General features: G+C 38.1%; 48 protein-coding genes and 5 tRNA genes. 27 read left to right on the plus strand and 26 right to left on the minus strand.

Annotated elements, in window-relative coordinates:
- The 4 genes from H592_RS21345 to H592_RS0102160 all read right to left on the minus strand — a co-directional run.
- Positions 1-152: DUF4277 domain-containing protein (locus H592_RS21345; RefSeq protein WP_211235612.1), on the minus strand; the 152-nt coding region annotated here is incomplete at its 3' end.
- Positions 153-438: 286 nt separating this feature from the next.
- A complete protein-coding gene (locus H592_RS0102150; protein ID WP_028867295.1) occupies positions 439-2,517 on the minus strand; it encodes a DUF4962 domain-containing protein in 2,079 nt (692 codons plus the stop codon).
- A 469-nt stretch (positions 2,518-2,986) separates the two neighbouring features.
- On the minus strand, positions 2,987-3,364 hold the full coding sequence (locus tag H592_RS0102155; RefSeq protein ID WP_028867296.1) for a DUF3461 family protein: 378 nt from the start codon (positions 3,362-3,364) through the stop codon (positions 2,987-2,989).
- Positions 3,365-3,829: 465 nt separating this feature from the next.
- On the minus strand, positions 3,830-5,242 hold the full coding sequence (locus H592_RS0102160; RefSeq protein ID WP_028867297.1) for an alanine/glycine:cation symporter family protein: 1,413 nt from the start codon (positions 5,240-5,242) through the stop codon (positions 3,830-3,832).
- A gap of 213 nt (positions 5,243-5,455) precedes the next feature.
- Between H592_RS0102160 and H592_RS21350 the strand changes: the two genes are divergently transcribed.
- The 3 genes from H592_RS21350 to H592_RS23135 all read left to right on the plus strand — a co-directional run bounded on the left by H592_RS21350 (position 5,456) and on the right by H592_RS23135 (position 9,688).
- Positions 5,456-6,064 (plus strand): DUF5610 domain-containing protein, encoded by a 609-nt coding sequence (locus H592_RS21350; RefSeq protein WP_051368901.1) that lies wholly within the window; start codon positions 5,456-5,458, stop codon positions 6,062-6,064.
- Positions 6,065-6,594: 530 nt separating this feature from the next.
- The gene (locus tag H592_RS0102170) at positions 6,595-8,073 is read left to right on the plus strand and encodes an ABC transporter substrate-binding protein (RefSeq protein WP_169727632.1); all 1,479 of its coding nucleotides are present in this window, start codon (positions 6,595-6,597) and stop codon (positions 8,071-8,073) included.
- 4 nt (positions 8,074-8,077) lie between these two features.
- Positions 8,078-9,688 carry a GGDEF domain-containing protein gene (locus tag H592_RS23135; protein ID WP_169727633.1) on the plus strand — a complete coding sequence of 537 codons (1,611 nt, stop codon included), beginning with the start codon at positions 8,078-8,080 and terminating at the stop codon, positions 9,686-9,688.
- Positions 9,689-9,810: 122 nt separating this feature from the next.
- Here the strand turns inward: H592_RS23135 and H592_RS0102180 are convergent, their stop codons facing one another.
- The gene (locus H592_RS0102180) at positions 9,811-10,131 is read right to left on the minus strand and encodes a hypothetical protein (RefSeq protein WP_028867299.1); all 321 of its coding nucleotides are present in this window, start codon (positions 10,129-10,131) and stop codon (positions 9,811-9,813) included.
- A gap of 92 nt (positions 10,132-10,223) precedes the next feature.
- Complete coding sequence (epmB, locus tag H592_RS0102185; RefSeq protein WP_051368905.1) at positions 10,224-11,240, minus strand: EF-P beta-lysylation protein EpmB; 1,017 nt, start codon at positions 11,238-11,240, stop codon at positions 10,224-10,226.
- Positions 11,241-11,269: 29 nt separating this feature from the next.
- Between epmB and efp the strand changes: the two genes are divergently transcribed.
- A complete protein-coding gene (efp, locus tag H592_RS0102190; RefSeq protein WP_028867301.1) occupies positions 11,270-11,839 on the plus strand; it encodes an elongation factor P in 570 nt (189 codons plus the stop codon).
- A gap of 102 nt (positions 11,840-11,941) precedes the next feature.
- Here the strand turns inward: efp and frdD are convergent, their stop codons facing one another.
- From frdD to frdA, 4 genes are all read right to left on the minus strand, one after another.
- Positions 11,942-12,346 (minus strand): fumarate reductase subunit FrdD, encoded by a 405-nt coding sequence (frdD, locus tag H592_RS0102195; RefSeq protein ID WP_051368907.1) that lies wholly within the window; start codon positions 12,344-12,346, stop codon positions 11,942-11,944.
- A gap of 10 nt (positions 12,347-12,356) precedes the next feature.
- Entirely contained in the window at positions 12,357-12,746 is a 390-nt protein-coding gene (locus H592_RS0102200; protein ID WP_028867303.1) for a fumarate reductase subunit C, read from the minus strand.
- Positions 12,747-12,857: 111 nt separating this feature from the next.
- The gene (locus H592_RS0102205; protein WP_425414379.1) at positions 12,858-13,631 is read right to left on the minus strand and encodes a succinate dehydrogenase/fumarate reductase iron-sulfur subunit; all 774 of its coding nucleotides are present in this window, start codon (positions 13,629-13,631) and stop codon (positions 12,858-12,860) included.
- A 2-nt stretch (positions 13,632-13,633) separates the two neighbouring features.
- A complete protein-coding gene (frdA, locus tag H592_RS0102210; protein ID WP_028867305.1) occupies positions 13,634-15,403 on the minus strand; it encodes a fumarate reductase (quinol) flavoprotein subunit in 1,770 nt (589 codons plus the stop codon).
- 357 nt (positions 15,404-15,760) lie between these two features.
- Between frdA and epmA the strand changes: the two genes are divergently transcribed.
- Genes epmA through H592_RS0102225 form a run of 3 tightly spaced genes read left to right on the plus strand, consistent with a single transcriptional unit; the run spans position 15,761 to position 17,327 of the window.
- A complete protein-coding gene (gene epmA / locus H592_RS0102215) occupies positions 15,761-16,741 on the plus strand; it encodes an elongation factor P--(R)-beta-lysine ligase (protein ID WP_028867306.1) in 981 nt (326 codons plus the stop codon).
- 44 nt (positions 16,742-16,785) lie between these two features.
- The gene (locus H592_RS0102220) at positions 16,786-17,013 is read left to right on the plus strand and encodes a hypothetical protein (RefSeq protein ID WP_028867307.1); all 228 of its coding nucleotides are present in this window, start codon (positions 16,786-16,788) and stop codon (positions 17,011-17,013) included.
- 53 nt (positions 17,014-17,066) lie between these two features.
- Positions 17,067-17,327 carry a DUF4404 family protein gene (locus H592_RS0102225; protein WP_028867308.1) on the plus strand — a complete coding sequence of 87 codons (261 nt, stop codon included), beginning with the start codon at positions 17,067-17,069 and terminating at the stop codon, positions 17,325-17,327.
- Between the two features lie 248 nt (positions 17,328-17,575).
- Here the strand turns inward: H592_RS0102225 and rpsT are convergent, their stop codons facing one another.
- Positions 17,576-17,836: a 30S ribosomal protein S20 gene (rpsT, locus tag H592_RS0102230; RefSeq protein WP_028867309.1), complete on the minus strand. Its 261-nt coding sequence runs from the start codon at positions 17,834-17,836 to the stop codon at positions 17,576-17,578.
- 306 nt (positions 17,837-18,142) lie between these two features.
- Between rpsT and murJ the strand changes: the two genes are divergently transcribed.
- From murJ to H592_RS0102295, 13 genes are all read left to right on the plus strand, one after another.
- Positions 18,143-19,702 carry a murein biosynthesis integral membrane protein MurJ gene (gene murJ / locus H592_RS0102235; protein WP_028867310.1) on the plus strand — a complete coding sequence of 520 codons (1,560 nt, stop codon included), beginning with the start codon at positions 18,143-18,145 and terminating at the stop codon, positions 19,700-19,702.
- 109 nt (positions 19,703-19,811) lie between these two features.
- On the plus strand, positions 19,812-20,741 hold the full coding sequence (gene ribF / locus H592_RS0102240; protein ID WP_028867311.1) for a bifunctional riboflavin kinase/FAD synthetase: 930 nt from the start codon (positions 19,812-19,814) through the stop codon (positions 20,739-20,741).
- 26 nt (positions 20,742-20,767) lie between these two features.
- Positions 20,768-23,602, plus strand: a complete 2,835-nt coding sequence (ileS, locus tag H592_RS0102245) for an isoleucine--tRNA ligase (protein WP_028867312.1) — start codon at positions 20,768-20,770, stop codon at positions 23,600-23,602.
- A gap of 120 nt (positions 23,603-23,722) precedes the next feature.
- The gene (gene lspA, locus H592_RS0102250) at positions 23,723-24,262 is read left to right on the plus strand and encodes a signal peptidase II (protein ID WP_028867313.1); all 540 of its coding nucleotides are present in this window, start codon (positions 23,723-23,725) and stop codon (positions 24,260-24,262) included.
- Positions 24,263-24,274: 12 nt separating this feature from the next.
- Positions 24,275-24,742 carry an FKBP-type peptidyl-prolyl cis-trans isomerase gene (fkpB, locus tag H592_RS0102255; RefSeq protein ID WP_245600351.1) on the plus strand — a complete coding sequence of 156 codons (468 nt, stop codon included), beginning with the start codon at positions 24,275-24,277 and terminating at the stop codon, positions 24,740-24,742.
- 24 nt (positions 24,743-24,766) lie between these two features.
- A complete protein-coding gene (gene ispH, locus H592_RS0102260) occupies positions 24,767-25,711 on the plus strand; it encodes a 4-hydroxy-3-methylbut-2-enyl diphosphate reductase (protein WP_028867315.1) in 945 nt (314 codons plus the stop codon).
- Between the two features lie 146 nt (positions 25,712-25,857).
- A complete protein-coding gene (locus H592_RS0102265; RefSeq protein WP_028867316.1) occupies positions 25,858-26,382 on the plus strand; it encodes a GspH/FimT family pseudopilin in 525 nt (174 codons plus the stop codon).
- The gene (gene pilV / locus H592_RS0102270; RefSeq protein WP_028867317.1) at positions 26,379-26,858 is read left to right on the plus strand and encodes a type IV pilus modification protein PilV; all 480 of its coding nucleotides are present in this window, start codon (positions 26,379-26,381) and stop codon (positions 26,856-26,858) included. The genes H592_RS0102265 and pilV overlap by 4 nt, the downstream gene beginning before the upstream one ends.
- Positions 26,846-27,610: a PilW family protein gene (locus H592_RS0102275; RefSeq protein ID WP_028867318.1), complete on the plus strand. Its 765-nt coding sequence runs from the start codon at positions 26,846-26,848 to the stop codon at positions 27,608-27,610. The genes pilV and H592_RS0102275 overlap by 13 nt, the downstream gene beginning before the upstream one ends.
- A gap of 1 nt (position 27,611) precedes the next feature.
- Positions 27,612-28,094, plus strand: a complete 483-nt coding sequence (locus H592_RS0102280) for a pilus assembly PilX family protein (protein WP_028867319.1) — start codon at positions 27,612-27,614, stop codon at positions 28,092-28,094.
- Between the two features lie 6 nt (positions 28,095-28,100).
- Positions 28,101-28,520 (plus strand): type IV pilin protein, encoded by a 420-nt coding sequence (locus H592_RS0102285; protein WP_037070776.1) that lies wholly within the window; start codon positions 28,101-28,103, stop codon positions 28,518-28,520.
- Between the two features lie 17 nt (positions 28,521-28,537).
- On the plus strand, positions 28,538-33,034 hold the full coding sequence (locus tag H592_RS21360) for a pilus assembly protein (RefSeq protein WP_169727634.1): 4,497 nt from the start codon (positions 28,538-28,540) through the stop codon (positions 33,032-33,034).
- 366 nt (positions 33,035-33,400) lie between these two features.
- Positions 33,401-33,739, plus strand: coding sequence for a P-II family nitrogen regulator (locus H592_RS0102295; protein WP_028867321.1), 339 nt, complete (start codon positions 33,401-33,403; stop codon positions 33,737-33,739).
- Positions 33,740-33,892: 153 nt separating this feature from the next.
- On the opposite strand, the gene H592_RS0102300 is transcribed toward H592_RS0102295, so the two are convergent.
- Complete coding sequence (locus H592_RS0102300) at positions 33,893-34,684, minus strand: outer membrane protein assembly factor BamD (RefSeq protein WP_028867322.1); 792 nt, start codon at positions 34,682-34,684, stop codon at positions 33,893-33,895.
- Positions 34,685-34,842: 158 nt separating this feature from the next.
- Between H592_RS0102300 and rluD the strand changes: the two genes are divergently transcribed.
- The 3 genes from rluD to clpB all read left to right on the plus strand — a co-directional run bounded on the left by rluD (position 34,843) and on the right by clpB (position 39,463).
- Complete coding sequence (gene rluD / locus H592_RS0102305; protein WP_028867323.1) at positions 34,843-35,823, plus strand: 23S rRNA pseudouridine(1911/1915/1917) synthase RluD; 981 nt, start codon at positions 34,843-34,845, stop codon at positions 35,821-35,823.
- 19 nt (positions 35,824-35,842) lie between these two features.
- Positions 35,843-36,598, plus strand: coding sequence for a peptidoglycan editing factor PgeF (gene pgeF, locus H592_RS0102310; protein WP_028867324.1), 756 nt, complete (start codon positions 35,843-35,845; stop codon positions 36,596-36,598).
- Positions 36,599-36,886: 288 nt separating this feature from the next.
- The gene (clpB, locus tag H592_RS0102315; RefSeq protein ID WP_028867325.1) at positions 36,887-39,463 is read left to right on the plus strand and encodes an ATP-dependent chaperone ClpB; all 2,577 of its coding nucleotides are present in this window, start codon (positions 36,887-36,889) and stop codon (positions 39,461-39,463) included.
- Positions 39,464-39,679: 216 nt separating this feature from the next.
- On the opposite strand, the gene H592_RS0102320 is transcribed toward clpB, so the two are convergent.
- The 3 genes from H592_RS0102320 to nagB all read right to left on the minus strand — a co-directional run bounded on the left by H592_RS0102320 (position 39,680) and on the right by nagB (position 43,151).
- Complete coding sequence (locus H592_RS0102320) at positions 39,680-40,912, minus strand: ROK family protein (protein WP_245600352.1); 1,233 nt, start codon at positions 40,910-40,912, stop codon at positions 39,680-39,682.
- Between the two features lie 194 nt (positions 40,913-41,106).
- Positions 41,107-42,243 (minus strand): N-acetylglucosamine-6-phosphate deacetylase, encoded by a 1,137-nt coding sequence (nagA, locus tag H592_RS0102325; protein ID WP_028867327.1) that lies wholly within the window; start codon positions 42,241-42,243, stop codon positions 41,107-41,109.
- Between the two features lie 107 nt (positions 42,244-42,350).
- A complete protein-coding gene (gene nagB / locus H592_RS0102330) occupies positions 42,351-43,151 on the minus strand; it encodes a glucosamine-6-phosphate deaminase (protein WP_028867328.1) in 801 nt (266 codons plus the stop codon).
- 268 nt (positions 43,152-43,419) lie between these two features.
- Between nagB and nagE the strand changes: the two genes are divergently transcribed.
- Positions 43,420-44,886 carry an N-acetylglucosamine-specific PTS transporter subunit IIBC gene (nagE, locus tag H592_RS0102335; protein ID WP_028867329.1) on the plus strand — a complete coding sequence of 489 codons (1,467 nt, stop codon included), beginning with the start codon at positions 43,420-43,422 and terminating at the stop codon, positions 44,884-44,886.
- A gap of 303 nt (positions 44,887-45,189) precedes the next feature.
- Positions 45,190-46,851, plus strand: a complete 1,662-nt coding sequence (gene glnS, locus H592_RS0102340; RefSeq protein WP_028867330.1) for a glutamine--tRNA ligase — start codon at positions 45,190-45,192, stop codon at positions 46,849-46,851.
- Between the two features lie 219 nt (positions 46,852-47,070).
- On the opposite strand, the gene H592_RS0102345 is transcribed toward glnS, so the two are convergent.
- The 4 genes from H592_RS0102345 to H592_RS0102360 form a co-directional block, all read right to left on the minus strand.
- The gene (locus H592_RS0102345; RefSeq protein WP_028867331.1) at positions 47,071-47,757 is read right to left on the minus strand and encodes an exonuclease domain-containing protein; all 687 of its coding nucleotides are present in this window, start codon (positions 47,755-47,757) and stop codon (positions 47,071-47,073) included.
- Complete coding sequence (locus H592_RS0102350; RefSeq protein ID WP_028867332.1) at positions 47,757-49,601, minus strand: DUF294 nucleotidyltransferase-like domain-containing protein; 1,845 nt, start codon at positions 49,599-49,601, stop codon at positions 47,757-47,759. Before H592_RS0102350 ends, H592_RS0102345 begins: the two co-directional genes overlap by 1 nt.
- Before the next feature lie 84 nt (positions 49,602-49,685).
- Positions 49,686-51,404 (minus strand): sodium:solute symporter family protein, encoded by a 1,719-nt coding sequence (locus tag H592_RS0102355; protein ID WP_028867333.1) that lies wholly within the window; start codon positions 51,402-51,404, stop codon positions 49,686-49,688.
- 15 nt (positions 51,405-51,419) lie between these two features.
- Positions 51,420-51,683 (minus strand): DUF4212 domain-containing protein, encoded by a 264-nt coding sequence (locus tag H592_RS0102360; protein ID WP_028867334.1) that lies wholly within the window; start codon positions 51,681-51,683, stop codon positions 51,420-51,422.
- 572 nt (positions 51,684-52,255) lie between these two features.
- Between H592_RS0102360 and H592_RS0102365 the strand changes: the two genes are divergently transcribed.
- On the plus strand, positions 52,256-53,404 hold the full coding sequence (locus H592_RS0102365) for a PilT/PilU family type 4a pilus ATPase (protein ID WP_028867335.1): 1,149 nt from the start codon (positions 52,256-52,258) through the stop codon (positions 53,402-53,404).
- A gap of 813 nt (positions 53,405-54,217) precedes the next feature.
- On the opposite strand, the gene H592_RS0102370 is transcribed toward H592_RS0102365, so the two are convergent.
- The 7 genes from H592_RS0102370 to dnaQ all read right to left on the minus strand — a co-directional run bounded on the left by H592_RS0102370 (position 54,218) and on the right by dnaQ (position 57,123).
- Positions 54,218-54,294: transfer RNA gene (locus H592_RS0102370), tRNA-Asp, on the minus strand.
- 162 nt (positions 54,295-54,456) lie between these two features.
- A tRNA-Asp gene (locus tag H592_RS0102375) sits at positions 54,457-54,533 on the minus strand.
- 74 nt (positions 54,534-54,607) lie between these two features.
- A tRNA-Asp gene (locus H592_RS0102380) sits at positions 54,608-54,684 on the minus strand.
- Positions 54,685-54,744: 60 nt separating this feature from the next.
- Positions 54,745-54,821 (minus strand) — tRNA-Asp (locus H592_RS0102385).
- Between the two features lie 87 nt (positions 54,822-54,908).
- A tRNA-Asp gene (locus H592_RS0102390) sits at positions 54,909-54,985 on the minus strand.
- 165 nt (positions 54,986-55,150) lie between these two features.
- The gene (locus H592_RS0102395) at positions 55,151-56,416 is read right to left on the minus strand and encodes a hypothetical protein (RefSeq protein WP_028867336.1); all 1,266 of its coding nucleotides are present in this window, start codon (positions 56,414-56,416) and stop codon (positions 55,151-55,153) included.
- On the minus strand, positions 56,407-57,123 hold the full coding sequence (dnaQ, locus tag H592_RS0102400; protein WP_028867337.1) for a DNA polymerase III subunit epsilon: 717 nt from the start codon (positions 57,121-57,123) through the stop codon (positions 56,407-56,409). The genes H592_RS0102395 and dnaQ overlap by 10 nt, the downstream gene beginning before the upstream one ends.
- A 79-nt stretch (positions 57,124-57,202) precedes the next feature.
- Here dnaQ and rnhA point away from each other — a divergent pair, with 79 nt between their 5' ends.
- The gene (rnhA, locus tag H592_RS0102405; RefSeq protein ID WP_028867338.1) at positions 57,203-57,664 is read left to right on the plus strand and encodes a ribonuclease HI; all 462 of its coding nucleotides are present in this window, start codon (positions 57,203-57,205) and stop codon (positions 57,662-57,664) included.
- Positions 57,665-57,671 lie beyond the last annotated feature (7 nt).

The raw sequence follows: 57,671 nt of genomic DNA on the forward strand, positions 1-57,671 counted from the left end.
AAAATCATCGCTTCGACAAGTTGACCATACGTTACCTTTTTATCTTTACTTTGTTTGGGATGTGCTTGATCGATGATTTTTGCAATACCAATTTCTTTACACATGCCTGAGACTAAACCCAAATGGTCGATATTTTTAATAGAATATGTCATTGCTTATCCATCACCCAAAGATAAGTAATAGATCAAATATGACGATCCACGTCAACTTTTTTATTCTAAATTATGGGACGCGACACAAATTAGTCGTTTTTATTAATTAAGCGATTATTTTCTGTCTAAAATTTAATCGCTTAAAACAGGTGCGGAAAGACAGTTACTTTATTCAAATACAAACTAAATCCAAAAACACCTGTTGTTGCGACGACAAAAAAAGGCCACCTATATCGCTATAGGCGGCCTTTTATTAAGCTTAAACAGTTAACTTATAAAGTTAAACTTAAAGCTCGATAGTCACTACTTCACCATCAATCGTCAACTCTAACGAATTACCCGCTAATTTATAGCTAACATCGGTTTTAGGACCATTGATTTTGCTTGGTACTAATAGCGTTAAAATATTATGCTCTTTCTTTGCTTTAAACTTAGCTTCAACATGACGGTGTACTTCAAGGTCAGCGTATTCAGCTGGGTCAACTTCACCAAAACCTTCTACATTCTCAATCGAAAGTAAGTCGTTTTTGCTATCGTTAATGAATGACACATCTAATAACGCGTTATCACCAATGATTTTGAATGAATCTTTCGCTGTTTCTGTTTTGAATGTGGTGTGTAATAACCAAGTCAGATCTTGCTCTGTTTTTAACGTCGCAGTATCACGCATTACGAATACTTTACCTTTAGCAAACCAGATTTTACGCTTGTAAGATTCTAATTCTGGGTTATGGAATTGGTATGAAGTTGATGCATCACCTTCCACAAATAACAGGTCAGATTCAGTATCGTAATCGCTGATTTTACCGCCTGCTTCAATGCAGTATCGATCTTGATGCTCGCCTTCAAACTTAGTGGTTGTGTTCTCTGCGTACTGACCTTTGCCATCAAATAATGGTAGGTTTTTAGAGAACGTACGACGACGCCATTTGATGTGCATATCTACACCGAAACCACCGTAGTAACCTGTGATAGCGGCTAATGTATCGCCAAAGGCATGTAATGTGTACGCATTTTGGTCGCCGTGTGAATGGCTGATTGAACCAAACGGGCTACATTTGTAAACCATGTGAATATGCTCTTCACGGTTGGTCATATTACTGTGGAATGCTGCCCAGCCTGTGGTTGGGAATACTTTAAGTAGTGGTTTATCTGAAGGTTTAACTTCAGGCATGTCATTCCATAGGTAATCAAAACGTAGGTCATCGTAACCAAAGTCCCACCAACCAAAATTGTAGAATTTAGTATGCGCTTCGGTATCACGCGCTTTTAATTGGTTGTAGTACCAGATGTATTCCGGTTTGTTATTAACTCCGGCAAAATGTTTGATGTTGTAAGCGAGTTTAAGGCCTGGGAAATCGCCAATACTTGATTGGTCACAAAAGCTTGCTCGTTTTGAGTGAACAGGCATGCAGTACAGTGGGAAATCACCGGTATTTTTATAGAATTCTTTGTTGAACATGTTGATAGAGGTGTAGCTTTTTAATAGATCAAAAGATTCCCCTAAGAAGGCCATTTGTGTGTTCCAGTAATCTGGACCTTCAGCCCAAGCTCCATCTTTACCGCCCCATGGTGGGTAATGCACTGCGTAATATTCAATACCGTATTCAATATACTCGCGCGCTTTAGGGTATTCATTGTACAGTGCAATACAAGTAGGAATAACTGCTGAACTGATACTACGCACACCGTGACTGTTTAGGGGGTTAGCTAATAGGTCAACAGTTACTTGAAGGTGATGCATGATCTCTTCTAAACGCACAATTAATGCTGCTTTTACAACTTCACGCTCTTCTTCTGAGAAGTAAGCGTGTAGCCAGTCATAACCCCAAGCCATTGCTGCGATAACACGGAATGCCGCTTCATCGTTATAACCACGAGATGTTACACCTTCAGGGTCGTAAGACGCTAGTTGTAATGTCCATGCTTTTGCTTTTGCAATCATCGCTTCGTCTTCTAACACAATACCTGCAATTGAAAGATTACGGGTTGCATTAAATGCTTCTTGACAACTAACGTACATTTGACGCCAGTAAGGACGCCATAAAGAAGCTTTGCCTACAGTTTCTTCCGGATAAGCTTTTGGCTCTGAATAGGGAGTTGTTTCAAGAAACTTGTTAGTTGAGTTATTCAGGAATGCATCAAATTTACAGTAACCGGCGTCATTTTTGAGTTTAGTTCTGAATGCTGGAAGGTCTTTGCTTTGAACTAATAGACGAGGGTGCTCAACACTTAAATTATCTAGGAAAGACAGGTCAATATCTGCTTTTTGAACTTGAACTGGCATTACATCAAGTAGATTGCCAGCAGACTTGTCATTTTCTAGTTTGATCGCTTTTATAGCGTCAAAAGACTTGTTAGACATTTAATACCTCTAATTTATGAAATTAATAAATCTATGTAATAGCCTCATTCAATGTCACTTATTTACTGTGTTGAGCAAGGTATGTTAAATAATGCCAATACTTTTAAGTCGCTTCATTATCTCGCTGGTTAATAGCGTTGCGAAAAATATTGAGCTTAAATAAGATAAACCATTTATTTTCAATGATTTCACAGTTTTATCACTTATCAGTATTGGTTGTGTTGCCAGTGAGAGAGTTACTCAACACTTTATAGTCTGTATTTTATATCATTTGTATTACTTAATTACAATAAGGCTAAGGGGGGAGGTGTTAATTTTAGGGCTAGCTCACAAGCTATAAAAGTCATTTAATAAGTTGAGTGTTAGTAAAAGGGGGAGTAGGCAATAAAAAAGCGACGGTATAAGCATCGCTTGTGGTTTTTAGCGTTAAGACTGTGCTGCAATAAGTTGTTACTTTGTTGCGTAAGGTTTATAGCTTTTCTATCTTTTTCTCAATCTCTAATATTTTGCTATCCACTACTAATTGTAAATGTTTTAGATCCGACAAAATTTGTTGTTTAAGCTCTTTTTCTGAACTCTCTTGAAGGCTAAGGCTATCTAGCTCTTTAATTATTTTATGTAGTGTTGGGTTGATTTCAGATAGGTCTGTAAATTGTTCTGTATTTTGACCGCCACTGACTCGTTTGATTTGGCGTTGGAATTTAAATTTACTGCTTCGACCAATTAACATGCCACTATGTTTGCGGAAATATACTTTTAAAATATCTTTATCGCCTTCCTGACGTAATGAGTAGCGTTTGATATTTTCTGGGTTACGGATGCCGACATCTCTAAGATTTGGGTACATTTTTTCTCCTTTCAATCTAATGCTAATGTGATTTAAAATAGTATGACTTTCAGTGTGGACTATCAAAAAAAAATATCAATTCTTATTATCTCTAATTGTTTAGTTATGCCGTTCCAAGTCAATTTATGTCTGGTTATCCGCCTTCATTTGTATCTGTAGTCATTTGAAATTTATCAGTGTTAACCATCATTACTGTCAATTATGGATTTATGGTGATGACTAAAACAATTAACTTACTGGCGCTTAATTTTCTAATACTGCTCTGTATTGATTTGTATTTACGTATTAAATGAAATGGTTATTTGAGTCGCAATTGACGGTTCAGAGGTAATGTCATGGGGAATACTTTAGCGGGCATAAATATGTAAGGGGCGCTGATATTTTGATGTGATAGAAGTAAAAAAGGCCCAAAATAGCAAATGATTTTGAGCCTGTTGTTGGTATTATTTTAACTAATTAGTTAACTTATTTTTTAACTTCCCAGATACCAGGTTCTATTTTTTTATCTAGCTCTGGTAGCTTAGTACGATCAAAAGTAGGTATTTTTCCGGCATCAAGTTGTTGGTTGTAATCTTTTGCTAATTTAATCACTTCATTTGAGAGTAATAAAATGGCAATTAGGTTGACGATAGCCATTAATCCCATTGATACATCAGCTAAAGACCAAATAACACTATTACTTTGCGTTGCACCAAACAGGATCATTGCTAGAACGGTAATACGCAAAACAATCAAACCACGTGTATTTTTATGTTGTAAAAATACTAAGTTAGTTTCAGCGTAAGAATAGTTAGCAATAATAGAAGTAAAAGCAAAAAACAATAAAGCAATCGCCACAAATGAACCACCCCAATCACCGACTTGTATATCAAGTGCACGTTGTGTGATTTCCACACCACCCATACCAGTGAATGACTCTAAGCCACCTGATAATAAGATGATTGATGCCGTTGCTGTACAGATAACAATAGTGTCGATAAATACACCTAGCATTTGCACATAACCTTGTGATGCAGGATGTGGAGGGTAAGGTGACGCGGTTGCTGCGGCATTTGCAGCACTACCCATACCGGCTTCATTTGAGAATAAACCGCGTTGTACACCGGTCATGATCATTGCGCCAAAGGCACCGCCAGCCGCTTCTTGCCATCCAAAAGCAGAGTCGACTATCATACCAATAATGGCAGGTAATTCGGTGATGTTAATAATCACAACAAATAGTGCAATCAATAGGTAGACTAAGGCCATTGCAGGAACAATTCTTTCTGCTACTTTTGCAATACCACGAATACCAGTGAAAATGACGGCACCAGAGACAATCGCTAATATGATACCGACGGTTAATTTATCAAAATCGAATGACTCATGTAATGCTGCAGTAATTGAGTTGGCTTGTACGGCATTAAACACTAAACCAAATGCAATGATGAGGAAAATGGCAAATAAACTACCCATCCAGCGTGCATTTAACCCACGTTCCATATAATAAGCGGGACCACCTCGAAAGTTACCATCTTCATCATGTACTTTATAAGCTTGAGCTAGCGTACTTTCAGCGAAGCTGGTTGCCATACCTAATAAAGCAATTACCCACATCCAAAAAATAGCACCCGGGCCACCCACAGTGATTGCGATTGCAACACCTGCTAAGTTACCTGTTCCAACACGTGCGGCTAAACTGGTCGATAGAGCTTGAAAAGAAGAGATACCTTCTTTGTCTGATTTGCGACTGCCTTTCATCACTGTAAAAGTGTGAAAGAAATGGCGAAATTGGATGAAACCTAATCGTATAGTGAAGTAAACCCCTGTACCGATCAGTAAATAAACGAGGATTTGTCCCCATAATAATCCATTGATGGCGTTAAGTAGCGTTAACATAAAGATACCTTTTTAATAGATTGCGCCGATCCCTTTAAAATAATTAAAACGCAATAGGGTGATGAATAATCGCAGGATATTATCAAATATTAGTTTTTTTTTCTTATTTTTATGTGGCAAGCTTAATTTTACAAAAAAAGGCTGATTATTTCTTCAGTTTTAGGCGGTTCAGCCGATAAGGCGTTACATTATTTAGCTCTATGGAAGGTGTTTATGCAAATTAATTCGCGTCAAACTTATGTTGAAGTTGAGCAGGGTGGTAAAACCCTTAAAAATGAAGCAGCAGCGACTAAAAACGAACCTGCTACTACTGAAAGCTTGCAACAAATTAATAAAAAACAGTTAAACGCTGCGATATTGCAAGGTGCGGTAGATCAGTCTAATAAATCCAGTAGTAGTATTAAAGATCAACCCCTAGCCTTGGTATTAAAAACCGCACTACAAGGTATTAATGATGCGTTAAAAGAGATTGAACCGACTCAATCGTTGCAACAAAGTTATGAGTCTGAAATTGATTTTAGCCCAGAAGCAACGGCTGAACGTATTGTGACATTTAGTACTAATTTTTTCAGTGCCTACCAAGATCAGCATCCAGAGTTAGACCCACAACAAGCCCGTGATACTTTTGCTGATTTGATGTTAGAAGGTGTTAAGCAAGGTGTTGGTGAAGCAAAAGATATATTAAAAGCTTTATCGGTACTAGAAGGGGATGTTGAACAGGATATCGATAAGACAATGTCATTTATTTTGGAAGGGTTTGAAAAATTTAGAAACCCTGAGCCTACTGTCGAAAGCGAAGTTACCGAAGGCAACGCTGTTTAAGTGGCATTGTAATCACTAATCACACCACAATTCAAAATAATGCATTGTAGAAAGTACAATTATAAAAAAGCCTAATGGTCGCTGGTGCAATCGACTGTCATTGTAAGTGATGTTGGCAATACTCTAGACCTGTTAATACGACCCTGTAAATAATTCTGGCGGTGTGCCTTCAACTCATTTATTTTGAATAGCTTCTTTACTTACCTCACTTAAAATTCAGTTGCCCTGAAAGGGGTGTTTTCTCGTCGTTTTTTAAAGAAATAATTTACAATACTTTTATCAATTAAATCAACGCTGTCATAAAACTGTAACGTAACACGAATTTTAACTACCCACTTTCCCCTATTGCATCGAATCTATTTATATTTATTGCATAATATGAGTTAATATAGGGCTGTTTTTATTTATTGTTGATGTAGTCAATTACGTTAACCTTTTTCAGATTGAGCGTATATATGGCCCGGCATGATTTTTTTTGTAAATTAACCTTTTTTCATCTGTTTTCTTCAGTACTTTGTTTTTATTTATTAATGACTAGTTTTGTTTTTGCAATTGATAATGAACAGTCGATTATTGATCCTGAAAAATTGCATATAGGCCTGACTTTAGAGCCTACCTCATTAGATCCAACCACAGATGCTTCCGCTGTAATTCAGCGTATTACCTATCAAAATATTTTCGAAGGCTTAACTCAAATTAATCAGAAGGGACAAGTTTTACCTAGTTTGGCAAAAAGTTGGATAGTCAGTGATGATGGTTTAACTTATACCTTCCTACTGCATGAGAATATTTATTTTCATAATGGTGTTTTGCTTACCGCTGATATTGTTCGATCTTCTTTATTACGTCTAATGGATAAGGGTAGTAAAAACCCTATTAAGCATAAATTTGCACATATCAATACTATTACCGTAAATAGTGACAATGAAGTAGAAGTTCAGTTGCAATGGCCTGACATCTATTTTTTGTTTAACTTAGGTTTGGGTTGTGCGGTGATTCAAGAGCCAAAAAGTTATTCTACTAATGGTCAAAAACCAATGGGGACTGGACCTTATATTTTTCAGGAATGGGAAAAAGGAAATTTTTTAAAGCTTAGGGTTAACCCTAATTACTGGCAAACCTTACCCTCTATCAAACAAGTGTTGATTACTTTTGTGCCCACCCGCTCAGAAGTTGTTGAGTTATTAACGCAGAGTACAATTGATGGTTATGACAATATGTCGGAAATTGATTTTTTACAGACCTTGAGTACACAATCTCGTTATAAGCAAGTGTTTGGACAGACGCAAGGTGAAATTATTATCGCCTTTAATCATGCTAATAAAATGTTAGCTTCTTTGCCGATCCGTAAAGCCATTAGTTATGCGATAGATAAAAATAAAATAAAATCTAATTTGTATTTTGGTGAAAGTGAATTGATTAGTAGCTTTTTTCCTGCTGATCACGAAGCTAGTTTACATTTGTCTGAAGGGTATTCATTCAATTTAGATAAAGCAAAATCGTTAATGGAAGGCAATACAGTAGCGATAAAACCATTACGTTTAATTATTCCACCAACCACCTACGCACGTTATATAGGGGTATACATTCCACAAATGTTAGAACAGATTAATATTCCAGTGAGTGTAGAGTCGGTGACCTGGGAGGAATGGACAAAAAGAGTGTATATTGATAAAGACTATGATTTGTCAGTCGTTGCACACACGGAAGCTAATGACTTAGAAATTTATGCTAAAGATAACTATTATTTTAATTACAGTAATGTTGAATATAAACAACTTATGAAAAAGTTAATGAAAACAACACCGCAACGACAGCGCATACCGCTGTTGAAAAAGGCGCAAAGGTTATTAATTGAAGATGCAGCCAGTGTCTTTTTAATGATGTTACCGAAAACAGGTATTTGGGATAGTCGTCTGCAGGGATATTGGGTGGACGAGCCATTACCCGCTCTCATTTTTTCACAAATTTCTTGGAGAAATAATACCATGAATGTATTGGTACAATAATAATATGGTACGTATACGAGATAGACTAAGTTTACGCGTTATTACTTTGACCATTGTCTTAGCAGCAATGAGTGGCATTGTTGGGGTTTCTGGCATTCTCTCACTGCAAGAGTTCAAAGAGGATTACCAAAAAGTAAAAGATGATCACTTTGAAACTTTACTCGATATAACAGAGTTGAAAGGCCAAGCTAATGAAATGTTAAGAACCACCAGTGGTATGTTTTTGGCTGAGAATAAAAATGATCTGCAGTGGGATGTTTTACATGTCACGGATAAAAAACAATGGACTGAAAAATTATTTAAAAACATTGCTGACGCGACTGATAATTACCAAGACTTAGATGAATTGAAACGTCGCTTGTATGAACAAACTGATCAGACCTTAGCTGCTATGTTGATTAAGTATGATATCTCCGATGATTTTTATATCCAATATACAAAAGCAGAAGCCTACAAGCATCAAAAAATGCAGCAAGGTGATCATACATTAGTGATCGCGACTGAAAATATCCTGTCTCTTTTTAGTCCAATGAACAATAAAAATTTAGCCATAGACCAAACAGTGAAGTTGGAAGATGTCAGCGCACTAATTAATCAAATTAAAGATAAAATACCAGAACAAGAATATACCCAGTTGATCGCTTTGTTTATTGCGGATGATTCGCTTTTTTCTATTTATTCAAGCTATGTTACGCAACTCGAACGTATCAAAGTACTACGCTTGGATAATAGACAGTTGAGTTATTTAATTGCCGCTGTCACTGGTAAGAGCATTTTATCAATACAGAAAAAATTCCTGATTAATCTCCATAAAATAGAAGAAGAAATAGCGGTGCGTAAAACGCGTTTGTATATTCTATTATTTATTTGCTTTTCAACGGCATTGGTTTTAGCTTTATTACAAATTGGGTTTTTAAAACGTGTTGAGTTGATCCGTAAAGTGATTAATGCGGGATATAATAATACTCAGCACGAGATTCCAATTAAAGGTAAAGATGAGTTTAGTAAAATGGCGATTGCCGTTAAAAGCTATATCGATGAGCTGTTAAAAAAAGAACATGAAATATCTGAGAATAATAAAAAATTAAAACATTTAGCGACCCATGATGGCTTAACTAATATCTATAATCGCCGTTATTTTGATGCAAATTTTTTAAAGGAGCATGTGCGCTATTTACGCTACAAAGAAGCTTATTGTCTAGCAATGTTCGACTTAGACCATTTTAAGCATATTAATGATGCCCATGGTCATGATATTGGAGATAGGGTGTTAATTGAATTTACTAAGCGGGTGTCTGAAAAAATGCGTAAAACAGATATATTTGCGCGTTTTGGCGGCGAGGAGTTTGCATTATTAATGCCGCGTACTAATGAACATAATGCGACGAGATTAATGCAACGTATCATTGAAGAGACTAATTCTACACCTTGTATTATTGGTAAATTAAAAATTGATTTTACGACCAGTATCGGGTTAGTAGAAGTACAAAAAATAGAAGATATTCAAGATGCATCAAAGCAATTGATATTTGCCGATAAAGCGCTATATCAAGCTAAGCAGACAGGGCGTAATAAACTTTGTGTGTATAGTGCTGACATTGAGGATAAAGAGTAGCAGTTGTTGATGGTATTGTTTTGTAACATAACTTTGCAGCATACTTTATAACTTACTTTATAACGTACTTTATGACATGCGAGCGTTCAGCACGCATGTCATTGCTTGCATTTTCTGCTCTATTATTTAGGTTTTAAATTTTCTTTAAAAGCATTTAATGTTTTAAATAATAATTCAATCTTAACCACAATCGCTGGCAGCTGCATTTTGTAGTGATCTTCGTTATCCGTTTGAATCGCTTGTAAGTCTGCCGCTAACTCTTCTACGTAGGGTAAAAAAGTATCTGAGTGGTTAGTAAACGGCGTATCATTAGTAAAAATATGAGCAAAACCCGCTGTTTTTTGTTTACGTAATTCAGCTAGTGCTTTATCTGCATCTACTGCGCGGTGATAAATTATTTTAATGTTTTCTTGAAGCTGTGCTTGTACGTTTTCTTTGCTCATCAGATTCTCCTGTGTGAACGTGTCGATATCAATAACCAACAGATTTTACTGTGTGTTATTAATTCGTTGCGATTAATCGTTAGTCCGCTTTATTATAACGAATGTATTAAGGTTTTACTTTGTTGTCCTGCAATTTCTCTACTTAAGCGGGGTACTAAATAACCCGGTAACTCACTTTGCATCGCTTTATGTAGTTTTTGGGCCACTGTTTCATCAATATCAAAGTGCGCAGCCCCTTGTACTTTATCTAACAAGAATAAATAATACGGCAAAATGTTGGCTGAAAACAATGCTTCACTCAATGCGACGAGTGCTTCTGTATTATCATTAATATCTTTTAATAACACACTTTGATTCAATAATTGTATGCCTGCTTGGTGACAACGTTGCATAGCTTGAATAAAGTCCTCATCAACCTCTTGTTGATGGTTAATATGCAGTACTAATACAACCTTAAATCGACTTCTTTGTAAACGATCCGCTAACGCTTGTGTAATACGTGACGGGATCACCACGGGTAAACGGGTATGTATGCGTAAACGTGTTAACTGTGGCAAGGCTTCAAGCTGATCAAATAACTCAAATAGCTGCTTATCCTTAGTCATTAATGGATCACCCCCACTGAGAATAACTTCATTCACTTCAGGATTATTTTGGATATAAGCAATAATATCAGCCAGTTCTGATTTGTTAATACTATTTTCAGCATAAGGGAAATGTCGTCTAAAGCAATATCGACAATTTACTGCACAACCTGTTTTTAAAATGAGTAAAACCCGGCTTTTATATTTATGTAATAACCCTTGCTGTTGATTATTTTGTTCCACCAATGGGTCGGTAGTAAAACCCTTCACCGTTAATTCTTCATCGTTAATTGGCAATACTTGTTTTAATAAAGGATCATTAATATTGCCTTTTTGCATCTTCTTTACAAAGGGCATGGGAACCAGCATCGGGAATTGTTTTCTCGCAAGTTGACTGATTAGGTCATTTTCCTGCTCAATCTCCAATATTTCTAACAGTTGTTGCGGATTTTTCACTGCTTCTGCTAGTTCCTTTTGCCATGTTGGCAAGTCAGCGGTATTATTCACGTTAATAATTTTGGGCATTTTTTATCAGTTTAGTAATAGAGGTTATAATGGCAACATATAGTACCAGTGATTTTAAAGGCGGGCTAAAATTCATGCTCGATAATGAACCATGTGTGATCATGGAAAATGAATATGTTAAACCTGGTAAAGGCCAAGCATTCAGTCGAGTTAAATACCGCAAACTTATTTCAGGTAAGGTAGTGGATAAAACATTTAAGTCAAATGAAACAGTAGAATCTGCTGATGTAATGGACTTTGATCTTGCTTACTTATACAACGACGGTGAGTTTTTCCACTTTATGGACAACAATACATTTGAACAGATCGCTGCGGATGTTAATGCAGTAGGTGATATGGACAAGTGGTTGGTAGAACAAAACATTTGTACTATTACGACGTGGAATGATGCACCGATTGCAGTTATGCCACCAAACTTTGTTGAATTAGAAGTCACTGAAACAGATCCTGGCTTAAAGGGTGATACGGCTGGAACAGGCGGTAAACCTGCAACATTATCAACCGGTGCCGTTGTACGTGTTCCTTTATTCATTCAAATTGGTGAAGTGATTAAAGTAGATACACGCAGTGGTGAATACGTTGGTCGTGTTAAGAAATAAGCGATTAAATGTGTTGAACATTTAGTATTATTTATACTACGTTTAAACAAAAACCAGCATCAGCTGGTTTTTTTATAGCAATAATAGGTTCATATTCAACACTTACAGACTGAGCATTTGTAATAATAAAGTAAAAACAAATACACTGACTGCAAAAGCAAATCCATAGCAAATCACCTGTTGCCAATCTCGACCACGTTTAATACCTAGGTCATGTAATGAATGGAAGATGCGGTGTAGGGTATGCCATAAAGGTAATGCCACTAATACCAATACGATTGGTGCGCCATACCAACTGCTTACAAACTGATGAAGTTTTTCATAGCTTAGATGTTCGGCATCAATCAGCCCTAGTGGTATTAATAGCCCTGTGACTAATACCATTACTGGTGTTAGGAAGGCCGTTAGCATGCCTCCTGCGCCAAATAATCCCCAAAATATCGGTTCATGGGAGCGAATATATTTTTTTTCTGGTAATTGATTCGTTGTTGTTTGTTGAGCGTTCATGAAACCTCCTCTAGAGCATGATGACCACTAGGCAAAAAATAGTGACAATAATGAATGAAATGTAATGGCCCGCAACAATGAATTTTGCATCGAGTGGTTTACCTTTGATGTAGAGATCCACGGCTTTAGGCGCTAATGAAAACCAAGTAATGGTATGGTACAAAGCAATCAATAAAACCAATAAATGGAAGATGATTGAAATAGGATGTTGTAAGGCACTTAACCATGCGTTGAATGCCTCTTCTCCTTGGCTTAAACGGAACACTCCCCATGCCAAAATAAGGCTATATAGCGTGATTAAAATACTGCTGCCTTCTCTAATCATATATTTGCTATAGAAAGCATTCTTTAACCACCAGTCATTGTTCATTTCTCGTTGATACGGTTTACGTTTACTCATTTTATTCACTCCAAAATAACTGATAGCAAACTTACTGTGATCGGCATGGATATTAATACGAGTCGATATAAATAGTTTGCTATGACCTGATCAATGTTTTGTATCGTGTCTCTAGTCCGGTTTAAACATACCAATTAAATAATCTTTACTGCTTTCCACTTTTAATAACTGGATAGCGGCTGCGGGATCAACTCCTTTTGGACAAACCACTGAGCAATAACCGACAAAGGTACAAGACCAAACTCCTTCTTCTTGATTGACTATTTTCATCCGCTCAGCACTGCCTGCATCTCGACTATCTCGGTTATAGCGAGCTAATAATGCAAGTGCTGCTGGGCCTGTGAATTTTTTATCGAGGCCATATTGTGGACAAGCTGAATAGCACAAACCACAATTGATACACATTGAAAATTGTTTGTATTTTTCCATTTGTTCGGGAGTTTGTTTGTAAGTACCTTCCGAGAGACATTTATCATCAGTTGCAGGAATAATATAAGGTTTGATCTCTTCTAACTTTTTAATGAAATCACCCATATCGACTACTAAATCACGTTCAATAGGGAAGTTAGCTAATGCTTCAAGTTTAACTTTCTGCGGGTAGTAGTCTCGTAGAAAAGCTTTACAGCCTAACTTAGGGATATTATTCACCATTAAACCACAGCTGCCACATATCGCCATTCTGCATGACCATCTAAAGCTGACGGTGCTATCAAGGTGATCTTTAATATATTGCAGCGCTTCTAAGATAGACATATCTGGGTTATATGGCACTTCAAACAGTTGTGGAAAGGGGTTGTCATCTTGCTCTGGTCGATAACGAAGGATCTCGACTTCGATGACTTTATTGGCCATTGTTGAATGAGCTGGCATTGTTTGAGCTGACATAATCATTTCTCCTTCGTTTCAGAGGCAGCGCCATACACTCGCTCTGCTGGCTGGCTCTTGGTGATGGTGACATCGGCATATTTAATTACGGGCGCATTGTCAGCTTGGAAATAAGCTAATGAATGTTTTAAATAGTTGATATCATCACGGGTTTGGTAATCATCAATTCGCTGATGTGAACCACGTGACTCTTTTCGTAAAATGGCGCTATGTGCCATCGCTTCAGCAGTATCTAATAAATAACCTAGCTCAATGGCATATAAAAATTCGGTGTTGAATACGCTCGATTTATCATTAATTTGAATCGATTTGTAACGTTGTTTTAGCTCTGCCAGGGTATCAATGGTTTGTTGCATTGATGCTTGGGTTCTATAGATCCCGACACCTTGCTCCATACAGTCCCCCATTGCTTGGCGAATATCTGCCATTTTTTCTGTACCATTACTGTTTAATAATGCTTCGGTACGGGCAATCACTTGCTCTGCTTGTTGGCGTAGTGGAGTGATATCTTGGTGTGTGGCTTGTTGTGCATATTCGGCAGCTTGTTGTCCTGCCAACTGGCCAAAAACAGCTAATTCAGTTAACGAATTTGAACCTAGGCGATTTGCTCCATGCAAGCCAACGGATGCACATTCACCAATAGCATATAAACCCGCTAAGCTGGTGGCTGTTTTGGCATCGGTAGCAATACCTCCCATGGTATAATGTACGGTTGGTCGTACCGGAATCGGTTCGTACACTGGGTCAACACCGACATAAGCTTTGGCTAGTTCTCGAATAAAAGGTAAGCGTTCGTTGATTTTCGCTTCTCCTAAATGGCGTAGATCTAAATGCACCACATCACCTCGATCACCGCTGATCACATTGCCTTTTTGTTGTTCTTGCCAGAAACATTGGCTAATTTTATCGCGCGGGCCTAACTCCATATGTTTATTTTTAGGCTGACCAATCGGTGTTTCAGGTCCAAGCCCATAATCTTGAAGATAACGGTAACCATCTTTATTGATTAATACCCCTCCTTCACCACGGCAACCTTCGGTCATTAAGATGCCTGAACCAGGTAAGCCCGTTGGATGGTATTGTATAAACTCCATATCACGTAATGCCACGCCATGGCGGTAGGCTAATGACATGCCGTCACCCGTTACGATGCCACCGTTGGTATTATAAGTATAAACACGTGCTGCACCGCCGGTTGCCATGATCACTGATTTAGCTTGAATAAGTTTTGCTTCACCTTCTGCAATATCTAAAATCACAACACCTTGTATCTTGTTATCTTCAACAATCAAATCTAGACAAAAGTGTTCATCGAAGCGCGTGATCTTAGGATGTTTAATGGAAGTTTGAAAAAGCGTATGAAGAATATGAAAGCCACTTTTATCGGCAGCGAACCAAGTGCGTTCTTTTTTCATGCCACCGAAGGCGCGCACGTTAATACTACCGTCTTCTTTGCGGCTCCAAGGGCAACCCCAATGCTCTAATTGTGTTAATTGTTTGGCTGCATTTTCAACAAAGTATTGCACCACATCTTGCTCGCATAACCAGTCACCGCCAGAGACAGTGTCATGGAAATGTTGATCTAATGAATCACTATCTTGAACGACACCGGCAGCACCACCTTCCGCGGCAACAGTGTGACTACGCATGGGATAAACTTTTGAGATCAGGGCTATCTCAAGTTGGGGGTGATTTTCTGCAATTTCGATAGCCGCTCTTAAACCTGAACCGCCCGCACCAATAATTGCAACGTCTGTTTTGATTATCTGCATAAAACTCTCCAACAAAATGAAATATTTGTTCGAAAATCAGTCTATCAGTTTGATCCTTAAAAACATTGATCAAAACATGGTTAATTAACGTGAAATTAATATAAAAACAATGTATTAAAAACACGCCTTAAAAAAAATAATAAATGAGTTTAAATTGTTTATAAAAGTGTGTTCTTGGTAATATCTTTTTCGTAAAATTTATGAGCTTGTTTTTATCAATAGCACGATCAAAATCAAGCCATGTTGATAAATGCTAATCGCTTTAATTTTTCTTATAATTGTTTCATTTTTAATATTTTTAAAGCACTATTTATGAGTCACGTAACTATCAAGCTTGCGCTCAAAAAAGGAAATAAAATGAACTGGTTACCAAGTGCCTCATTAGCACAATTACAGGCACGTGCCGAGATGTTAGAAAAAATCAGAGGTTTTTTTAGTGAACGGCAAGTATTGGAAGTTGAAACACCTTCTTTAAGCCAAGCTGGTGTTACGGATGTGCATTTACAGTGTTTTAAAACAAAATTTGTTGGTCGCAATATTAGTGATAAACCTCTCGTTGATGGTGGTGTAGCTTTGTATTTACAAACATCGCCTGAATTTCATATGAAACGCCTACTTGCTGCTGGTAGTGGTTGTATTTATCAGATATCAAAAGTGTATCGAAATGAAGAATCGGGGCGTTTTCATAACCCTGAGTTCTCTTTATTAGAATGGTATCGAGTTGGTTTTGATCACCATCAGTTGATGGATGAAATGTCTCTGTTACTCAGAGATATTTTACGTTGTGACACACCGCTACGTTGTACTTATCAACAAGTTTTTTTAACGCATTTAAATGTTGATCCTTTAGCTGCAACAATTACCGAACTTAAATTAGCAGGGGCACACCTGCAACTAGGTGAGGTATTAGATAATGAAACTGATAAAGACACCATTTTGCAATTGTTATTTTGTATTGCCATCGAATGTAAAATAGGCCAAGACGTGCCATGTTTTGTTTATGACTTTCCAGCTTCACAGGCTGCATTAGCAAGAATTAATAAAAAAGATCCACGTGTTGCTGACCGTTTTGAGGTGTACTATAAAAGTGTTGAGCTCGCGAATGGATTTTACGAGTTAAATAGCAGCCAAGAGCAGTTACATCGTTTTCAATCAGATAATCAACTACGACAAAAAATGGGATTAGCTGAAATGCCTATTGATCATAAGTTTGTTGCTTGTTTAGATCATTTGCCTGATTGTGCAGGAGTGGCGTTAGGGTTAGATAGATTGTTAATGTTATCTAGCAAACAATCTCATATTAATGATGTATTGAGTTTTAGTGTTGATAATGCCTGAGCTTAAACTGCCGCATAGCTTGATCAAAATACAGGGAATAAAAGATGGCAAAGTTATGGTTAACCGATAAGAGCTACCCTATTTGGTCTTATCTGTTACGTATTATTTATTGGTTGCTTGCTATTTATCTATCGAGCTTGTTTTTACAGGCTTATGGTCAGGAAAGTTGGTCTAAAGTAGGGCTTATTGTGTTAAGTATTCTGTTTGTGATCATCTTTTTAGTGTTTGCTCGTTTGATTGACCGTTTTTTAAAGGTGACGGTAAAGGACTGATGCTACACTGAAAATAAGTTCTGTATTTATCTATTATTGAAAAAGAGGTGTTTATGCCAATTAAGAAAGTGCAATCCGAATTTGATAAGTTGTCAGAAGTATTAGCTGATGGTGTGGTGGCTGATGAATGTACCGCTGGAGAATTACAAAAAGTACATGATCAATTACAATTAGCTATCCGCTCTCGTGATCCAGCACAATTAATCAGAGATAAAAAAATAACCGAACAATTACTCATGTTTGAAGAAACCAATCCAGTGGTAGGTAAAGTGGTTAAAGATTTAATTAACGCTTTATCAGGAATGGGTATTTAATAAAATTTTGTAGTTACTCGGTCACACCAATACAAGCGAGTGCAATTTACTAAAATAAAGAGTTAATGCTCAGGGCTAATTTATTTATATAAGTTACTTATGTAAATTATTTAGATAGGTTATTTATGTTTAGCTCAAGGCTAAAAACCGCTATTTAAGTGAGCACGACACAAATTTTAGTTATAAAAAAACCGACACTAGGTCGGTTTTTTAATAAGCTTCATAAAGAGCAAATTCTTAAATAAGAATTAAAGCGCTTTAATTTTAGCAGAAAGACGACTTTTCTTACGAGCAGCCATGTTTTTGCTGATCAGACCTTTAGTTGCGTAAGCATCTAAAACTGATTGTAATTTAACGAACTCAGCCGTAGCTAGTTCTTTGTTTGCAGCTTCGATTGCAACAACAACTTTCTTGATGAAAGTACGCATCATTGTACGACGACTTGCATTATGTTTACGGCTTTTTTCAGATAATAAAGCACGTTTTTTAGCAGACTTGATATTAGCCAAGACCTTAACTCCTAAATTCTGTATAACAAGGGATAATCAAAGGTCGTGGAATATGCCCTGTAACACGTATATTGTCAAATGGTTTTTTATTAACCAATAAAAGAACTGGCAACAAACCAGGTGGATGGTTAAACTGCGCGCATTTTATACTCAACCCATTACAGATGCAAATTTAGAGTCGCATGATTGCTTGATATATCGGCAGTTAACGCTATTAAATTTAATTAAAAGGTGTATTTTAGCACCCTCATTAACATCTCTTAATTAATTGAGTTATATCTCATCCAAGCGCGTAGGAATTAAAGTGTGAGTAAAAAGCTAATAAAATCAGGTATGATCGTCAGTTCAATGACATTAATTTCGCGAGTTTTAGGGTTAGTCCGAGACATAGTAATCGCTAATTTAATGGGCGCGGGTGCCGCCGCTGATTTATTTTTCTTCGCGAATAAAATTCCAAATTTTTTACGTCGTTTATTTGCAGAGGGCGCATTTGCACAAGCTTTTGTTCCGGTATTAACTGAATATGAAAAAACACAATCACGTGATCAAGTAAAAGATCTGATTTCAGCGGTTTCAGGTACTTTAGGCACAATTGTGACTATTATTACTATTTTAGGTGTTTTAGGCTCCTCTGTTATCACTGCGTTGTTTGGTTTTGGTTGGTTTCTAGAGTGGTGGAACGGTGGCGCTGATGCGTTTAAGTTTGAACTTGCTTCGGATATGCTAAAAATTACTTTTCCTTATTTATGGTTTATTACTTTTACTGCACTTTCTGGTGCAATTCTTAATACGCTTGGTAAATTTGCAGTGGCCGCTTTTACACCGGTATTTTTAAATATCGCTATTATTGGCTGTGCTATTTTCCTTTCTCCACAACTTCAACAACCTGAAATCGGTTTAGCGGTTGGTGTGTTGTTAGGCGGTGCGATTCAGTTTTTCTTCCAAATTCCATTCTTGAAAAAAGAAAAATTATTAGTGAAACCTAGTTGGCAATGGCACCATCCTGGCGTGGTTAAAATAAGAACTTTGATGATACCTGCTTTGTTCGGGGTGTCTGTTAGCCAAATTAACTTATTATTAGATACTTTTATCGCTAGTTTTTTACAAACAGGCTCTATTAGTTGGTTATATTATTCAGACCGTTTATTAGAGTTCCCATTGGGTTTATTTGGCATCGCCATTGCTACGGTAATATTACCGAGTTTATCTTCCTCGCATGTTAATCAATCACCACAAGCTTTTGCTAAAACCATCGATTGGGGGATCCGCAGTGTATGTTTCTTAGGTTTTCCTGCCATGTTGGGCTTAATGGTGCTCGCTGAGCCTATGTTGCGTGTTTTATTTATGCGTGGTGAATTTGATATACAAGATGTCAGTATGTCAGCGATGAGTCTATGGGCTTACGCCAGTGGTTTATTAAGCTTTATGTTAGTGAAGGTACTCGCGCCAGGTTATTACTCTCGCCAGGATACAAAAACGCCGGTTAAATTCGGTATTATTGCGATGGTTAGTAATATGGTGTTGAATGTCATTTTTGCGATCCCATTTGGCTATGTAGGTTTAGCCATTGCGACATCATTATCTGCGACCTTAAATGCTGGATTATTATGGTTTGGTTTATATAAGGCCGGCGTTTATCAATTTCAGAAACAAAGTGTTGCGGTATTAGTACGTATCGTTTGTTCTGGTTTGGTGATGGCGGGAACCTTATTGCTATTCAGTCCTAACCTGACGACTTGGACAGAATTTAGCTTAATTGAAGCGTCGATACAGCTATTTGCTTTGATCATTGGCAGTGTGTTTGTTTATTTTGCGACTAATTTACTTTTGGGTTTACGACTGCACCATTTTAAAGTTAGTAAATAGAATTAATGTGAATTCTCTAAAATGAAAGCTGATTACTTTGCAACCTTAATATATAATCGCCTCTTTTGTATTTTCAATGTTCGCATTAACAGTTAATTAAGACATTATCATGGAATTAATACGCGGAATTCACAATCTACAACAGAACCAACAAGGTTGTGTGCTAAGCATCGGTAACTTTGATGGAATTCACCTTGGGCATAATGCGGTTTTATCGCGTTTGCTTGAAGAAGCCAAACGTTTGCAAGTGCCCGCGACGGTGATGACCTTTGAACCACAGCCTGCTGAGCTTTTTTCAGGTAAAAATGCCCCTGCACGCTTAAGTCGCTTACGTGATAAATTTGTACAACTTGATAAATTACACTTAGATCGCTTGTTATGTATTTCTTTTACGCATGAATTTGCTAACCTCAGTGCCGATGACTTCATTGAACAGTTATTAATTAAAAAGCTAAACGTAAAATTTTTAGTGATCGGTGATGATTTTCATTTTGGCTATCAACGTCTTGGTGATTTTTCACTATTACAGGAAGCCGGTAAGAAATACGGTTTTGAAGTTGTTGATACTAAAAGTTTGTCACAAGATGTTGGCCGAGTAAGCAGCACACGTATTCGAAGTGCATTGGCGAAAGGCAACCTGCAACAAGCCGAGCAAATGCTAGGTCGAAAATACAGTATTACAGGCCGTGTTGGACATGGCCGTAAGTTAGGTCGTACGATAGGCGTACCAACTGCCAATTTGTTTTTGAAACGTCGTGTTTCACCTGTATCAGGTGTTTTTGTCGTATCTGTACTGGGTATTGATGATACAGTTTATCGCGGTGTTGCTAACATTGGGCGTCGTCCTACTGTGCAGGGTGAAAGGCAACAATTAGAAGTACATATATTTGATTTCCAAGGCGACCTGTATGGCTGTCAGCTTGAAGTTTTACTTGAACATAAATTGCGTGATGAAGTGCGCTTTGATTCATTCGCAGAATTAAAAATACAAATAGATAAAGATATTCAGCAAGCTAGAGAATGGCATCTGCTTAATTAATAAATCGTTAGATGGAATAAAAACCGATGAGTGATTACAAAAGTACATTAAATTTACCAAAAACTGGTTTCCCGATGCGAGCAAACTTGGCGAATCGTGAGCCAAATATGCTTAAAAATTGGTACAAACAAGATCTTTACGGCAAGATCCGTGCGGCCAAAAAAGGTAAAAAAACATTCATTCTGCATGATGGACCTCCTTATGCAAATGGCGATATTCATATCGGTCACTCGGTTAATAAAATCCTGAAAGATATTATTGTTAAATCTAAAACGTTATCTGATTTTGATGCGCCTTACATTCCTGGTTGGGATTGTCATGGTTTACCTATTGAGCTCAAAGTAGAACAAAAACACGGTAAGCCAGGTAAAAAGCTAACTGCTGCAGAATTTCGTGTTAAGTGTCGTGAATATGCTGCTCGTCAGGTTGACGGCCAACGTAAGGACTTTAAACGTTTAGGTGTATTAGGTGAGTGGGATAACCCATACCTAACCATGAACTTTAAAACAGAAGCAAATATTGTTCGTGCGTTAGCTAGTATCATTAAAAATGATCATTTACACAAAGGCTCAAAACCCGTTCATTGGTGTACCGATTGTGGCTCTGCGCTAGCAGAAGCGGAAGTTGAGTACGAAGATAAATTATCACCAGCAATCGACGTTGCCTTTAATGCCGTTGATGTTGATGCAGTTTTAGCGTGTTTTGAAAAACAAGCTGATGATTTTGGTAATGGCGATATTTCTGCTGTTATTTGGACAACAACTCCTTGGACACTGCCTGCTAACCGTGCCATTGCACTTGCTGCAAAAGTTGAATACTCATTAGTACAAGCCGGTGAACGTCGTTTAATCTTAGCGACTGATTTAGTGGCTGACTGCATGACTCGTTACGGTATCGAAAACTTTACTACGTTAGCTATCACTAAAGGTGCGGAGCTAGAGAAACAGTTATTCCAACACCCATTCTTAGCGTTACAAGTGCCAGCGATTGTTGCTGACCATGTCACTATCGATGCGGGTACAGGTTGTGTTCATACTGCACCGGGTCATGGTCAAGACGATTACTCTGCGGGTTTAAAATACGAACTAGAAGTGGCTAATCCTGTTGGTGACAATGGTGTTTTCCGTGAAGACACTGAGTTCTTTGCAGGTTTGCATGTATTTAAAGCAAATGACAAAGTATTAGAAGTATTAAATGAGCGTAATGCTTTATTATATCACGTGAATATTAAACACAGCTACCCACATTGCTGGAGACACAAAACGCCTATTATCTTCCGAGCGACGCCACAATGGTTTATCTCTATGGATCAAAAAGGCTTACGTGATAGTGCATTATCAGAAATTAAAGACGTTAAATGGATCCCAAGCTGGGGCCAAAACCGTATTGAAAAAATGATTGAAGGTCGTCCAGACTGGTGTGTATCACGCCAACGTACTTGGGGTGTACCGATCACTTTATTTGTGAATAAAGAGACCGATGAATTGCATGAGAACTCTATTGAAATGATGGAGTTGATTGCACAAAAAATCGAAAAAGAAGGTATTCAAGCTTGGTTCGATTTAGAGCCTGAATCTATTTTAGGTTTTGAAGCTGAGCAGTTCCGCAAAGTGACCGATACACTAGATGTTTGGTTTGACTCTGGTACTACGCATGCTTCAGTAGTCGGTGTTCGCGAAGAATATAAGCAAGCAGATGGTTCTCAAGCGACGGCTGATTTGTATTTAGAAGGTTCTGATCAACATCGTGGTTGGTTCCAGTCTTCATTGTTAACTAGCACGGCAATCAACGGCGTAGCGCCATATAAAGAAGTATTAACACATGGTTTTGTGGTTGATGGCGATGGTAAAAAAATGTCTAAATCATTAGGCAACGTTATGTCTCCACAAACCGTGATGAATGATCTAGGCGCTGATATTTTGCGTTTATGGGTTGCTTCTACGGATTACACTGGCGAAATTACCGTTTCTGATGAAATCTTAAACCGTAGTGCCGATAGCTATCGTCGTATTCGTAATACTTCACGTTTCTTATTATCGAATTTAAATGGTTTCGATCCACAAACTGATTTAGTTGCGCCAGAAGAGATGGTGGCATTGGACCGCTGGATTGTTGCTAAAGCTCTAACGTTACAAAATGAAGTGATTGAAGCTTACGATAACTACAACTTACATGTTGTTTATCAGAAGCTAATGCACTTCTGTTCAATTGATTTAGGTAGTTTCTACTTAGATATTATTAAAGATCGTCAGTACACTGCTAAAACGGGCAGTAATGCTCATTTAAGCTGTCAAACTGCGCTGTATCATATTGTTGAATCTCTAGTACGTTTGATTGCGCCAATTCTAAGTTTCACTGCAGATGAAATCTGGGGCCGTTTACCGGGCGAGCGTAATGAATTTGTATTTACTGAAACTTGGTATGAAGGTTTGTTTGGTTTATCTGATAGCGAAGTGATCAGTAATGATAAATGGACTCAGCTGATTGCGATTCGTGCTGAAGCGAATAAAGCCTTAGAGCTGGCTCGTAAAGAAGCGGTGATTGGCGGTGGATTAGAAGCTGAAGTAACTTTGTATGCTTCCGATGAAATCAGTGCATTACTGAATACCCTAGAAGACGAATTACGTTTTGTACTAATTACTTCACAAGCTAGCGTTAAACCTTTTGCGGATGCGCCTGCTGATGCCGTTGCAACCGAATTAAAAGGCTTATCGGTACAAGTACAAAAAAGTGCTGCGGCTAAGTGTGATCGTTGTTGGCATCACCGTGAAGAAGTTGGCCAAAATGAGCTACATCCAGAATTATGTGGACGTTGTATTACTAACGTTGACGGTGAAGGTGAAACTCGCCAATTTGCTTAATAGGCAATAACATAAATTAATGCTTTTATATTAAATGCATTTTTACTAAACGCCTTAGTTATGAAAATGATTTAAGGCGTTTTTTTTAATCTTTGTCTTCACCATTATTTGGGAATATCAATGACACAGAAATCAACACCCTCTAACGTTAGTGTTCGTTCTGGTTTATCTTGTTTATGGTTAACTGTTGTGGTTTTAATTATTGATCAAGTAACTAAATATTTGACGATACAGATGTTAGATTTGTATGAATCCTATGAGGTTTTATCCTTCTTTAATTTTACCTATGCACGTAACTATGGCGCGGCTTTTAGCTTTTTAGGTGATGCGGGAGGGTGGCAGAAGTACTTATTCACGGCGATTGCTTTTGTAGTTTCTGCTTATCTTTTGTATTCAATGAAAACCACCAGTGCAACTCACCGCTGGATTAATAGTGCATATGCGCTTATTTTATCAGGTGCGATAGGCAATGTAATGGACCGTTTAATGTTTGGTTATGTGGTCGACTTTTTAGATTTTGACTTAGGTTTTTATCGTTGGCCAACGTTTAATGTGGCGGATATTGCTATTTTTATCGGTGCAGCCATGATTATTATTGATGCGCTATTGTGGGCTGAAAAACGCGAAGAAAGTGAAAAACAAGCAAATGAGAACAAATAAGGAATAACAACAATGACAGTAAAAATGGCCAACGAAACCGTCAATAATGGCAAAGTGATCACTGCAGATAGCGAAGTTTTAATGCATTTTTCAATTAAGCTTACAGATGGTTCTGCCGTTGATAGTACTAAGGTCGATAATAAGCCGGCTAAATTTGTAATGGGTGACGGTAGCTTAACACCGGGCTTTGAAGAATGTCTGTTAGGTTTGAGCGAAGGGGATTCTCAGAGTTTTACGCTTGCGCCTGAGTCTGCTTTTGGATTACCTAATCCAGATAACTTTCATTATATTGAACTTAGTAAATTCTCTGCCGATGTACCTGCAGAAATAGGGACTATTATTAGTTTCACGCAGCCAGACGGCAATGAAATTCCGGGGATTATTCGTGAAATAGTGGCGGATAGTGTGACCGTTGATTTTAACCACCCGTTAGCAGGACAAACAGTGACGTTTGAAGTTGACGTCTTAGAAGTTTTATAAATAATCTGAAATATTGAGAGCCTTATGAAAATTATTTTAGCTAACCCTCGTGGTTTTTGTGCTGGTGTACACCGTGCGATCAATATTGTTGAACGTGCATTAGAGCTTTTCCCTGCCCCTATTTATGTGCGCCATGAAGTGGTGCATAACCAATATGTGGTTGATGACTTAAAAGTGCGTGGTGCGGTATTTGTTGAAGAACTTGATGAAGTGCCGGACGATAATATCGTTATTTTTAGTGCGCACGGTGTTGCACAGAGTGTACGCGAAGAAGCAAAACGACGTGAATTGAAAGTATTTGATGCCACTTGTCCGTTAGTGACCAAAGTTCATATGGAAGTCACCCGTGCCAGTCGCCGTAATCAAGAATGCATTTTGATTGGACATCAAGGGCACCCAGAAGTGATCGGTACGATGGGGCAGTACGATAGTGAGGAAGGTGGTATTTATCTTGTCGAGTCACCTGAAGATGTGGCTTTACTGGAGGTAAAAAATCCAGCTAGCTTGTGTTATAGCTCTCAAACAACCTTGTCAGTTGATGATACCGCGCATGTTATTGATGCATTGCGGGTTAAATTCCCAAGTATCGAAGGGCCACGAAAAAATGATATTTGTTATGCCACTCAAAACCGACAGGATGCAGTTAAAGATCTCGCGGATAAAACAGATTTAGTGCTAGTTGTTGGCTCGACTAATTCATCTAATTCCAACCGCTTACGTGAAAAAGCAGCCAGTGTTGGTATCACATCATACTTAATTGATAATGAATTCGACATCAAAGATGAATGGTTTGAGAATGTACAAACAGTAGGCGTGACGGCGGGCGCATCAGCTCCTGATGTACTAGTACAAGCAGTTATTCGAAAGTTACAAAAAATAGGTGGAAATGTGGTTATTGAGAATCCAGGTGTAGAAGAAAACACGGTATTTGAAGTACCTGCAGAGTTACGTATTAAACAAATAGATTAATATTTTTTACTTGTTTGCATTTATTTAAAAAAACATCACATTTCATATAACACTTTTTAGGTATTTTAAGGTATTTAGACTAGTATAAATAATGACCTTGGTTGAGGTCATTATGTTCATCTATTTATTTTTATACTAAGGGTGTTATGACGCGTTTTACTACCCACAAAAAAGACCAAGGTTTTACCTTAGTTGAGCTCATTATAACCATTGCAATCGCAGCGATTCTGTTAAGTATTGTTGTGCCTTCGTTTGCTAACCTTATTGAATCAAGTAAAACACGTGCCACACGTGATGCATTAGTGAGTTCGATTTATAGCGGCAAAGAAAAAGCACAAAGCGAAGGTTTTTTTGTCTATCTATGTCCAACATCCGACGGCAGTACTTGTACTAGTGTTACCGATTGGGGAAGTGACTGGCTAGTTTATGAAGATAAAGATGCAAGTGCGACTTTAGATCTAAGCAATGGCGACATCATTGTTACCCATCTCACTTCTAAGACCAACTCAATAAAAAGTAATGTTGCTCAAATTAGGTTTGCTCCAACGGGGCATGCAACAGCAAACACATTTCAAATCTGTAGTAATCTCGATAATTCAGTTGTGTATCAAATTCAACTCAGTGTAATGGGCCGTGTTAGCTTTGCTAATGCTACGGGAAATTGCTCATGAGTGGTTATAAAGGTTTCACACTGATTGAGGTTTTGATTGCACTCATTATTGTTGCCGTCGGTGTACTTGGTCACGCTAAAATGCAGGCAAAATCAATGGACATGGCACAACGAGCTAGTTTTACACAAACGGCTAATATCGCGTTGACAGATTTAGCGCAAAGGCTTCGAGCAAACGCTGACCTTGCTCCTAGTTTCATTACAGATAACCTTTCTGGTAATGCCATTGTTGCCGCTAAAAATTGTTCTTTAGTGACCTGCTCCGACAGCGAGTTTGCAACGGCCGAATTAGCAGAATGGTTTAACCATCTACGAGGTAGCTTACCTTCTCCCAGTTTTTCTGTTGTTAATAACGGTAATGTTTACACCTTAACTTTAATTTGGGATGCGGCTAAAACAGGTGCAAGTAGCGCTGTGTGCGACGCTGGAAATCCTAATTCATACCAATGTGGGAGCCTAAGTATATGGATCCCTTAAGAAAATATAATCAAGGTTTTAGCTTAATTGAGCTGATGATTGCTATGGTCATTTCATTACTGATTGTTGCTGGGCTTTTTTATTCGGTGATGGGCGATATGCGTGCTTATGAATCTGTGCGTAGCACCCAAGCGTTAACGGCAAAAAGTAGAATGGCAGTGCAAACCATGCGCCTTTATATCCAACAAGCTGGGTTTAGAGATATCGCGACACTACGAAATAGCTCACCGTTTGGCGTCGGACTTTCTTCTGCTGGTGTGAATTGGATTTCAGGGCAAACGATACAAGGAATGACCGCTTCAACTGTGCTTACCGATGAAAAGGCAGGGTCTGATATTTTAGTGTTACGTTTTTTAGGATCTGCACAAAGTGGCGTTATTTCCTGTAATGGCAATGATGTTGGTAACAGTACTCTTCACGAGATCACCCTCTATGTAAATGCTAGTAATCAATTAGTCTGTCAGGATAAAGCTAATGCAGCGCTTATATTAGATGAAAATGTAGAGTTCTTAGAGTTGTTGTATGGCACAACAGATAACAGCACTCGTTATTTTACGGCTGCAACAATGACCGACTGGAATGCCATTAATCGTATTAAAATTGGCTTACTTTTATCACAAAATGTGTCTGCTCATGGCTTAATTAATAGCAACTCTTATAAACTTTTTAATCAAACGATCAGTTCCGCCAATGATACCAATTACCGATCTGTGGTGATGGAAACTGTGCTTATTAGAAATAAAGGTAATTAATATGAATAGTATATCGAAAAGAGGCCAGTATGGCGCCGCGTTAATTACGTCGTTATTGATGGTATTAGTGATCTCTATATTGGGAGTGGCTGTTAGCCAGCAAGTGATTGCTCTAAGAAGAGTAAGCTCTGTTAACTACGATCATGTATCCAGTGTTAATAATGCGGAGTCTGCACTATCGGAAGCGCATAAATTTATTCTATTTAACTATCTAGAACCTGAGAATCTCAAAGGGAACCTTGTTACTGATACCACGAGATCTGATAATTGGTGGCATCTAGAGAGTAATTGGCAAAATAAAAAAACAGTCAATAATGGTCTAGAAGGTTCCCCTGTTTATCTTCTGCAGGACGACGGTCTCGATGAAAGTTTAATGTTAGGTACAAATGCAATTCAGCGCCGCTTTTACCGTGTGACTGCAAAAGCACAGGGTAAAGGGCAAGCAGTAGCTTATTTACAAAGCTATTACGCAATACTGGAGTAATCAATAATGATAAAAGACAATACAAAGCGTAATACAAAATCAAGTGCCGGCTTTACTTTACTTGAGTTGATGGTGGTAATGGCGATTGTGGGGATTCTGGTGTCCATTGCTTACCCTAGTTATACAAGTGTTATGCAGAAAACTCGGCGCCAAGAGGCGGTACGTACATTACTAGAAGCTTCACAAATGATGGAAAGCGCTTACGCAATGAATTTTAATTACACTAGTGTCGTGTCAGGTGCTGCTATCACTTCATTTACCACCTCCGATGATTTTAGCCAATATTATAATTTAAGCGCATCATCGAGTAGCACTACGTTTACATTATCTGCGATACCTAAAAGCACACAGGCTAATGATGTCTGTGGCACATTAAAAATCACACAAACGGGCAGTACAACGGCAAGTACAAGCGAGTGTTGGTAATGAATGAGGACATTATGATGAAAAAATTATTAAACCGAAATATACCACCGGTAATGCAGTTATTATCATCAGCCCAGTTACTATCATCAACATTGCTAGTGTCATCAACACTGCTGCTGAGTGCAACGTCAGTCAATGCAGCTGATTTAGATTTAGCGACTAAGCCTCTTTATACGGGCACTACAGAATCACCAATGATGATGCTCGTGATGGGACGAGACCATACACTTTATTATGAAGCCTATAATGATGCATCCGACTTAAATGGTGATGGTATTCTCGATATTAAGTTTATGCCTGATTATGCCTATGAAGGGTATTTTGATTCTAGGTATTGTTATAAACCCGAGTCTAATATCTTTGTCCCGCAAAGGATTGCTGCTACCTGCACAGCATCTGAAGAATGGAGTGGCAACTTTCTTAACTATTTAACCATGACACGCATGGATGTACTGCGAAAAGTACTTTATGGTGGAACGCGTAGCACTGATGACGTAGATAAAACCATACTAGAACGTGTATTTATTCCACAAGACGCCCACAGTTGGGGTAAAGCCTATACCTCAATAGCTGTCGATGGTTATGATATTGCTGATTACGCGCCTTTGTCAGTGCCGGATTCAGGTAAGCAGCACTTTTTTGGCTCTGTGACTTATGGTGACTCCACCAAAAATCCAATTTTGCGAATACGCAAAAATGTAAATGACGACGTTTGGAACTGGGCTTCTTCGGGCCGGCCTGTTTTAAAAAAATCTGGAACAGATTATGTGGTAAGAGTTGAGATTTGTAAGGAGGGGTTTAGAGATAATTCTAATTGTAAGTTGTATCCCAATGGCAATTATAAACCAACTGGTCTATTGCATAATTACGGCGAACAAAACCAAATGCTGTTCGGCTTATTGACGGGAAGTTATAATAAAAATTTATCGGGTGGAGTACTCAGAAAAGCAATTGGCCAATTTTCTGCAGAAGTTAATGAACAAAATGGACAATATATAGAAGATTATAATGGCATCGTTGCAACGATTAATAAACTAAGGATTCATGGCTTTAATTCTGGCAATCAATCTTATAACAAAAATTGTGGTTGGATAACTGATGGCCCAATTTCCGATGGAAAATGTGCTTCTTGGGGTAATCCTACAGGCGAAATGCTCTATGAAGCAATGCGTTATTTTTCTGGTGTTGGAATTGCCAGTCCAAGTTATGAGACCTCTGGAAGTTACGATGAGGATATCGGTTTAACCGCACCTGCTTGGGATGACCCGTTTGCTAGTCGTGGTACGTGTGCCGATCCTAATGTACTTTTAATCAGTGATATAAATCCTTCCTATGATTCAGACCAATTACCCGGTGTTTATAGCGAATTTATAAAAAGTGCTAATAAAGATGAAGTTTATGAAGGAACAACCTTACCCAGCTTTAGTGTCACCGATTTACTTTCAATAATCTCTACTAATGAAAATAAAACATCTGGTCAGTTTTTTATTGGTCAATCACGGGTTGATAGCAATGGAGCTCCGACGGCTAAAGAAATAACAGGTCTTGGCCATGTGAGAGGACTTGCGCCAGCGGAACCAACTAAAAAGGGCAGTTATAGTTCATCTGCTGTGGCTTATTATGGGTATAATAATGATATTCATCTGACTAAAGATGGCACACAAAATGTGACTACTATGGTGGTTGCATTAGCGTCTACCTTACCGGAAATTAATGTTGAGGTAGGTGGTGAAATTATTAAAATAGTGCCTTTTGCTAAGTCAGTATTAGGGCCTAGTAGTTACCCTATTAAGTCTGATGAAGGTGAATATCAACCTACTAATACGATTGTTGATTGGTATGTTGAATCGATTAGTTCTACTAAAGGCATATTTCGTATCAACTTTGAAGATGTTGAGCAAGGTGCCGATCATGATATGGATATGATCGTTAAATATACCTATGAAGTGAAGGATACCCTTTGTAAAACATATGAAAATACTAATTGTATAGAAACAGCTAAAGGGGTTGAGATTACAATCGACTCGGTTTCTGCTTCCGGCAGTATTGACCAGCATGCAGGGTATGTTATTTCAGGTACAACTCAGGATAATACTTATTTAGAAGTTAAAGATAGAAATGGTAATGATGTTAAATATTATTTAGATACACCTACCTCAACTGATTTTAGAAATAGAAAAGAAAGTGGTAGCAATGAGAAATTAGGCTATTTGGCAACGAGGGTGTTTTTTCCAAGTGAAGCAAAAGCTGCTGATTTTTTACCTTCCCCCCTTTGGTATGCGGCTAAGTGGGGAGGGTTTTCAGATATTAATCATAACCAAAAACCAGACCTTATTAATGAATGGGATACGGATCAAAATGGCGACCCTGATAACTATTTTCCTGTTACCAATGCTGGCCAACTACAATATCAATTAGCTGCTGCCTTTGATTTAGCCTATGACGGCAATGTGGCCAGTACCTCTCCTGTTTTTTCGTCTAACTTTTTAAGGGTAGGCAGTTTGGTCTATCAAACTTCCTTTGAAGAAGCTGCTTGGAGCGGTGATGTTAAAGCTTATATTGCAAACACCAGTGGAGAGTACCCGTCAACGGCTTCATGGAGTGCTGCTGAACAGTTAGATGCAATGGATATTAGCACCCGTAAGATATTCTCTCGCCGTGACGACGCTACTGCTGGATCGCAAGGAACGGTATTTGAATTTATAGCCCCGAATAATAAAAATGAACTTGATAGTATTTTTACTACTGAACAATCGGATTTATTACTAGGTGACTTTACTAGTCCCGGTAATGCAGGAAATGGTCAAGGTCAGGGGCAAGGTTATATCGCTAACCAAGAGTTCGCTTATATTGAAGCTGCTATTAATTATATTCGTGGTGATCGAAGTCATGAGGCAGAAAATACTGATTATGAGTTTAGAGAACGTAATAGCAGACTAGGAGATATTATCTACTCCACTCCTTATAATGTTTCTATCGGTAAAGGGCATCAGGTTGAAGATGAAGTCTTAGTTTTTGGTGCTAATGATGGCATGGTGCATGTCGTTGATGCTAATAATGGTAAAGAGCTTGTCGCCTACATACCAAGCGGGATTTATAGCGCTTTAGGACAGCTTGTTGAACCGACTTATATTCATGAATATTCTACAGATGGCGGTATCACTGCTTATTCAGATGATGCCGACAAGATTGAGCTTACGATTGATGACGAAACAAAAGAAGTGGGCCGTACGACAGTCGTAGGTAGACTAGGTCTTGGTGCTAAAGGCCTTTATGCAATGGATGTATCTAAAGTTAAGTCCTCTAATGGCAACATGATGAAGTGGGAAATCACTACAGCTTCCACTGGGTTTGCAGGGATTGGTCATAGCATTGCTTCTCCCACTATCGTTAAATTACATAATGGAGAAACAGGCGTTATTTTTGAGAATGGCTTCAACTCAACGGATCCAAATGGGGCTATCTATATTGCTAATTTGACTACGGGTGCTTTAATCAAGAAACTTAGTGTGGGAAGTCAAACTGATCTAACTGGGGCTGGTAGACCTAATGCATTAGCACAACCCGCTATCATTGATAATAATGGAGATAGTATCGCTGATTATATCTATGCGGGGGATCTATTTGGCAATATGTGGGTGTTTGATATTAGTAATGAAAGCGTTACCGAGTGGGGCAATAAAAAAGATAGTGAGGATCCACTCTTTACGGCGCTTAGTCCAACTATGGATGGTATTAAATACCAGCCTCAATCTATTACAACACGTCCGTCTGTTGCTAGGCATCCAAGTGGTAGCGGTGTGATAGTTGCATTTGGTACGGGTAAGTATATTGAAAAAGGTGATACGGATATTGAAAACCAAGCAACACAAAGTTTTTATGCGATTGCCGATCATTTAGATACCGCAGTTGTTGGTGCAACAAGAACGTTAGGTGTATTTAGCACATTACAAAATCAAACAATTATAAAAGAAACGAGTACTAATCGAATATTATCAAGTAATCCAGTCGATTGGACTACTGTGAATGGATTTTATTTAGACCTGATTAATACCGAAGATGATGAATCAGGTGTTGCTAATACTAATAACTATGGTGAAAGGTTGATTGGGAATAGCTTAGTGTTTGCTAACAAAGTCAGTTTCACTACCTTAATGCCCAATCCTGATGTGTGTTCAGCTGGAGGAACAGGTTGGTACATGGAGTTAAACTTATATACAGGGCAAACTTGGAACTTAGGCACGACCAAGGTCGATGACCCTTTAACTGCAGAAGATGAATCGATTCCCGATGATAGCTCTAATCAGTTTTTAGATGGAGTAAGTAATGGTATGACGTCCGTAGTGTCTCCTAATATAGTCATTATTGAAAATGAAGATGGCACAACTACTGAAGTGCTGGGTTCTGATGAGGTTGCTTTGAAAACCTGTATTACATTAAGTACAGGCAAAGTTATTTGTTTTGACGATACAGCAATTGCAACAGGTCGCTTAAGTTGGAGACATTTATACTAACTTTAATGGTTATGCTTTAGCTGGGGAAAGCCGAGCTAAAGTAGGATTTAGGTTAAAAGTACTTTGATGGCATGTTTAATTTTGGGAGAGGCTTATCATAGAAGATAAGCTTTACCATTAGGTGGCTAATTTTAAATACAGTGAGGCAAGTTATATTCACGGTAAAAGTTTGTTTTTTATTGATTTATAATTAGTGTAATATCAATAGTGATATTAGCCTGTAGATTATTGGTGGAAATGAAAGTAAGTCAGCCATAAAATGATGACTGTTGCTTTAGCGATTGGCTTGATTATTAACGTGAATTTTAATAATCAAATACACTACTTTCATCCATTGTACTTTGAAATCAACCTTAAGAGTTTATTATGAAAAAAATAGAAGCAATTATTAAACCATTCAAAATGGACGATGTACGTGAAGCACTTGCAGAGATTGATGTGACAGGTATGACAGTATCAGAAGTAAAAGGTTTTGGCCGCCAAAAAGGGCATACTGAATTATACCGTGGTGCTGAGTACATGGTGGACTTTTTACCAAAAGTTAAAATTGAATTAGTAGTTAGAAAAGAAGATGTTGAGCGTTGTATTGAAGCGATCATGAGCACGGCTCAAACGGGTAAAATTGGTGACGGTAAGATTTTTGTTACTCCTGTAGAGCGAGTTATTCGTATCCGTACCGGTGAAGAAGACGGCGAAGCAGTTTAAACGATTTTTAAGTAATCGTTGATATAGCCGTTATGACAGTATTAAACTGATTTCTGTTAAATAACAAACAATAAAAAGGAGAACTAAGTTCTCCTTTTTATTGTTTGGACCCTATAAATAATCCTATATTACGCTGATTATTTACAAAGATTATTACCAGTCAAATACGCTCCAGCTTTCTGTGCGTTTTACCACTCGGCTATTTGGGTAATTAAGCTTTAATACCGCTAATGCATTCTTTTCTGGTTCTACTAACCCTAACTCCCTATAGGCAATGATCATGATCTCTAGGGCATCTTTTACAGATTCTGTATCAGGGTAGTTATTGAGAACAGTTTTACCACGGTTGATCGCTGCTATATAAGCTTCACGTTTGATATACCATTCAGCAATTGATATTTCATAACGTGCGACTCTATCTTTGATAAACACCATACGTTGGCGAGCATCTTTTGCATATTGGCTATTAGGGTAATACTTTAGAATGTGATTAAAGTCTTTAAAAGCACGTTGTGCATAACTTTGGTCACGATTAAAACGGTCCACACCAAATAGATTTTGGAAAAAGTGATCGTCAGAAGATAAGTTAGTTAGTCCACGCATATAATAAAGATAATCTAAATCTTTATGGGTTGGATTTAAACGAATAAACTTATCAATATTAGCTAATGCAAGCGCCATTTCATTACGTTTGTAATAAGCGTAAATAAGGTCTAATTGCACCTGTTCTGAGTGAGGTCCAAAAGGGTAGCGGCTATCTAGCGCTTCTAAAATGTCAGTGGCTTTTTCAAAGTTCGCTGTTTCTAGCGCTACAGAAGCCTCTTGATATAAAATGACAGGAGGTTTGTCAGCAATCTTTGGTTTATTGCTTTTTTTCGATGAACAGCCAGTAATAAAAATGGCAATGAAAAAACTGGTCGTTATTAGTCTAAGGATCTTATTCATAAGTGTTATAATGTCGGCCAATATTAAAAAGTACAGTATCGGCTATCGCCGAAAGAAATAAAAGTAAAAAAAGATAAAATGTGACAAGATAAGTCTGTCTGACAAAATACTTTTTAAAAATCAATTACAACAGCACAAAATTACAAGAAGAGAGCATTATGAGCCAAGCATTAAACCTATCTGCAGAAGTAACAGATGAACAGTTAGGATTTCGATTAGACCAAGCGGTTGCCGCATTGTTCCCAGATTATTCGCGTTCTCGTATAAAAGAATGGATATTAGCGGGCCTGGTACAAATTGATGGCACTGTCTCTTCTACTCCTCGTGAAAAAGTATTTACGGGTCAGATGCTAGAAGTTAACGCAGTATTGAAAGATGAAGTCACCTTTGTTGCACAAAAAATTGAAATTGATATCGTTTATGAAGACGAAGATATTTTAGTGATCAATAAACCTGCTGGGTTAGTTGTTCACCCGGGTGCAGGTAATGCAAGTGGCACATTATTAAATGCATTGTTATACCATTACCCAAGTATTGCTGAAGTACCACGTGCTGGTATCGTACATCGATTAGATAAAGAAACATCAGGATTGATGGTAGTAGCAAAAAATGTTCCTGCACAAACTCATTTAGTGATGAACTTGCAAGCACGCCAGATGACACGTGAATATGATGCGATTGCCTCGGGATGTTTTACCGCTGGTGGTAAAGTAGATGCGCCTATTGGTCGTGATAAAGTACACCGCACTAAAATGGCCGTTAACCATACGGGAGGCAAAGATGCGATCACGCATTATCGTATTGCTGAAAAGTATCGTGCACATACACGTTTACGTTTGCGTTTAGAAACTGGACGTACTCACCAAATTCGTGTGCATATGATGTCTATCGGCCATGTATTGGCGGGTGACCCTGTCTATGGTGGTCGTCCTCGTCCACCTAAAGGCGCTTCTGAAAAATTAAGTGAAGCATTACGTGGATTTAGACGCCAAGCACTACATGCGACTATGTTACGTCTTGAGCATCCAATTACCGGTGAAGAGATGGAATGGCACGCTGAACCACCTGAAGATTTTAAAGTGTTAGCGGCTGCGTTACGTGCGGATACTATTTCGCATGAAAACGAATTAGATTTATAGTTTATTATAGTTTACTTAGATGCAATTAATTAAACCTAATTGGGCAGCCCCTGCCCATATTCACGCTTACTCAACTACTCGCTTAGGTGGGAGTAGTGAAGGTGAATTTTTAGGTTTGAATCTGGCTACGCACGTTGCGGATCTTGAGCTGCATGTATTAAAAAATCGTGCATTACTCACAGAATATTTACTCGTTAATGAACAACTACACGCTCCTGATTTTTGTTGGTTAAATCAGACTCATAGTCATGATTTAATAAAATTATCAGCCACAACAGCGCAAGCAATTAATGCCGATGCAAGTTGGACTAATAATAACGAAAGAACTTGTGTGGTGATGACTGCGGATTGTTTACCTGTGCTAGTGACAGATAAGCAGGGCAGTTTTGTTGCGGCTATCCATGCCGGATGGCGTGGATTATGTGATGGTATTATTGAAAACAGTATTGAACATATTTGCAATACGTTATCAGTCAAACCCGATCAACTATTAGTATGGTTAGGTCCCTGTATTGGGCCTACTGCCTTTGAAGTTGGTGATGAAGTTCGAGCGCAGTTTGTTCAACAAAATGCACAAGCAAGTGAAGCTTTTGTCGCGTCTAACGATAAATGGTTAGCTAATTTGCATCTCCTAGCCAAGTTACGTTTAACAAAATTTACAGGTATTACTATTACAGAAAGTGATTTGTGTACCTTTAACGATGCAGAGTTATTTTACTCATATCGTCGAGATGGCAGAACAGGTCGTCTTGCTTCTTTTATCTGGATTGATTAAAACTAAAAATAGTTGCGATGCTTTTATCGAGCTGTAGTTATTGAAGCTTCATTTATTAGAACTTCAATTATTGCAATTTTACATGTTGAAATGGCAGTTATCCTCCCTCAGTTTTATATCTAATCTTAAATTCCCTAATCTACTCTTAGAAACAACCCTCTTATAATTAATTCTCTAACATTTAATTTATAAATATATTCTTTTTTATTCATTATTTTATCTTTCCTACCTTGAAATAATTCTCTTTACCCCCATCTTTTATAGGGTAAACATTTCAGGAGAATCATCATGCGTTTAGATAAATTAACTAGCAAATTTCAATTGGCATTATCCGATGCTCAATCTATTGCTTTAGGCCGTGATCACCAATATATCGAAGCGACACATGTCTTGTTAGCAATGCTTAATCAAGACGGTGGCGCAATCCGCGGTATTTTGTCTGATCTTGAAATTAACATTAACCTAATGCGTTCACAGCTATCTGCAATGTTAGATAGAATGCCCAAAGTATCTGGTATTGGAGGCGAAATACAGCTCTCTAATCAGTTGGGTATTACCTTTAATTTATGTGATAAGTATGCGCAAAAAGCAAAAGATAAATTTATTTCATCGGAAATTTTCTTAGTCGCCGTTTGTGAAGATAAAGGTGAACTAGGAAAAGTGTTAAATAAACTTGGCTTAACAAAAAGCAAAGTTGAAAGTTCTTTAAAGAAAATCCGTCAAGGTCAAACTGTTACTGACGTTAATGGAGACGGCCCTGAACAAGCCCTAGAAAAATATACCATCGATTTAACCGAGCGTGCTGCGGCAGGTAAACTAGACCCAGTAATTGGACGTGACGATGAAGTACGTCGCATGGTACAAGTGCTACAGCGTAGAACTAAAAATAACCCCGTGATCATCGGTGAACCAGGTGTCGGTAAAACGGCTATTGTTGAAGGTTTAGCGCAACGTATTGTGAACGGTGAAGTACCGGAAGGTTTGAAAAATAAACGCGTTTTATCATTGGATATGGGCTCGCTTATTGCGGGTGCCAAATATCGAGGTGAGTTTGAAGAGCGTTTAAAAGCAGTGTTAGCGGAGCTAAACAAAGAAGAAGGGCAAATCATCTTATTTATCGATGAATTGCATACTATGGTAGGTGCTGGTAAAGGCGATGGCGCTATGGATGCGAGTAATATGCTTAAGCCTGCGTTAGCGCGAGGAGAGCTTCATTGTGTTGGCGCGACTACGTTAAATGAGTATCGTCAGTATATTGAAAAAGATGCGGCACTAGAGCGTCGTTTCCAAAAAGTACAAGTTGATGAACCAACGGTTGAAGATACGATCGCGATATTACGTGGTTTAAAAGAGCGTTACGAATTACATCATCAAGTTGAAATAACGGATCCTGCGATTGTGGCTGCGGCGACGTTATCACATCGTTATATCTCTGACCGCCAATTACCCGACAAAGCCATTGATTTAATTGATGAAGCTGCGTCTAGCATTCGCTTACAAATGGACTCTAAACCTGAAAGTTTAGATAAATTAGGGCGTAAAATTATTCAGCTAACCGTAGAGCAAAAGTCACTGCAGAATGCTACCGATGAAGCCAGTGTGAAACGGTTAAATGATATAGACCAGACCTTAAGAATTAAAGGCAAAGAATATAAGTCTTTAGATGAAGTGTGGAAAACAGAAAAAGCAGCGCTATCTGGTACGCAAAATATCAAGCAAGCTTTAGAGCAAGCGCGCATGGATTTAGAAGTCGCTAGCCGCGCGGCTGATTTAACACGTATGTCTGAACTTCAATATGGACGTATTCCTGATTTAGAAAAACAATTAGATTTAGCATCTCAAGCTGAAATGCAAGAGATGACATTGTTAAAACACTCTGTCACAGAGAATGAAATTGCGGATATTCTATCGCACTGGACCGGCATTCCTGTGTCTAAAATGCTTGAAGGCGAGCGTGATAAATTATTGAAAATGGAAAAACATCTTCATTCTCAAGTAGTTGGGCAAAATGAGGCGATTGACGCTATTGCAAATGCAATCAGACGTAGCCGTGCTGGGTTAAGTGATCCTGACCGTCCTATTGGGTCTTTCTTGTTCTTAGGTCCTACTGGGGTCGGTAAAACCGAATCTTGTAAGGCGCTTGCTAACTTCTTATTTGATAGCGTCGATAATATGGTGCGTATTGATATGTCCGAGTTTATGGAGAAACACTCTGTATCTCGTTTAGTCGGTGCTCCTCCAGGTTACGTGGGGTATGAAGAGGGCGGTTACTTAACGGAAGCGGTACGCCGTAAACCTTACTCTGTTATTTTATTGGATGAAATAGAGAAAGCACATCCTGATGTCTTTAATATTTTATTACAGGTGTTGGATGATGGGCGTTTAACCGATGGGCAAGGACGAACCGTTGATTTCCGTAATACGGTGATCATCATGACCTCCAACATAGGTTCTGAGATCATTCAAGAAGCGTTCCCTCGTGCTTCCTATGACGAAGTTAAAAATACTTTGCTAGGTGTGTTAGCGAAACAATTTAAACCAGAATTTTTGAATCGTATTGATGAAACGGTCGTGTTCCACCCATTAAGTGAAAAACACATTAAATCAATCGCAACGATTCAATTACACGCATTACAGACGCGTCTTAAAGCAAGGGATTACCACCTAACGTTTAATGATGCATCGATTGAATTTTTGGTTAGCGCTGGATATGACCCTGCATATGGTGCTCGTCCATTAAAAAGAGCGGTGCAACAGTTACTAGAGAATGCATTGGCACAGAAAATATTATCGGGAGAGTTAACCACGGGTAGTAACATATTGGCAGACGTTGAAGAGGGGAAAATAGTGTTTGTGCAACAATAATGTACAGTCATTTTTTTACTGAACTAACTCATATTGAATGCATTGCACAGTGAAAGCTCTGTGAATGTACAATGACTGAAAGCAAAATAGTAAAAGGCCAATGATTAACGTCGTTGGCCTTTTTATTTGCAGAAAGTGATTAACTATTTTAAGTGGAGAAAGCTGTTAAGCTTTTTATGTAAAGAAAGCAGCTAAGCTTTTTATATGAAAAAAAAGTTAGACCTTGATCCTTTGTAATAAATCACCTTCATAAATCGCCTGCTTAATTAAAGCAAAAGCAGCGATAGTTAAATCGGGTTTTAATTCAGTTGAAGTGACGATCAGTTGATCATGAAAATTTGGCAGGGTTTGTTGTTTAATGCAATCTGCAATGGTAGAAAATAAAACTTCACCAGCTTGTAGTATTTTACCTGTGATCACTATTTTTTCGGGGCTTAATAGATTCACTAATATGGCAATATTTTTCCCCAAGTAGTGGGCTGCTTGTTGAGTGATTGTATAACATAATTTATCACCACTTGCCGCGGCTAGATAAATATCATCAATGTTCATGGTATTCACATTCAAGACGCAATCGCTACCAGCATTAATCGCTTCTTTAACTTTGTCGTAAATCACCAGATCGCTGACCTCTGTTTCTAAACAACCAATATTGCCACAATGACAGCGCTTACCTGCAGGGTTTGTTTGGATATGACCTATTTCCCCTATATTACAGCTTTTACCTAGTAGCTCTTTATTTTCGATAATAACACCTGAACCAACGCCGTGATGAACACTGATAAGCACTGAATCTTGTGTGTTCTTGGTGGCACCAAAGTAATTTTCAGCCAATGCAAGGCAGCGTGTATGATTGCCGATAAAGGTAGGAATATTAAATGTATTTTCAATTTTATTAACTAAAGAGTAATCATCTAAAGGATAAGTTGGCGTATAAACCACGATGCCTTTTTTAGGATCAACCAAACCAGAAAGGGTAATTGAAATAGCAGATATTTTTTCATTAATTAACGGTGGTTGAGTCATAAATTTTGCAATTTCAGCAATCAAAAAGTCAATTAAAAAAGCACTGGTCTCAATCTTAGGAATAGTTATTTGTTTGCTCATTAACTTAATGCCAGATAAATTATAATGCGCGATCGATAATAATTTTTGGCCTAATTTAATGGCAATTACATTTACCGCATCAGAATTTGGCGCTAAAGAGATGGCTCTGCGGCCACCCGTAGATGCTTGTAATTCAACTTCTGCAATCAATCCATTTTCGATTAGTTGACGTGTTATTTTGGTCACACTTGCTGGGGCTAATCTACTTATCTTTGCTGTTTTAACGCGAGAAATAGGTGCGTATTGCTCAATAATTTTATAAATGATGGCACTATTTAATTGCTTGATTTGTTCGATATTAGCAATGTTTGTTTGCATCGTATCGTGATTGACTGTGTTCATTAAGTGATACCTACCGTGGTGTTTATCTCGCCGCAATGATAGCAGATTTTTTTAGGTCACAGATGAGGTTTAATCAAAAGGCATTAACTTTAAAAAAGTATGCCGATTGACCAGAATAATTGTTATGCGGAGCTGGTAATGACAATCGATCACGTCATTAGTGTTCATCCATTAAACGTTATATTAAACTTTTGTTATTCAGTTGCTTTATAACAACCGTTAACAACGGTCCCGGTGACTTGATAATCATTGTTAAAAATTGCTAAGTTGGCAATTTTACCCACTTCAATGCTGCCTAGTTTATTATCTACGGAAATCGCTTTCGCAGGATAAATAGTCGCCATACGAATAGCTTCTTCTAAACTAATGCCTACAAATTTTACACATTGTTCAATGGACTCTATTAAGGTGACTGCGGATCCCCCTAAAGTGCCATCTTTGCCTACACATTTTCCTTGTTTGTAATAAACAGTCGTGCCTACAAAATCAAACTCACTAATATCAGCTCCAGCAGGCGCCGTTGCATCGGTCACTAGTATTAATTTATCACCCATGATTCTTTTTGATAAACGTACATTTTCGTAAGCCACATGAAAACCATCGACAATAATGCCTGCGTAGATATTATTATCGTAAATTGCACCTACTACGCCAGGCTCTCGCCCGGTAATAGATGTCATTGCATTGAATAGATGCGTGGCAGAAGATGCGCCGTGTTGAATCGCTTCAGTAGCCTGTTGATAAGTGCCATTGCTGTGCCCTAAAGAAACCACAATACCTGCATTGGCCAGCTGTTCAATAAATTGGTTCGGCGTTTTTTCCGGTGCCATGGTTATTTGGCTAACGACATCACTATTTGCACAGATCAAATCAATCATTTCAGGATCGGGTTGGCGAATAAATTCCTGGCGATGGATACCTTTTTTCTGCACGTTAATATAAGGGCCTTCAAGATGTAATCCGAGTACTTCATTAGGCTTTTTTTGCATATATTCGCGAGTTACATGCAGTGCTTTCTTAATGCCTTGGTCGGTGTCAGTAATAAAGGTGGGAAGATAGCTGGTGGTCCCTGATTTCAGATTAGCTGCTTGCATTGTTGCTAGTGTTTGCTCTGTTACTGCGCCATTAAACATAACACCACCACAACCATTTAATTGTAAATCAATAAATCCAGGTGTTAAGTTTTGACCCTGTAGGTCAATACGATCAATATCATTGGTTAATGCATTAATGGGAATAATAGCGCTGATTTGTTGACCTTCAATAACGACTGCATGATCAATAAGAATCGCTTGAGTTGTATAAATAGTGCAATTGGTAAGTGCATACATTATAAATCTCTCCTAGGCATACTTTATTAGACAAATGGATGCGTTTAATCTAAGTGATAAATCAGGCCTAACTGTATGTCTGTTCCGTTAAACCTGATGTGAAGTGATTATAGGAAGCGAATGTTTTCTGCTTCTAGTTCCGTGAAGTACTTAAGTGTTTTAACTTTAAGCTCCATCGTTGATGCTGAATCACATACGATAATTGCTTTTTGATGTAGTTGTAATGCGGTAACAGTCCAGAGATGGTTGACGCTGCCTTCTACAGCAGTTTGCAATGCTAACGCTTTATGGTGGCCAGTGACAAGAGTTAATACTTCTTCTGCCTCTAATAATGTACCTACACCGATAGTCAGCGCTAACTTAGGCACTTTATTAATATCATCATCGAAAAAACGTGAGTTAGCAAGGCGAGTGTCGGGTGTTAATGTTTTAACACGAGTGCGTGATGCTAATGATGAACCTGGCTCATTAAAAGCAATATGACCATCACTACCTACGCCGCCCATAAATAGATTAATTTTGCCGTAGCTTTTTATTTTATCTTCATAGCGTTGGCACTCTGCGCTCAGATCATCAGCTAGACCATTTAATAAATTGATATTTTGTACCTGAATATCGACATGGTTGAAAAAGTTATTATGCATAAAGCTATGGTAACTTTCAGGATGAGCAGGCTCCAAGCCAACATATTCATCCATATTAAAGGTAACAACATGTTTAAAGCTGACCTTTCCTGCTTTATGTAACTCAATTAGGTGTTGATATGTGGCCAAGGGCGTACTGCCTGTGGGCAAGCCTAAAATAAAAGGTCGATCCGCAGTGGGGTTAAATTTATTAATTTTATTAACGATGTATTGAGCAGACCATAAACCAACATCGGCTAAGTTGTTAAGTGGAATCAGGCGCATTTTAATCTCCAGGTAATGAATATCTCTACTTAATTCTCATCGTAAATTAAGTTTGGGTTTAATGCCACTCATTTTCACTTATTAGGTCAAATATAAGTGATTTAAGTCACAGAATAGGGTGATTGCATTTGCGCGATTTAAGAAACTCTTTAGAGTCATAGCCTAGACATGTTGATGAAAGGCGTTCTATTGAACCCACGTTATAACAACAGGTTTTAATCATAATAATCAATGCGAATTAAGTCGCTGTTTCAAGGAGAGTAAAATAGTGAATATTTTAGGATATATGCAAAAAGTGGGCAGGGCCTTAATGGTTCCAGTGGCAGTATTACCCGCTGCAGCAATTTTAATGGGGATTGGTTATTGGATTGATCCAAATGGCTGGGGTGGTGATTCTCAACTAGCGGCTTTTTTAATTAAAGCGGGTGCTGCAGTAATTGACAACATGGCGCTATTATTTGCCGTGGGTGTTGCTTATGGCATGTCTAAAGATAAAGATGGTGCTGCTGCGTTATCTGGTTTAGTAGGTTGGCTAGTGGTTACTACACTACTGGCACCTGGTGCGGTTGAGCAAATTACTGGAGAAGCTGCTAATGCTTCTTTTGGACGAATTGAAAATCAATTTGTTGGTATCTTAGTCGGTATTATTTCTGCTGAGTTATATAACAAGTTTTCAGAAGTCGAATTACACAATACATTGGCGTTTTTCTCTGGTCGTAGATTAGTGCCTATCATCGTTTCTGTAGTAATGATTGTTGTATCATTTATTTTAATGGCAGTTTGGCCAATTATTTTCTCAGGTTTACAGCATTTTGGTGAAACGATTTCAGGTATGGGCGATATTGGAGCTGGTATTTATGCATTCTTTAACCGTCTATTGATTCCTGTTGGACTTCACCATGCGTTAAATTCAGTATTTTGGTTTGATGTGGCGGGCATTAATGATATCCCTAACTTTTTAGCTGGTCAGGATACGATCACTAAATTCGCTGCTGAAGGTAAAAATGCAATCGGTACTGTTGGTATGTATCAAGCTGGTTTCTTCCCTATTATGATGTTTGGTTTGCCTGGTGCTGCATTAGCAATTTATACGACAGCAAAAGCAGAGCATAAGCAAAAAGTGGCTTCTATTATGTTAGCTGCTGCATTAGCTTCATTCTTTACTGGTGTGACAGAGCCTTTAGAGTTTTCATTTATGTTTGTAGCGCCGTTATTGTATGTCGTGCATGCAGTATTAACAGGTGTTTCAGTATTTATTGCCGCTAATATGGAATGGATGGCTGGTTTTGGCTTCTCTGCTGGTTTAGTGGATATGGTACTCTCTTCACAAAACCCACTCGCTAAACAATGGTATATGCTGTTAGTTCAGGGTGTTGTCTTCTTTGGTATTTATTATTTTGTATTTTTAACATTAATTAAAACACTTAATCTTAAAACACCAGGTCGCGAAGATAACGAGACGGAAGTAGTTAATACCGCTACTAAAGCTGTTGAAGGTAATGACCAATTAGCCACTAGTTATGTTGCTGCACTAGGTGGCGCTGATAATATCGAAGTGATTGATGCCTGTATTACTCGATTACGTTTGACCTTAAAAAACCGTAGCATTATAAAAGAATCAGAACTGAAGGCGTTAGGTGCAATGGGTGTTGTGAAACTAGGAGATAATAATCTTCAAGTGATCATTGGGCCGCAAGCTGAAAGCATTGCTAATAGAATGAAGTTGCTAAAATAAACTGCAATTAATTTTTCAATAGGCACTCAATGAGTGCCTATTTTCGTTTTGGTAGAGGGTTGTTGTTTAAACCTGTTCTTCGCAATAAAGCTGGCATTAGGCAAAAATTTCAATTGCTAGCGGGTATATTTTCATCTTTATGGCGACAATCTACTCACCTCAGAAGATACTGATTTTTGCATCTTAAAGTCACATCGATGTAGATATCACCGTGAACCTTTCATTTACCATTATTTCACTTGAGCTTAAGGCTAGAATATACGATGATTGCCCCTTTATGAATCATGTATTTTAGAGGTCACAATGTCTGAACTGGAAACACGCCCAAGTAATTTTATTCGCACCATTATTGAAAACGACCTTGAGAGTGGTAAACACCAGACAATCCATACACGTTTCCCGCCTGAACCAAACGGTTATTTGCATATTGGTCATGCAAAATCTATCTGTTTAAACTTTGGTTTAGCGCGTGATTATCCTAATGCTGCTTGTAACTTGCGTTTTGATGACACTAACCCGGTTAAAGAAGATGCTGATTACGTTGCAGCGATTGAAAAAGATGTCTCTTGGTTAGGATTTGAATGGCAAGGTGATGTACGTTATTCATCTAATTATTTTGAACAGCTTTTTGATTATGCTGTTGAGTTAATCGAAAATAACAAAGCTTATGTTTGTGAATTAAATGCAGAACAAACACGTGAATACCGCGGTACGTTGACGTCTCCTGGTAAAGATAGCCCATATAGAAATCGCCCGATCGAAGAAAGCTTAGATCTATTTAAACGTATGCGTGCAGGTGAGTTTGAAGAAGGGTCGATAATGCTGCGTGCTAAAATCGATATGGCTTCTCCAAATATGAAAATGCGTGATCCGGTTATTTACCGTATTCGTTTTGCACACCATCACCAAACTGGTGACAAATGGTGCATCTACCCTATGTACGATTTTACACATTGTATTTCGGATGCGATTGAGGGGATTACTCACAGTTTATGTACGTTAGAGTTTGAAGATCACCGTCCATTATACGACTGGGTATTAGCTAATATCAGCATCGAGTGTAAACCACGTCAAATAGAGTTTTCACGTTTAAACTTGCAATATACATTAACGTCTAAGCGTAAATTAAATGCATTAATTGAAGAAAACATCGTCACTGGTTGGGATGATCCTCGTATGCCTACTATTTCTGGTATGCGTCGTCGTGGTTACCCTGCGGCATCATTACGCGAATTTTCAAAACGAATTGGTGTAACAAAGCAAGAAAATACCGTTGAGTTTGCTTCATTAGAAGCTTGTGTTCGTGAAGATCTAGAAGCTAATGGCGCACGAGCGATGGCTGTGCTTGATCCGATCAAAGTAACGATAACAAACTATGAACAAGGTAAGTTAGAGCAGTTAATCGCACCAGCTCACCCTAAAGATGAAAGCATGGGAACGCGTACTGTGCCATTCTCACGTGAGTTATATATTGATGCTGCTGATTTCCGTGAAGAAGCGAATAAAAAATATAAGCGCTTGGTATTAGGTAAAGAAGTGCGTTTACGTAATGCTTATATGATTAAAGCTGAAGAGGTTATTAAGGATCAAGAAGGTAATATTACTGAAATTCTTTGTTCTTACGACCCAACTACATTAGGTAAAAATCCTGAAGACGGACGTAAGCCAAAAGGGGTTATCCATTGGGTGAGTGCCGCGTCAAATCATCCTGCTGAATTCCGTATTTATGACCGTTTATTTACGGTAGAAAATCCTGCGGCAGTGGAAGATATCCATAGTGTAATTTACCCTGATTCATTAGTTGTAAAACATGGTTTTGTTGAAAACAGCTTAGTGGACGCACAACCTGAAGTCGCTTATCAATTTGAGCGTGAAGGATACTTCTGTGCTGATAATAAAGATTCAAGTGCTGATAAGTTAGTGTTTAACCGAACGGTTGCATTACGTGACTCATGGGCTGGTTAATATAACTATAAATATAACTATAAATATGTGACTAAAAAGGTCTGCTCAAAGCAGACCTTTTTATTGCTGCTTAACTATTTTCTTTAATAACCCTTTCCAACCATTCATACTTTCCAACTATTAATACTTTTTAATGACTCCTAAAGTTGCAGACTCAATAATTTATCTTGATTAAAAAATATCTAACATCTAATACCAACTCTGTAAGATCAATAAGTTCTAATGCTTGTTTAGTAACTGTTGCAGCGTGACTTTATCTATGCCGCCCATTTTACTTAATTGGGCTAGTAATAATTCAGCACAAGCTAAAGCATCGGTTAATGCATTATGTGCGTTATAAATAGGCAAATTATAACGCTCTCTACAGGCATTTAAACGCAAGCTACTGGTGTTTAAAGATTGATGTTTACGTAGTTCTCTTTTTTTATCTATCAGTAAGGTATCAATAGCAAATAGTGCAAAAGATTGTTTTTCCGCACCTACTAATGATTGCTGTAAAAACTGTAAATCTAGGCTAGCATAATGAGCAACGATGACTTTATCTTTACACTGCTCAAATAACCATTGCAGCACCTCTTGTAAGGGTAGTGCATTGGTCAGATGCCTATCTAAAACACCATGAATAACGGCACTTTGTCCTACGGTTCCTTGTATTTTAATGAGCTTATATTGTGCAAGTTTAGGCTGGATCTTGGCATTGATGATAGGGATCACTCCGATACTCACCATTTGATCTTTTTTGCTGTCTAAGCCTGTCATTTCAATATCTAACGCTAATAGCTTAATGTCTGAAATAGGGCTATCTAGTTGGCTTAATAAATATTGATAATGATCTTGTAGGGCATTCAGCTTGCTATTTTTAACCAAGCGTTTTAATTGATACTGTAACCACCATCGTTGAAACATTAAAATTGCCTTAAGAATTTTAACCTAATTGTGCCTTGTGCTTCATGAATCACTTTAAAGGCATCCTTTAATTGATGGCGAACTAATGAAGACAGACTATCGGGTAAAATATAGTTAGAAACAGGTTGTGTATTATTAAATTGTTGTCCTTGATTGGTAAGACGTTTATGGGCAATAAACTCCCAAGCATCCAACAAATTCATCGCAACTTCTTTATCTATTTTAGATTTTTCGATTAAACTTTCTAAACGTTTGCTAGTATTTACTTCTTCTATACCTGCTGCTAGTGCGTAGGTTCTAACGATATCATTGATTAAAGCATTACCTTTATGCTTTAAATCTATTCCTTTTACTTCGCTACCATCTCGTTCAATGACAAAGCTTCTGAAGAATCCTAATGGCGCTGTTGATTGCAGTGCATTTTGACTTAGCGCTGCAAGAAATATGTCGTTTCCTTTGGTCTTGTTTAATACTGTAGTTTGTAGGGTTGTGAATAAACTTAAATCTCCATAAATACCGCGCATATCAAAGAAGATAGTCGCGTTTAATAACGCACTGGGCTGAGGAGTATTGACCCATTTTGAAAATTGTTGTTGCCACTGTTGTAGTGTTAATTGCCACTGTGGATTCTGCGCCATGATATTACCGGGACAAAATGGAAAACCACACTCATTCAAAGCACTACAAACAAATTCAGAAAGTTGCTTAAAATAACATTTATCTTGTTCAGAAGGCGTTTTCTCTAAAATCAATGCACTATCTTGGTCTGACCCTGCCATTTGATCTTGGCGACCCTGTGAGCCAAATGCCAGCCAACAGAATGCCATTGGGGCAGGGCCAAGTTGTTTTTGTTTTAATACTATTAAACGACGTGTTAATGAGTCGGTAACAGAGGTCAGAATACGGCCTATTTCAATGGCTTTAGCATCGCTACTAATCAGGTTATGTAATAGGTCTGGTATCTTCTGGCTAACTTGTATCAGTGCTTCTAAGCTATTCTGACGTTCTATTTGACCAATTAATAATAACGGCTGAGAGCTTTGACTGCGGATTAAATCTGTACTAGTAATGATCGCGATTGGTCTTTCTTGGTCGACCACGGGTAAGTGATGAATATTATTTTCACTCATTTTTAACATCGCTTCAAAGATTAGTGCATTTGGTTCGATAACAGTTGGTTCTTTGGTCATTATTTGTTCGACTAGTAGGTCACCGCCCAGTCCTTTTGCTAAGACACGATTACGTAAGTCGCGATCGGTTAAGATTCCGCATAATTTATCTTGGTTAACAACAACAAGAGAGGAGAGACGTTTCTTAGACATTAGCTGTGCAGCTTCATGAATGGTGGCATCGGCTGTGATGGTGGTGAGATCTCTGGACATAATGTGAGTAATACGTGCAGTACTGATGTGGCTATGCTGTAATGACCCTTGGTTGCGTAATCGTTTGGCAAAGGCTTGATTAAAAAAACGATCGAATGAATGGCTATTGGCGCGTAATTGATCAAACATTTTAGCTGAAAGGTGGTAAACCAGTGCATCCTCTAAAATATGTACTTGATTGACAACTTTCTCACCCGAAAGCATGCCGCTAAAACCAAAATATTCGCCTTCTGCGACTCTATCAATGAGCTCTCCTTGTTGTGTGGTTACTTCAAATGCACCACTACGTACAATATATAATTGGGGCTCGTCACTATCTACATTGACTAACTTTTGTTGTTTGCTGTAGTAGGAAATAGTTAATTCCTGACAACATTTTTTTATAGTTTGTTCATGTAAAGAATCAAAAGGAGCTAATCTGCGCATGAAATCAAAAATGGGTTGTAACTCACTGTTATCCATAAGCACCTAGCTATAAGTTGTGGGGATTTTTGAGGTTAAAAGATCTAAAAAAAGCGCCGAAGCGCTTTTAAATTAGAGATTATTTTAATGATCGTGTGCTTCGCCTGCTCCTTTAGGGAAACGAATTGATTCAACCATATCGACTACTGCTTGAGGTGTTGGCGCAGTCATTTTGCAGACTATAATGGCAACTGCAAAGTTGATCACCATACCTAGCATGCCAATACCTTCTGGAGACACACCAAACAACCAGTTTTCAGACATATTCGCAGCTGGGTTTACAAATTTAAAATAAACAATGTAAGCCGTTGTAAATGATAAACCTGCAAGCATACCTGCGATAGCACCTTCCTTATTCATTTTCGTAGAGAAAATGCCCATCGTAATCGCTGGGAATAAAGAGGAAGCGGCGAGACCAAAGGCGATGGCGACCACGGCGGCTACAAATCCTGGTGGGTTAATACCAAAGTAACCTGCCATGATGATGCCGGCACCGGATGCCATTCGCGCATACATTAACTCCTTTTTATCGGAGATATTGGGCATTAAGTTCTTTTTCAGTAAATCATGAGAAACAGAAGTTGAAATAACTAACAATAGACCTGCTGATGTAGATAGTGCAGCAGCTAGACCACCTGCAGCCATCAATGCAATAACCCATGCAGGTAAATTTGCCATCTCTGGTGTTGCTAATACGATGATGTCACGGTCAACATTCATTTCATTTGTTTCAGTATTTGAATAGAACATTCTGCCGTCATTGTTCTTATCTTCCCATTTGATTAAACCTGTTTTTTCCCAGTTCTCAATCCACATAGGGGCTTCGGCATGAGGTACACCTTGGCTTTCTGGACCATTAATAGACTGGATCATGTTTACTCGGGAAAATGAAGCAAGTGCAGGGATAGTCGTGTACATAATGGCAATGAACAATAATGTCCAACCAGCAGAGCTACGCGCATCCTTCACTCTTGGTACGGTGAAAAAGCGTACGATTACGTGTGGTAAACCCGCAGTACCAAACATTAATGCACCAGTAATAAATAGCACATCAATCATGTCTTTAGAGCCTTGGGTATATAATGAGAACCCTAAATCTGTAGAAAGTCCATCCAGTTTATCCATTAAATAAACACCTGAACTATTACCCGTTGCATCCAATAATTCTGCACCGAATCCTAATTGAGGGAAGATATGACCTGTCATCATGATTGAAAGGAAAACAGCAGGTACCATGAAAGCAAAAATCATGACACAGTATTGTGCTACTTGAGTGTAAGTGATCCCTTTCATACCGCCTAAAACAGCATAGAAAAATACTACACACATACCGATATAAACGCCGGTATCAACTTCTACTTCTAGGAAGCGAGAAAATACAACACCTACACCACGCATTTGACCAGCAATATAAGTAAAGCTGATGAAGATGGCACAGACAACCGCCACGGTACGTGCAGATTGTGAATAGTAACGGTCACCAATGAAGTCTGGCACGGTGAATTTACCAAATTTACGAAGGTAAGGAACCATCAACAGAGCAAGCAGTACATAACCACCTGTCCAACCCATAATGTAAACACTACCGTCATAACCAACGAAAGAAACAATACCCGCTAGTGATATAAATGAAGCGGCTGACATCCAGTCCGCTGCTGTTGCCATACCGTTTAAAATAGGTGGTACACCACCGCCTGCTACATAGAACTCTTTTGTTGAACCCGCTCGTGTTTTAATTGCAATGCCAATGTACATGGCAAATGTAACCCCAACCACTATATAGGTTAATGTTTGAACATCCATTTTTACTACTCCCTGTTATTCGTCAACACCATATTTTTTGTCAAGTGTGTTTGATTTTTTTACATATACAAAAATCAGTATTAAAAAGACATAAATTGAACCTTGTTGAGCGAACCAAAATCCTAATTTAAAGCCCATAAAACTGAATTGATTTAATATATCAACGAGTAATACGCCGCAACCAAATGAGACAAAAGCCCAAATAGCCAATAATTTAATCACTAGTTTTAGATTTTCATTCCAATATCCCTTTGCTTTTTCTGCGTCTTCAAAACTCACTGTCATTCTCCTTAATGGTCTTAACGAAGAAGAGATTTAAAAGCGAAAACAGGCTTTTTGTGCTTAATTTAAACATTAATCAAACAAAAAATAAGCATTCACTTTCTAGCTCTTATCTAACGACTTAAAAAATAATTTCCTTATCAAATAAGCGTGCGTTAATAGTATGTTAAATTCACTATTTTAGTACGCCGAGACAAAGAGCTAGATCATATTTTATCGAATGAAAATTGAGCAGTTCGTCACATAAGGAATCTATAGTATTGTTTTTGTGATTAAAGTTCACATAGTGAAGATGAGTATTTAGTATGACTTTAGGAAGATGAATTGCTTTATAGAAAAGATAAAAAATTAAAAAATGAATTTTTATGCACTTTGATTAACATTTAATTCACATTTAAGTTCGCTTTTTAGGCTTATATTGAGTGGATTATAAATACTGCTGATGTTGACACACGTAAATGCTATTTTTGGTGTAATAAAATAAGCAGAATAATTAGTAAATAAATAAAAAAATGTAATTCAAGACTATAATCAATGCAATTTAAAATTAATAGGTTAGTAGAGAAGTTATGGAATTTGAAAAAATGTTACACGAACTTGCAACTAGGGATGGTTCAGACCTTTACTTAGCTACTGGGGCGCCACCTTCTGGAAAATTTGAGGGAAAATTAATACCTCTGATAGAGACTACTTTAAAACCTGGTGAAGTGAGTGACATCGCATATCAAATAATGGATGGAGAACAAAAAGCTGAATTTGAACAAACATTAGAGATGAATCTTGCTATCTCATTAAGTGGTGTTGGTCGTTTTCGTATTAACATATTTAAACAACGCAATGAAATTTCTATCGTCGCGCGTAATATTAAATTAGATATCCCCAAGTTCGATGATTTACGACTACCTGCAGTACTTAAAGAAGTGATTATGATGAAGCGTGGTTTAGCTTTATTTGTAGGTGGGACTGGGTCGGGTAAATCAACATCTTTAGCGGCGTTAATCGATCATCGAAACGAAAACTCATCTGGCCATATTATCACTATTGAAGATCCCGTTGAATTTGTGCACCGGCATAAAAAAAGTATTATTAATCAAAGGGAAGTAGGTGTTGATACGCGAAGTTTTCATGCTGCATTAAAAAATACCTTACGCCAGGCGCCAGATGTTATTTTAATTGGAGAAATACGTGATAAAGAAACCATGGAGCATGCATTATCCTTTGCTGAAACAGGACATTTAGTTATTTCAACATTGCATGCTAATAATGCCAATCAAGCAATCGACCGTATTATTAACTTTTTCTCTGAAGATCGACGTATTCAATTATTAAATGATTTAGGTAATAACTTGAAAGCTTTTGTTTCACAACGTCTGATTCAAACTGTAGATGGAAAGCGTTGTGCCGCAGTAGAAGTCATGATGGGCACATTAACCATTCGCGATATGATTAAACGTGGTCAATTTGAGTTATTAAAGGAAGTAATGGAAAAATCGAAGTCGCTTGGTATGCAAACATTTGATAGTGCATTATTTGATTTAGTAAAAGAAGGGCGCATTAGCGAAGAGGAAGCGATAAAAAATTCAGACTCGCCAACTAACTTAGCACTTAAATTTAAACTCGATAAAGGCAATATTGACGATTTAGAAGAAGATAGCAGTAAAAAAAGTGGTGGTTTGACCCTTGAACCAAAAAGCGATGATGAGCTCAGCTTTTCGTAAATAAAAAGTTATTCATTTAAGAGTTTAATCTGCCAATTATTCCCATCAAGCGCTTCGGCGCTTTTTTCATGGGTATTCCCTAACTAACCACTAACCTCACTCATTTATTGAATCCAAGACTTTAAAACCATCGAAAGTATCTCTTATAAATTGTTGGCGAAAAGAGTGGAGTTTGAATACGTGAGCCCTGGCGAGGGATACCCCGCATTCTTATAAATGAGGAGCCTAGTAAAGAGTCAACCAACTGAGCTATTACTCATTAGAGTAATAATAGTTTAATTTTTTATAGGATTTTTTCACAAGAATTAATAATTGGAATTTATCTGGAAGTAAACGTTTATACACTGTTGGCGGAGTAAACAGGAATTGAATACGTGAAACCTGACGAGACAGACCGCATGCTCTAATAAAGAGTCAACCAACTGAACTACTGCAGATGAGAGTATAAGAATATTTTTAGTGAAATTAGATAGATTTTTTAAGAAGTAACTTTTATACACTGTTGGCGGAGTTGATGAGATTTGAATACGTGAACCCTGACGAGATAGACCGTGTGCTCTAATAAAGAGTCAACCAACTGAACTACTGCAGATGAGAGTATAAGAATATTTTTAGTGAAATTAGATAGATTTTTTAAGAAGTAACTTTTATACACTGTTGGCGGAGTTGATGAGATTTGAATACGTGAACCCTGACGAGATAGGCCGCGTGCTCTAATAAAGAGTCAACCAACTGAACTACTACAGATGAGAGTATATGAATGTTTTTAGTGAAATTTGATAGATTTTTTAGGAAGTAACTTTTATACACTGTTGGCGGAGTGGACGGGACTCGAACCCGCGACCCCCGGCGTGACAGGCCGGTATTCTAACCAACTGAACTACCACTCCTCCGAGTGTATAACAGTTTTGTCTCTTTACGGTGTTAACCGCCGGCGTGACAGGCCGCTTATATTAGACAAGAGTCTAACCAACTGAACTACCACTCTTCCGAGTGTATAACAGTTTTACCACTTTATTTTAAATCGTTGTGATCTCGATTAAACACACTGTTGGCGGAGTGGACGGGACTCGAACCCGCGACCCCCGGCGTGACAGGCCGGTATTCTAACCAACTGAACTACCACTCCACGAGTGTGTTACAGTTATTTCTTTATAAATTAATACTGGTGAAATAAACCATTTAGCTTTCATATAATACTGTTGGCGGAGTGGACGGGACTCGAACCCGCGACCCCCGGCGTGACAGGCCGGTATTCTAACCAACTGAACTACCACTCCACTGGAGTATTACAGTTCAAGCTTTTGATAATTATCTATTACATTTGCAAGCAAATGAGTTGGCGGAGTGGACGGGACTCGAACCCGCGACCCCCGGCGTGACAGGCCGGTATTCTAACCAACTGAACTACCACTCCACGTGATAATCATCAGTTCAACTTTAGATTTTGCTAGATAGTATTGCCAACCCTAAATTTATAAAACTGAATTTATAAAAAAAATGTTGGCGGAGTGGACGGGACTCGAACCCGCGACCCCCGGCGTGACAGGCCGGTATTCTAACCAACTGAACTACCACTCCAGCAAAATCAACGTTACATAATATGCAACTCCGTTGAGGCGCAGATAATACGGAGTTGCAGGTACTGAGTCAATAACGAAAAACAAAAAAAACATAATATTTACAAGGTAATTGGTCTAAGTGCTTATTTTATGTTCATAGCGTTTGTTTTTTAGCTTATTTATTTTATTTTTTAGTCGGTTTAGGTTCATCAATGATCAATTCATCTAATGATAATCCATTATCTGCAGCTAGCTTTTTTTGTTTTCTTTTGAGAAAAAACATCACTGCGAGCACTGCTATTACAATTAACAACGCAAATGAGGCTATTAATATCCATAGGTATTGGAATGGTTGCTCTGTTGCTTCGCCCGTCGCTTCTGCTCCTGAAATAGTTGCAGTGGCCTCTGAAGTGATGGGTAATAGTGAACTTACCTCTGGGATTTCAGGTGCTGGCGCTATTAATTCAAAGCTTTGATCAGGCAGTTTAAAGTTAATTTCACGACCATCTACCGTGGTTGCAAATACTTTTCCAGCGTAAGTGTAATTACCGTAAGCGAGTGGCAAATCAACGACAAGTGTATTACTTGCTTCTTTTTGGTCTGAGAAGTTTACGATAGATTGTTGTGTTTGTGGATTATCAACACTACTGATCATGGCATCGATGATAATTGAGCTAGGGACTATTTCAGATTCATCTGCAATTAACGTTAATTGTGCGCTACTCGCATTCTCTGCGGCTGGTTGTATTGTGTAGGTTAATGGTTGCGGAAAGACAACAATGTCTTTGTTCACGTTACGAATAAAAATATTATTTTTAGTCTTAATATTCAGCAAATACCGACCAGGATCTAAGTCCATGAAAAAATCAGTCGTTAGCTCTCCGTCAAAAGGGAATGAATCATAATATTGGCCATCGTCTCTATATAATGAGACTACTTTTTTCAGATCGCTAACAATAGAAACTGTTAACTTTGCATATTTCAAATAATCTTTGTTAGTCATTATCTGCCCATCTTTAATCAAAGATACATGGGATGTCAGATATTCACTATTGTAAACTTTAAGCGGCAATTTATTGATTTTTAATGAGATAGGGTTTAATAGCTGAATTCTATTATTCCCATTTAGCATTGCAATAGCTTGCCATGGACCGGGCATCGGATTTTGAATGGTTATAATATCTTGGCTGTTATTATGGAACCAGGCAACACTTTCTTCAGGGTGGCGGCGAGCAAATAATTTACTGCCATCGGGTTGTACTAACACTGTCTTTTGCGGGCGTTTAGGGTGATTTAAGATAATTGTTACTTGTTCAGTATTAGGGTCAATTCTAAAGCGGTTATCAAGTAGTGGAATGTCATTGGGCGCATAGATCGTATGTGCAAAAGAGCTGACAACTGCCAGCATTAATAATGTAAATACAATCCAACTTTTATTGATTACCGCCACAAGCAGCTCCCTGATTTTTCTACTAAATCCAAACGTGATTCATGCGCTTTTAACTCTTCTTGGTTCGCATGAATAATAGATAAAGGTGATAAATTTTGACGTAAACGTCGACCAGTATCATTTTTACCTGACTCATTATTGGCTAAATTTAAGTCTTTTTGGCCACCTGACATTAGTAGATAAACATCTGCTAATATTTCCGCATCTAATAAAGCGCCATGTAATACTCGGTGCTTATTATCAATACCATAACGGTCACATAAAATATCAAGATTATTCCGTTTACCGGGAAACATCTTTTTAGCCATCTCTAATGTATCGGTAACTGTGGCTATTTCTTCAGTAGGTTGTGTCTTTTTATTTAAAAAACGGAATTCTTGATCCATAAAGCCAACATCAAAGGGCGCATTATGGATAACTAAGTCTGCACCTTTAATAAAATCAATGAACCCATCTGCGATTTCCGCAAAGCGAGGTTTATCATATAAAAACTCATCGGTAATTCCATGGACGGCCATCGCTTCAGGATCAATTAACATATCCGGTTGTATATAAACGTGGTAGTGGCGACCGGTTAAGCGACGATTAATAACCTCAACACAACCAATTTCAATAATACGATGCCCTACATAAATGAGACCATCTTTGTTCATACCTGTGGTTTCTGTATCTAGTACAACTTGGCGGGTGAGTTTACTTGTGTTCATAGACATCTCTATTTATAGTTGCTGCGTGTTTAAGCTGAATGTTAGCTTACTAGTCTAACAAATTTATGTGATGGTAATAATGAAAAAAATCCAACTTTATACAGATGGCTCATGTCTTGGTAACCCTGGTCCGGGTGGTTATGGTGCTATTTTAGTCTTTAATGAGCACCGCCGCGAACTCTCTGAAGGTTATGCGAGAACCACTAATAATCGAATGGAGATGCTAGCCTGTGTGAAAGGGTTAGAGAGTTTGACTGAAGTTTGTGAGGTGGATGTAACAACAGATAGCCAATATGTTCGTCAAGGCATTACACAATGGATACATAATTGGAAAAAACGTGGCTGGAAAACAGCAGCTAAAGCGCCAGTGAAAAATGTTGATTTATGGAAAGCGTTAGATGCTGCTCAAGAAAAACATACGGTAAGGTGGCATTGGGTAAAAGGGCATTCAGGACATCCTGAAAATGAACGCTGTGACGATTTAGCGCGAGAAGCCGCAGAGGCTAAACCAACTCAAAAAGATGAAGGTTATGTAGAATAGTATTCAC

Origin of the sequence: Psychromonas arctica DSM 14288, assembly GCF_000482725.1 — a bacterium.
Lineage (GTDB): Bacteria > Pseudomonadota > Gammaproteobacteria > Enterobacterales > Psychromonadaceae > Psychromonas > Psychromonas arctica.

Excerpts from the sequence above, each read along its gene's own strand:
- H592_RS0102150 (WP_028867295.1), bottom strand. The coding sequence starts at position 2,517 with ATGTCTAACAAGTCTTTTGACGCTATAAAAGCGATCAAACTAGAAAAT.
- H592_RS0102155 (WP_028867296.1), bottom strand. The coding sequence starts at position 3,364 with ATGTACCCAAATCTTAGAGATGTCGGCATCCGTAACCCAGAAAATATC.
- H592_RS0102160 (WP_028867297.1), bottom strand. The coding sequence starts at position 5,242 with ATGTTAACGCTACTTAACGCCATCAATGGATTATTATGGGGACAAATC.
- H592_RS21350 (WP_051368901.1), top strand. The coding sequence starts at position 5,456 with ATGCAAATTAATTCGCGTCAAACTTATGTTGAAGTTGAGCAGGGTGGT.
- H592_RS0102170 (WP_169727632.1), top strand. The coding sequence starts at position 6,595 with ATGACTAGTTTTGTTTTTGCAATTGATAATGAACAGTCGATTATTGAT.
- H592_RS23135 (WP_169727633.1), top strand. The coding sequence starts at position 8,078 with ATGGTACGTATACGAGATAGACTAAGTTTACGCGTTATTACTTTGACC.
- H592_RS0102180 (WP_028867299.1), bottom strand. The coding sequence starts at position 10,131 with ATGAGCAAAGAAAACGTACAAGCACAGCTTCAAGAAAACATTAAAATA.
- epmB (WP_051368905.1), bottom strand. The coding sequence starts at position 11,240 with ATGCCCAAAATTATTAACGTGAATAATACCGCTGACTTGCCAACATGG.
- efp (WP_028867301.1), top strand. The coding sequence starts at position 11,270 with ATGGCAACATATAGTACCAGTGATTTTAAAGGCGGGCTAAAATTCATG.
- frdD (WP_051368907.1), bottom strand. The coding sequence starts at position 12,346 with ATGAACGCTCAACAAACAACAACGAATCAATTACCAGAAAAAAAATAT.
- H592_RS0102200 (WP_028867303.1), bottom strand. The coding sequence starts at position 12,746 with ATGAGTAAACGTAAACCGTATCAACGAGAAATGAACAATGACTGGTGG.
- H592_RS0102205 (WP_425414379.1), bottom strand. The coding sequence starts at position 13,631 with ATGTCAGCTCAAACAATGCCAGCTCATTCAACAATGGCCAATAAAGTC.
- frdA (WP_028867305.1), bottom strand. The coding sequence starts at position 15,403 with ATGCAGATAATCAAAACAGACGTTGCAATTATTGGTGCGGGCGGTTCA.
- epmA (WP_028867306.1), top strand. The coding sequence starts at position 15,761 with ATGAACTGGTTACCAAGTGCCTCATTAGCACAATTACAGGCACGTGCC.
- H592_RS0102220 (WP_028867307.1), top strand. The coding sequence starts at position 16,786 with ATGGCAAAGTTATGGTTAACCGATAAGAGCTACCCTATTTGGTCTTAT.
- H592_RS0102225 (WP_028867308.1), top strand. The coding sequence starts at position 17,067 with ATGCCAATTAAGAAAGTGCAATCCGAATTTGATAAGTTGTCAGAAGTA.
- ribF (WP_028867311.1), top strand. The coding sequence starts at position 19,812 with ATGGAATTAATACGCGGAATTCACAATCTACAACAGAACCAACAAGGT.
- ileS (WP_028867312.1), top strand. The coding sequence starts at position 20,768 with ATGAGTGATTACAAAAGTACATTAAATTTACCAAAAACTGGTTTCCCG.
- lspA (WP_028867313.1), top strand. The coding sequence starts at position 23,723 with ATGACACAGAAATCAACACCCTCTAACGTTAGTGTTCGTTCTGGTTTA.
- fkpB (WP_245600351.1), top strand. The coding sequence starts at position 24,275 with ATGACAGTAAAAATGGCCAACGAAACCGTCAATAATGGCAAAGTGATC.
- ispH (WP_028867315.1), top strand. The coding sequence starts at position 24,767 with ATGAAAATTATTTTAGCTAACCCTCGTGGTTTTTGTGCTGGTGTACAC.
- H592_RS0102265 (WP_028867316.1), top strand. The coding sequence starts at position 25,858 with ATGACGCGTTTTACTACCCACAAAAAAGACCAAGGTTTTACCTTAGTT.
- pilV (WP_028867317.1), top strand. The coding sequence starts at position 26,379 with ATGAGTGGTTATAAAGGTTTCACACTGATTGAGGTTTTGATTGCACTC.
- H592_RS0102275 (WP_028867318.1), top strand. The coding sequence starts at position 26,846 with ATGGATCCCTTAAGAAAATATAATCAAGGTTTTAGCTTAATTGAGCTG.
- H592_RS0102280 (WP_028867319.1), top strand. The coding sequence starts at position 27,612 with ATGAATAGTATATCGAAAAGAGGCCAGTATGGCGCCGCGTTAATTACG.
- H592_RS0102285 (WP_037070776.1), top strand. The coding sequence starts at position 28,101 with ATGATAAAAGACAATACAAAGCGTAATACAAAATCAAGTGCCGGCTTT.
- H592_RS21360 (WP_169727634.1), top strand. The coding sequence starts at position 28,538 with ATGAAAAAATTATTAAACCGAAATATACCACCGGTAATGCAGTTATTA.
- H592_RS0102295 (WP_028867321.1), top strand. The coding sequence starts at position 33,401 with ATGAAAAAAATAGAAGCAATTATTAAACCATTCAAAATGGACGATGTA.
- H592_RS0102300 (WP_028867322.1), bottom strand. The coding sequence starts at position 34,684 with ATGAATAAGATCCTTAGACTAATAACGACCAGTTTTTTCATTGCCATT.
- rluD (WP_028867323.1), top strand. The coding sequence starts at position 34,843 with ATGAGCCAAGCATTAAACCTATCTGCAGAAGTAACAGATGAACAGTTA.
- pgeF (WP_028867324.1), top strand. The coding sequence starts at position 35,843 with ATGCAATTAATTAAACCTAATTGGGCAGCCCCTGCCCATATTCACGCT.
- clpB (WP_028867325.1), top strand. The coding sequence starts at position 36,887 with ATGCGTTTAGATAAATTAACTAGCAAATTTCAATTGGCATTATCCGAT.
- H592_RS0102320 (WP_245600352.1), bottom strand. The coding sequence starts at position 40,912 with ATGAACACAGTCAATCACGATACGATGCAAACAAACATTGCTAATATC.
- nagA (WP_028867327.1), bottom strand. The coding sequence starts at position 42,243 with ATGTATGCACTTACCAATTGCACTATTTATACAACTCAAGCGATTCTT.
- nagB (WP_028867328.1), bottom strand. The coding sequence starts at position 43,151 with ATGCGCCTGATTCCACTTAACAACTTAGCCGATGTTGGTTTATGGTCT.
- glnS (WP_028867330.1), top strand. The coding sequence starts at position 45,190 with ATGTCTGAACTGGAAACACGCCCAAGTAATTTTATTCGCACCATTATT.
- H592_RS0102345 (WP_028867331.1), bottom strand. The coding sequence starts at position 47,757 with ATGTTTCAACGATGGTGGTTACAGTATCAATTAAAACGCTTGGTTAAA.
- H592_RS0102350 (WP_028867332.1), bottom strand. The coding sequence starts at position 49,601 with ATGGATAACAGTGAGTTACAACCCATTTTTGATTTCATGCGCAGATTA.
- H592_RS0102355 (WP_028867333.1), bottom strand. The coding sequence starts at position 51,404 with ATGGATGTTCAAACATTAACCTATATAGTGGTTGGGGTTACATTTGCC.
- H592_RS0102365 (WP_028867335.1), top strand. The coding sequence starts at position 52,256 with ATGGAATTTGAAAAAATGTTACACGAACTTGCAACTAGGGATGGTTCA.
- dnaQ (WP_028867337.1), bottom strand. The coding sequence starts at position 57,123 with ATGAACACAAGTAAACTCACCCGCCAAGTTGTACTAGATACAGAAACC.
- rnhA (WP_028867338.1), top strand. The coding sequence starts at position 57,203 with ATGAAAAAAATCCAACTTTATACAGATGGCTCATGTCTTGGTAACCCT.